Here is a 57,671-nt window from a genome sequence, read left to right as displayed (position 1 = left end):
CCTTCGCGCCGATCGCCTCGCCGATGCGCTGCCCGTGGGGCGAGAAGGCGCTGGGCGGCTATCTGGGGCCGGACCGCGCGGCGTGGCGCCGACATGACGCCACCGCCCTGATCGAGGACGGCGCGCGGGTGGCCGAACTACTGATCGACCAGGGCGAGGCGGATAGTTTCCTGGCCGGACAGCTGAAGCCGGAGCTGCTGGAGGCCGCCTGCCGGGACGCCGGCATCCCCCTGACGCTGCGCCGCCAGCCGGGCTACGACCACAGCTACTATTTCATCGCCAGCTTCCTGGAGGACCACCTCCGCTGGCACGCCGAGCGGCTCGGGGCTTAGGACAGTCCGCCCGAGTCCGGACGCATCGGCGACAACGGTCGCTTCCTTCCCCCGCCTGCGGGGAAAGGTCGCCAAAGCCGCAGGCGGGCGACAATGGGGGAGGTGTCCGGGAAGAGTCTGACTCACGCTTCCCCCATCGACCCTCGGCTTCGCCAGCGGGCCGCTTCCCCCAGTGGGGGAAGGATTTGGCACTGGATTCTTCGAACTCGGCGCGCACGCTTCCCCTCGCGGACGCCGCTGGCGCCTGACATAGTCGCCGCGTTGCAGCCGGAGGAGGACCCATGAATCGCCTGTTCCTGTCGGTCGACATGGTGGGTTCGACCGACTTCAAGGCACGGGCGGCCGGCCAGGGATCCGAGAGCTGGCTGGATGTCTTCCGCAGCTTCTTCTCGAACTTTCCGCTGATGGTCGCCGGCCAGATCGGGTTCCAGTTCCTCGACGAACAGGCGACACCGGCGATCTCGGTCTGGAAGGTGATGGGCGACGAGGTGGTGTTCGTGACCACCCCCGAGACGCCGGAGGAGCTGACCTCGGTCCTAATCGCCCTGCTGCGGACCATGAGGCTCTATGACGAGCGGCATTTCGGCGGCCTGCCGCTCAGGCTCAAGGGCACCGCCTGGCTGGCCGATTTCGACGGGCCGAACATCGAGATCGAGATCCCGGAACTGTCCAGCGGCCAGGGCGCCTATGTCGACTACATCGGCCCGGACATCGACCTGGGCTTCCGGATCGGCAAGTTCGCGCGGCCCAACAGCCTGGTGATCTCGCTGGACGTGCTGGAGGTGGTGCTGGGGGCGCGAAACGCCGGCGACGCGGCGCTCTACATGATGGGCCGCGAGCCGCTGAAGGGGGTGATGTTCGGCCGCGCCTATCCGATCGTCCTGATGCACGACGCCAGCGAGCGGTTCTCGTTCCTGCCGTGGGAGATCGAGCAGGATGCGCTGATGGCGGCCGCCGTCGCCGCGTCGCCGACCCCGCCGGCCGAGTTGCGCCGGATGATCGACGAGATGCGCCATTACCTGCGCAAGATGCACGGCCGCGAGCGCAAGCCGCCCAGACTGGGGGCCTGACGCGGATGGGAAACGCCATGATCGACGTACGCACAGCCGAGGCGTCCGAAGGGGACGCGGTGCTCAATACCCTGATGCTGGCCTTCAGCACAGACCCCTGCCTGCGCTATCTGCTCGCCTCGCCCGACGCCTTCTTCAAGGGCTTCCGGGCCTTCGCGACGGGTATGGGCGGGGCGGCGGTGGCCCAGGGCACCGCCTGGCTCGCGGACGACGGGGCGGCCGCGGCGCTGTGGCTGCCGCCCGGGGTCTCGTCCGACCGGGATGCGATGCTGGCGGTGATCGGCGAGCTGGCGCGGGAGGAGAAACTGCCGGTGCTGGGCGAGGTGGGCGAGACCATGGCGGCCTACCACCCGGACGCGCCGCACTGGTACCTGGCGATGATCGGGGTGGACCCGGCGCGGCAGGGCCGCGGCTATGGCTCGGCGATCCTGAAGCAGTCGCTGCGCCGCTGCGACGAGGACGGCGTCATGGCCTACCTCGAGAGCTCCAATCCCAAGAACGTGCCGCTCTACGAACGCTACGGCTTCGAGGTGATGGGGTTCGTGCAGCCGGGGGACTTCCCCGGCATCTACCCGATGGTGCGCCAGCCGCGAGGCTAGGCCGTCCGGCGCAGACCCGGAGGCGGCCGCGTCCGCCAGAGCGGTTCGACGGCCTCGTAGGCCGCGCCCAGTTGCAGGCACGCCATCTCCTGGTGGACTGGGGCGATGATCTGCAGGCCCATCGGCAGCCCCTGGGGGCTGAACCCCGCAGGCATCGCCAGAGCGGGGCAGCCCGCCATCGTGACCAGGCAGACCCCCTTCATCCACTCATGATAGGTCCGCATCGCGACGCCCGCGATCTCCGTCGGCCAGCGCGTGGCGATGGCGAAGGGAAAAAGCTGGGCGGTCGGTGCGATCAGGTAGTCGTAGGTCGAGAACAGCCCCTGGACGGCCTGGCTCCACTGGGTGCGCACGGTCGATGCGGCGATGATGTCGACGGCCGACAGGCGTAGCGCGGTCTCCAGCTCATAGATCGACTGGGCGTTGAGCAGGGCCCGCTGGGCCGGGTCGTGGTCGAAGGGCAGGAACTGACCGGCCTGCTGCCAGGCGCGCAGGCGAATGAACGCCTGCCACGCCCGTTCGACGTCAAAGTCCGGCATGGCCGCCTCGACGACGCAGCCCAGGGCCTCGAACCGTTTGAGGGCGGCGCGGCAGACGTCGAGCACGCCGGCCTCACAGGGCGTGGCCCCGCCGAAATCGCCCAGCCAGCCGATCCGCTTGCCCTTCAGCTCAGCGTCCAGTGGGCCGGCGAAACCGGCCCCGTCGCCCTCCAGCGACAGCGGCGCGCGAGGGTCGTACCCGGCCTGGACCGAGAGCAGCAGGGCGAGGTCGGCGACGTTGCGCGCCATCGGCCCCTGCACGCCCATCGACGGTTGCCAGGCGTTTGGCGCATCGACCGGCACGCGGCCGAAGCTGGTCCGGAAGCCGCAGACGTTGTTCCATCCGGCGGGATTGCGCAGGCTGCCGCCATAGTCGCTGCCGTCGGCGAGCGGGACCATCCGCAGGGCCAGCGCCACCGCCGCCCCGCCGCTGCTGCCGCCCGCCGACCGGCTCGGGTCATGGCTGTTGTGCGTCGGCCCGTAGACGGGATTGACGGTGTGCGAGCCCAGGCCGAATTCCGGCGTGTTGGTCTTGCCGATGAAGATCACGCCGGCCGCGCGCAGCCGCTCGGCCGTCAGGCCGTCGGCCGGGGCGACCAGGTCCTTGAAGATCGGCGAGCCCCGGGTGAAGCGGATGCCCTTAACCGGCTGCAGATCCTTCATCGCATGGGGAAAGCCATGGAGCGGTCCGATGGGGCCGCCGCGCGCCAGTTGGGCGTCGCGGTCCCGCGCCTGGCTGAGCAGGCCGTCGCGATCCTGCAGGGCCACCACGGCGTTGGCGGCCGGGTTGAGCCTGTCGATCTGGTCAAGGTGGGCGGTCATCACCTCGAGCGAAGAGACCTTGCGCGCCCGGATCGCCTTGGCGAGGCCGCGCGCGGTCATCGAGACGATGTCGCTCGCCTCGGCTGAGTCGCCGTCCGGTTCGTCGCTCATGCTCGCTCCTGGAGGCCTGGAGCCCTGGAGGCCAGGCTACAACACGGTCCCGCCCGGCCTATGGCCCCTCGTAGCGCACCACCAGGATGGCGATGTCGTCGGACTGGGCCGCCTGGCCCACGAAGACGCGGACGTCGTCGGCCAGGCCTTGGGCGATCCGGCGTGCGGAGGTGTCGGCCCGCGCGGTTCCCAGGGCGGTCTCGATGCGGGCGATGGTGAAGAGGTCGTCGGCGAGGTTGGCGGCCTCCGAGACGCCGTCTGTGAACAGCACCAGGGCGTCGCCGGGCGCGAGTTGGAAGGCGCCGGTCTCGAAGGTCGCGTCGTCGAACACCCCCAGCGCGATGCCCGGCAGCTTGGGCAGGCGTTCCAGGGCGCCGTCGGCGCGGCGTACGAAGGGCGCGTCGTGGCCGCCGTCGCTGTACTGCACGGCGCCGGTGCGCAGGTCGAGGATCCCGCAGACCGCGGTGACGAACATCTGGGCGGCGTTCTCCCGCGCCAGCCCGGCGTTGACCCGACCCATGATCTCGCCGGTGGTCTGGGCGGCGAGCGCACTGGCTTTGAACAGGGTGGTGGTCATGGCCATGAACAGGGCCGCCGGGACGCCCTTGCCGGAGACGTCGCCGACCACGAAGAACAGCCGGTTGGCGTCGATCAGCAGGTAGTCGTAGAGGTCGCCGCCGACCTGCTTGGCCGATTCCAGCAGGGCGTGGATGTCGACGTCGGTGCGCTCCGGGAACGGCGGGAACTGGCGGGGCAGCATTCCGGCCTGGATGTCGCGCGCGGCGGAGAGCTCGCCCTCGACCCGCTCGCGCGCCGCGGTCGCCGCCTCCATGTCGATCAGGTAGCGCTGCAGCCGCGCGATCATCGCGGTCATGGCCTCGGCCAGGCTCCCGACCTCGTCGCTGCGGCTGTGGCTGATCTTTTCGAGGGCCGCGGTTTCCGCGCGGTCGGGCTGGAAATTCCGCTGGCCGATGTTGCGGGTGAAGGAGGTGAGCCGGATCAACGGGCCGATGATCCGGTCGACCAGCAGCCAGCCAAGCGCCATGGACAACGCGAACATCGCGGCGCCTACCGCGATCGAGGTCTTCAGCGCCTGGTTCAGGCGGTCACGGACCGTGCCCAGGGGGATGTCGGCGCCCACCACATAGGGCCGTGCGTCGACCCCGCGCATGGGCAGGTAGATCGAGCGGAAGGTGCCGAACTTGTCGGTGTACTCGTCGAACCGCGGCTTCCCGTCCGCGAAGCTCTGGTAGAGCTTGGGCGGGGCGTCCTTGTAGAGGCTGAAGAAGCCGGTCCGGGTGCGGGTCTCCCACTCTCGCGGGGTGGCGCTGGTGGAGACGGTGCGGATCTCCCGGCCAAACTGCATGTAGGTGTAGACGTACTGCAGCTGCGAGGCGTCGGCGAAGCGCGAGAGGCGGTACTGCAGGCGGTAGTACTCCTCGGCCGGGATGGAGTCCGGGCCGGTGATGCGGGCGTGATAGACGTCTGGCACGATCTCGGCGACCGCCAGGGCGGCGGCGCGAAGCCGCGCATCGATGCCGGCCATGATCTCGGTGCGGTCGATGCTGTAGAGCACCGCCGAATAGGCGGTGGCGGCCACCAGGTTCAGGGTGAACAGCAGCAGCAGCAGTTGCGACCGCAACCCGAAACGGCGGCGGCGTTCGGCGCTGTCTCCTGCGAGATCGTTCATCGCCCCTGAGCACCCACCGACAGCCGTTCGCGAATTCGAAGCTATTCTATAGGGGAATCCGCCATCCACGCTAACGCTGGCCAAGGTGGGGGTCTCAAGCCAGGGAGGGCGCGCCAATTCTGTTGAACCGCCTCTTCAAGGTCGAGCCCGGCGATTGGCCGAAACTGCTGCAGTTCGGCCTGTTCGGCCTGTTGCTGCAGACCGGCGTCGGCATCGGTTTCAGCGCCGGCGACGCGGCGTTCCTGAGCCATGTGGGGCCGGGCAAGCTGCCGGTGATCTTCCTGCTGACCCCGGCGGTGATGGTCGTCTACACGGCGCTGTTCTCATACCTGCAGGTGCGCTTCTCGCCCGGGCGGGTGATGGACGTCACCCTGCTGATGCTGGTGGCGGGCGGGATGATCGGCTGGGCGCTGCTGTCGGCCCACCTGCCCAAGGGCTGGAGCGTCTACGTCTACTATGCGCTCAAGCTGTACCTGGCGATGTGGTACATCGGCCTCTACTCGCTGTTCTGGACCTTCACCGACGCCTATTTCGATATCCAGGACGCCAAGCGGCTGTTCCCGCTGTTCGCCGCCTTCTGCGCGCTGGGCACGGCCATCGGGGCGCTGATCGTCAGCAGCTTCGCCGGCGTCGTGCCGCTGGCCGGGTTCCTGCTGGTGTGGTCGGCGGTGGCGGCCGGGACCCTGCCAGCGGCGCGCGCGATCCGCCGTCGCTGGACGCGCATCGCCGACAGCGACACCGACCTGGACAGCGAGGTCGCCAGCGTCCGGATCCAGCTGAAGCTGGTGGCCCGCACCTTCCGCACCTCACGCTATGCGTCGCTGCTGGCGCTGGCCCTGTTCGTCACCCTGCTGATGACCAACCTGGCGGAGTTCCAGTACTCCTCGGTGCTGCAGAAGGGCCGCAGCGAGGCCGGGCTGGCGGCGCTGTTCGGCGAGCTCTATGCGGCCTCCAGCGTCTTCAACCTGATTGTCTGCCTGTTCGTGTTCAACCGGCTGGTGACGCGGATGGGGGTGCGCAACGTGGCCCTGATCCTGCCGCTGACCTACTTCGCGGCGTTCGGATACTTCTTCCTGGCGGGCGGGACCGGCGCGGCCCTGGCGGCCTTCTTCGCCTACCACGGGGTCCTGACCTCCATCGATTACAACAACCAGAACCTGATGTTCAACGCGACGCCGTCGGCGGTGAAGCGGCCGTTCCGGACCATCGTCGAGGGGATGTGCGAGCCGCTGGCCAGCCTGCTGGCCGGCGCCTTCCTGCTGCTGGCGGCCCGGCATGTAGACGTGCGCGAGCTGGCCGGGGTGGGCGTGCTGCTGGGCGCGGGGCTGGTGGCGATCGTGATGGGCCTGCGCCACGTCTATCCGGCGGCCATGGAGGCCAATATGCGCCGGGGCTGGCTGAACTTCGGCGACCGGGCGCTGCGCGCGCCGCAGTTCGACGCCGCAGGATTGGCCCTGCTGAAGGCCAAGGCCGCTGAGACCGACTCCGGGATCGCCGCCGCGGCCCGGACCCTGCTGCACCGCCCGTCGGCCCGGCCCGACGTGAGCGACGTGCTCGAGACCGACTCCTCCGGCGCCACCGACGCCTTCGCCGCCAAGCTGGCCGACCCCTCGCCGTCGGTGCGAAAGTACGCGCTCCAGGCCCTGGTCAGCGTGGTCGGCCCCGGCGACATCGGCCTGGTCGCCCCGCTTATCGACAACCTGACCCGGATGGACCGCGCCACCCGCCAGACCATCCTGGACCTGCTGGCCGCCATCGGCGACGTGGAGGCGATCCCCCCGGTGCTGATCGCGGCCGCGCGGCTCAGTCCGCGCGAGCTGCGCGCCACCGAGGCCATGCTGGTCAGCCTGGGCGAAGCAGCGATCCCGCGGCTGATGCAGATGCTCGCGAACTACCAGGCGCCCTATCGCGCCCGGGCGGTGGCGGCCCGCGCGCTGAGTGCGCTGTCGCACGCCCAGTTCGTCTCCCAGCTCGACCGGCTGGTGGGCGAAGAGCTGGGCGAGACCGGGCCGCGCCTGGCCGTGGCCGAGCGGTTCGAGGCGGAGCGGGACCGCTCGCCGGCCATAGACCTGCTGGCGCTGGCGTATCGCGAGCGGATCGCCGGCTCGGTGGACTTCGCCCTGGAGCTGCTGGCCCTGGGCGGTCTGGTGCCCGACTTCGACCTGCTGATCGTCTCGCTGCATTCGGCCAATCCCAAGGTGCGCGGCAACGCCATCGAGGCCATCGCCAGCGGGGTCGGCGCGGCCACCTACCGCCGGCTGGAGCCGCTGATCAGCCGGCGTCCGACGCGGGCTGCGGCGGGCGTGGGCGAAGGCGACATGCTGCCGCTGCTGCAGGCCGCCATCGACGACGGCCGCGGCTTCGAAGCCGCCGCGGCGGCCCAGGCGCTGCGCGATCTCGTGCCGCCGCAAGACCTGGCCCGGCATCTGCGCGGCGCCCTTCGCCCCGGCCTGGCGCCGATCTTCCGCGACAGCCTGGCGACCCTGCTGGCCCTGCCAGGCGAGGGCCGCGCGACGGTGGTGGATATGGTCGGCGCCCTGCGCGCGCTGCCCGACTTCGCGGCCGCCTCGATCGACGCCCTGGTCGCCCTGGCTGAGCGCGCGACGCCCGAACCCTTCGGGCGCCGGCCGACCGAAGTGGCCGTGGACGGCCGCGCGTTCTGGCTCTCTCGCGCCGACATCGACGACGTCGCTACCCGCTATCCGGACCTGGCGCTGGTGCTGCTGAAGGCCCGCGACGGACGCAGCTATGCGGCCTGAGGGGACCCCGATCCAGGCGCTGCTGTGGCGGACCTTCACGCCGGCCATCGTGGTCGTGGCCATCGCCCTGGGCGCGCTGGTCTACAGCCGGCTCTACGACACCATCCTCGACGGCTTCTCGCGCAAGCTGGTGACCACCAGCTCGCTGACCGCGGCCCTGGTGGACCCGGGAGACCATGACTGGCTGATCGCCGCCGCCCGCGCCGGCGCCGCGTCGGACCTCGTGGAGGCGATGCCGCGCTACCGGCGCAACGTCGAGCCGATGCGGCGCATCCGCCGCGAGCTGGGCCTGACCTACCTCTATTCCCAGGTGCTCGGCGGGACCAAGGACGTGGTCTATGTGCTGGATTCGACCGAGGGGTCCGAGCATTCGACCATCGGCTCGGAGGACGAGCTGCCGGGCGAGACGCGGGCCGGCCTGCGCGCCGTCACCGACCATGGTGTGGTCTATGTCTCGCCGATCCAGTTCCAGGAGCAATGGGGCCTGCTGAAGACCGCTGCGGCGCCCATGCGCGGCCGCGACGGCCGGATCGTGGCCACCGCCGGGGCCGACGTGAACATCTCGGTGATCCAGGTGGCGACCCAGAACGCCCTGTTCGCCAGCGCTCTGATCGGGGTGGCCTCGCTGTTGGCCTGCGCCCTGGCGACCCTGATGATCCTGCGCCGGGTAGCGCAGCCGATCGAGGGGCTGAAGGGCGACGCCCTGCGCTTCGCCGCCGGCGACCGCAATCCGCCCACGGTGCGCCCCGCGCCGCGCGAGGTGGAGCGGCTGCGCCAGGACCTGGCCGAACTGGCCCTCGACCTGATCGCCACCATGCGGACAGCCTGGACCCAGACCGCCGACCAGGACCGGGCCAGCAACCGGCGGCTGATCGAGGACCTGCTGGCCGACGAGCCGGCCGTGGTGAGCCTGGTCGACGACGACGGCCTGCTGGGGCTCTGGATCGCCGCCGACGACGATAGCGAGGGGGCCGAGGCGCGGCTGGGCCGCCGGGCGATGCGCGCCCTGGCCGAACGGATCGCCGCGGCGCCGGAGCTGGCGGCGGACTGGACGGCGTTGGCGCAGGCCGCGCCGGGCGCGCTGCTCGCCATCGACCGCAGGGCTGGAGTCGTGCGCGCGGCCGGCGAGCGGCCGGTGAGGCTGCGGATCGGCGCGGTGGACGAGGTCACGCTTGCGCCGGGAGAGGGCCGCGCCCTCGCGCCCGGGGCCATGCTCAGCGTGCTCACACCCGCCGGACCGATCACCATAGGCTGGGCGGCGCGGGCATGATCGGCGCCGAGGTGGTCCGCACCCTGTTCGCGCTGCGCGCCGTCGAGCCGTTCGCCCGGCTGGACGACCTGGAGCTGTTGCTGATCGCCAGCCACGCGCGGCTGCGCACCTATCCGCCGGGGCGCGTGGTGCTGGCGGCCGGAACGGTGGCCGACGCCCTGTTCGTGCAGGTCGAGGGTGAGGCTCTGGCCGGCGCGGCGCCGGCGCCGGCGGTGTTCGACGCGCCCGGCCTGCTGTTCGGCCTGGCCGCCCGGGCGGATCATGTGGCGGGCCCGGCGGGCCTCAGCGCCCTGCTGATCGCCAAGCCGCACGTCTTCACCATCGCGCGCGAGTGCCCCGAGTTCGTGGTGGGCCTGCGCGACCTCGGCGGCGCCCGGTCATGACCATCCGGCGCACCTTCCTGTTGCTGGTCATGCCGCTGTTCCTGCTGCTGGCGGGGGTCAACGGAGCGCTGCTGTTCCTGCTGGAGCGGGGCGAGGCGGCGCGGGGGATCGAGACCCAGGCGATCTCCGCGGCGGTGACCACGGCCGCCTTCGCCTCCGGCGCCGACGACCTGGCCGCGACCCTGGCCGACCCGCGCCGGGCGGCGGCGCTGAAGGCCGCGGCGGCGAACATCCCCGGGCTGGCCGGCCTCTATGTCGTCGGAACCGACGGCGTGCCGGTGCGGATCGCCGGGCGCGGGGCCGGCGCGGGGCCGGGACGGTTCGCGGCGCCTGCCCGGCCGCTGGCTCTGCCGATTCGCGCCGACGCGCCCCGCCCGCGCCTGGCCACCGCCCTGGCGGCCGCTGGGGGCGGCCGCTTTGTGATCGCCCAGATCGACGCCGAGCCCCTGTTCGCCGAGGTGGCGGCGCTGGGGCGGCTGATCGCCGGGCTGGTGGCGGCCGCCGCCCTGCTGGGCTTCGGCCTCGCCTGGACGGTGGCCAGCCGCATCGCCCGCGAACTGGCCCGCAACAGCGCCATGGTCGAGGCGATCCGCGCCGGCGCCGCGCCGGCCGACCTGGATGCCCTGTCGATCCGCGAGACCCGCGACCTGGCCAACGCCGTACGGCTGATGAAGACCGGGGTCACGGGCCGGCTGGCGCGCAGCCGCCGCGAGCTGGCGCTGCGCGACCGCCAGCGCGACGAGGCGGCCGGCGTGGCGGCGGTCCACGAGACCGCCTTCCCGCCGCTGGTGACGCAGGCCGCCGGGGTGGCGCTTGCGGCGCGCCGGCTGGGCGAGGCGGGCGCCGGGTGCTTCTACGCCCTGGCGACCGACGGCGACCGGGCGGGGCTGGTGCTGGGCGAATGCAGGGGCGCGACGCCGGTTGAGGCCCTGGCCAAGGCGCTGGCCGCGCGGCGGTTTTTCGAGCGCCGCCTGCTGGACGGCGCGGCGGCGGATCGGGTCGAGCAGGGCCGCAAGGCCTTCGATCTCGGGCGCGTGGAATGGACGCAGTGGATCGCCGGAGCGGGCGCGGCGACGAGCCTGGCCCTGCTCGACGGCGACAACGCGGCGCGCGCGGCGGCCTATGCCGCGCGGGGCGGGGATCTGCCGGCCCAGGCCGTCGCCGACGACCTCGAGGCGTTGCTGGTCGCCGACGGCATGGTGGCGGTCCTCAAGCCGGGCTCAGCCGAGCGCGGCCAGGGCTGAGGCCACGTCCGGCTCGATGGCGAAGATGCTGGTGAAGCCCGAGATGTCGAACACCTCCCGCACCGACGGCGCCAGACCCGCCAGCACCAGCTTGTGGCCGTTGGCGCGGGCCGCCTTGGCGCCGATCAGCAGGACCCTGAGGCCCGCGGAACTGACATAGGCCATGCCCGCCAGGTCCAGCACCACCTTGTCGTGCGCCTGGATGCGGGCCGGCAGCACGGCCTCCAGCGCGCCGGCCGAACCGCTGTCCAGCCGGCCGGACGCGGTCACCACCTGCACCCCGCCGACGCTCTCTTCCCGGATGTCCATCTGCGCGCCTCGTCCCTGACCGGGTCAGTATCGCCGATCCCCGCGGGGACATTGAGATATATTTCCACGTGACTAAGCTGGCGCGGTGAGTTCCCGCAAGGTCCCGTGGCAGGCGGGCGGTATGGATCGCGACTTCTCCCATACGCTCTCGGACGGCAGGACAGGGTTCCCCGCCCTGCTCGACGCCATCGAGGCTGAGCTCGCCGCGTCCGAGGCGCCCGATTCGGTCATCGCGCCGGTGCTGATCGCGCTGGACGAGGTGATCAGCAACGCGCTCGACCATGGCGGAGAGGCCGGCGCGACGCCGATGGTGCGCGTAACCCTGCGGGTCGGCGAGGGGCGGGTGGCGGTGCAGGTGGTCGACGACGGCGTGGCCTTCAATCCGATCGACCAGCCCGCGCCGGACACCGCCCTGCCCATGGAGGCGCGCGCCATCGGCGGCCTCGGCATCCATCTGGTCCGCAAGCTGATGGACGCCGTCGACTATGACCGGCGGGCCGGGCACAACCATTTACGGTTTTCCAAGGCCTATTCGTCAGCGTCGCCTTCCTGACGGACGGTCGATGGGCCATCCTGGGTTGCAGAGTGGGGAAGGGCCGGACATGTCGTCCATCACGCCAAAAGGATTCATCGAGGTCGTGGACGAAGATGGCGCGCTGGAGATCTGCCAGACCGACGGGCCCTATGGCCTGGGCGTCCGCACCCTGACCGCTCGCGCGGCGGGCGAGGTGGCGCACCGCTTCACCGGGGTGATCGGACCGGAGCTGAAGCAGCACACCCTGCAGATGCCCGACGGCCAGCATATCGCTGAGACCCGGTTCATCGGCTTCCTGTCGCACAGCTGCGATCCGGACTGCCGGCTGGACATGGGGCGGTTCGAGCTGGTGGCGCTGCGCGACACTGCGGCCGGCGACCTGCTGACCATCGACTATGCCGCCAGCGAGGACGTGCTGTTCCGCCAGTTCGCCTGCCACTGCGGCGCGGCGGCGTGCCGCCACTGGATCACCGGGCGGCTCGAGGGACCGAACGCCGAGGGGCAGGCCTATCTGGCGGGCCTGCCGCCGACATGAGCGTGGCCGGTGTCGCGACGCCGGCGCCCGCCTTCTGGTGGGCGCGCGAGGATCTGGGCTACGTGGACGGCCGACTGCGCTTCGCCGGGCGGGACGTCGCCGCCGCCGCCGAGGCCGCGCCGGGACCGCTCTACCTCTACAGCGCCGCGCGCGTGGCCGCGAACCTGGCGCGGCTGCGCGAGGGCCTGGCGCGGACCGGTTCGCGCACGCGGGTCTACTACGCCATCAAGGCCAACCGGTTCGCGCCGCTGCTGACCGCGATGGCCGGCTGGGGGCAGTGCGGCGCCGACATCTGTTCGCCGAACGAGCTGGACCTGGCCCTGGCCTGCGGCTTTGCGGCCAAGGACATCAGCTTCACTGGCGCCGGGGTGGCCAACCGCGACCTCGACCGGCTGCTGGCCCACGCGGACCTGACGATCAACTGCGACACCGTCGGCATGATCCGACGGATCGGCGAGCGCGCGCCGGGCCGGGCCATCGGGGTGCGGGTCAATCCAGGACGTGGCGTGGGCTATGGCGACAGCCCGCGGCTGACCTACGCCGGCGACGAGGCCACCAAGTTCGGGATCTACCGCGAGCAGTGGCCCGAGGCGCTGGCCACGGCGCGGGCTTACGGCCTGACGATCCGCACCCTGCATTTCCACGTCGGCTGCGGCTACCTCTCCGCCCAGCTCGACCGCTGGGCCGAGGCGGTCGGCGCCGGCCTGGCCTTCCTCGACGACGCGCCGGAGGTGACCACCGTCAACATCGGCGGCGGCCTGGGCGTGCCCTGCCAGGATGGGGATGCGCCCCTGGACCTTGCCCGCTGGGCGGCGGTTCTGCAGCGGCTGTTCGCCGGTCGGGACGTCACGCTGGCGGTCGAGCCGGGCGACTACATCGTCAAGGACGCCGGCCTGCTGGCGCTGTCGGTGACCGACGTGGAGGTGAAGCGCGACGTGGCCTTCGCCAGCGTCGACGGCGGTTTCAACCTGGCCCCCGAGCCGGCCTACTACGACCGCCCGTCCGAGGCCGTCGCCTGCGTCCCGCGCGGCCTGGACCCGACGGCGTGGCGGCCGGTGACCCTGGCCGGCAACATCAACGAGGCGCTCGACATCTGGGCCGCGGCCAAGCCCATGCCGCCCCTGGCCGAGGGCGACCGCATCGCCTTCCTGAACACTGGCGGCTACGGGGCCTCGATGAGTTCCAACCACTGCATGCGCGGCGACTTCACGGAAATCCTGCTGTAGTCAGGACCGCCATGAGCCCGATCCCGAACCTCGCCGCCGTCGTCGCCACCGTCGGCAAGGAGATGCAGCCGCATCTGGGCGGCGGCCATGTCGCCGATTACATCCCGGCGTTGGCCCGGGTGGACGGCCGCCGCTTCGGCCTGGCGGTGATCACCTGCGAGGGCGAGACCGCCGAGTTCGGCGACGCCTGGATGCCGTTCTCGATCCAGAGCATCTCCAAGGTGTTCACCCTGACCATGGCGCTGGAGCGGCTGGGCGCGGAGCTGTGGAAGCGGGTCGGGCGCGAGCCGTCCGGATCGCGCTTCAACTCCATCGTCCAGCTGGAGAACGAGAAGGGCGTGCCGCGCAATCCCTTCATCAACGCCGGCGCCATCGTGGTCACAGACGCCCTGATGGCCGGCCGCGAGCCCGGTGCGGTGATCGCCGACATCCGCGACACGATGCGCGGCCTGGCCGACACCGACGCCATCGACATCGACAAGGAGGTGGCCACGTCGGAGGCCGCCACCGGCTTCCGCAACTACAGCCTGGCCAATTTCATGCGCGGCTTCGACAACCTGAAGAGCCCGGTCGAAGACACGCTGCAGACTTATTTCCATCAGTGCTCCATGCGGATCAGCTGCCGCCAGCTGGCCCGCGCCGGTCTGTTCCTGGCCAACCGCGGCGTCGACCCGCTGACCAAGGTCCAGGTCACCACCGCCAATCGGACCCGGCGGATCAATGCGGTGATGATGACCTGCGGCCACTATGACGCCTCGGGCGAGTTCGCCTTCCAGGTCGGTCTGCCCGGCAAGAGCGGCGTGGGCGGTGGCATCCTGACCATCGTCCCCGGCAAGGCCGCCATCGCCGTCTGGTCCCCCGGCCTCAACGAGGCCGGCACTTCCCACGTGGGCGCCATGGCCCTGGAGAGCCTGGCGACGAAGATGGGGTGGTCGGTGTTTTAAGGGCCGCTCATCCCAACCCCTTGATCGTCATCCCCGGCCTTGTGCCGGGGATGACGATCAAGGGGAAGAGTGGAAGAGATGAGTGGCTCCTAGCCCGCGATCACCTGCGCGGCGAAGCGCTCCATCTCCTCGTACTGCGGGCTCATCTGCAGCAGCAGCAGGTCCAGGCCGGCGGCTTCGTAGGCGGCGATGCGCTCGCGGACCTGGGCGGGCGTGCCGACCAGGTTGGGGCGCAGGCCGCGGTTGGAGACGGAATATTCCTGCAGCTTCAACTCGCGTTCCAGCTGGGTGCCGGAGAGCCATTGGTCAAAGTTGGCGAAGCCTGGCGCGGCGGGGTCCAGGGTGGTGATGCGGGCCACCTCGGCGCGGGCCTCTTCCTCGGTGTCGCGGACGATGGCGTAGGCGGCCATGCCGAAGGTCATGGGCGGCCTGCCGGTCGCCGCGCGGCGGGCCTTCATGTCGGCGATCTTCTCAGCGATCACCGGGGCCTCGTCACCGTGCATGACATAGGCGTCGCACTGGGCCGCGATCATGGTCTTGGCCGCCTCTGACTCGCCGCCGGCGTAGATCACCGGCTTGCGCACCGGCTTGGGTTCGCAGATGGCGTCGTGCAGCTGGTAGCGCGTCCCCGCATAGGTCAGTTTCGGCTCGCGCCAGAGGCCGTCGACGACGTCCAGCCACTCGGCGGTGCGGCCATAGCGGTCGTCGTGCTGGTCGAACTGCAGGCCGTAGCTCTCAGCCTCCTCCGCCCACCACGACGAGACCACGTTGAGCGCCAGGCGGCCGCCGCTGATCCGGTCGATGTTGGCGGCCTGCTTGGCCAGCAAGGCGGGATGGTGGAAGTTGGGGCGGACCGCGACCATCAGTTCCAGCGTCTCGGTGACCGCCGCCAGGGCCGCGGCGGTGGACCAGGCGTCCAGGGCCGGCTGGTCGGTCCCCTTGATGTCGTTGAGGTTCAGCTCGGCGACCAAGGTCAGGTCATAGCCGATCTGCTCGGCCCGCTGGCAGAGGCGCTTGGTGTAGGCCCAGGTGGCGGCCATGCCCTCGTCGGGGATGTTGCGCAGCCAGCCGCCGAACACCGGGGTCCAGAAGCCGTACCTCACGCCGCCACCTCGGAGTTCGAGGTTTGGGGGCGCGCGCCGATCTCGCGCTTGAGATAGTCGACCAGCTTGTCGTGCGGGTCCCAGCCCAGCACCTCCAGCGGCCTGGCGACGAAGTTGGAGAGCGCGTTGAGGTCGTAGAACTTCGCCCGTCCGTCGCGGTCGTCGATCATGTACTCGATGCCGCCCACGTCGAGGCCGCTCAGGGCCGCGATCCGCTCCACCGCGGAGGTCATCGCTGGCGGCGGGGTGAAGGCGCTGATCGTGATGGTGGGCTTGTCGACCATGCAGACGTCGGCCGGGCAGAGGTCGAAGGTCGAGCCGGCGCCGTCCAGGGCCAGCGCATAGAGCAGCTTGCCGTCCAGCACCTCGCAGCGGATCACCCGGGCGTCGCGGGCCGGGACGTATTCCTGCACCAGGGCTACGCCGTCGACGCCCACCGGCGTCAGGCCGTCGGCGACCGCGGCCGCCAGGTCCTCGGCGCTGTCGTAACGGATCATGCCGGCGCCGGAGCCGCCGACGTTGACCTTCACCATCACCGGATAGCCCACCTCGGCGGCGAGGCGCGGCACGTCGGCGCGGCGGTGGGCGACGCGGGTGTTCGGGATGTCCAGGCCGGCGGCCGCGAACAGGCCGAGCTGGCGGGCCTTGTTGGTGTCGTAGGCGAGCGCGCCGGCGCCGTTGATCACCCGCGCGCCCACCGTCTCCCAATGGCCGAGGACGGCCGTCGAATAGAACAGGGCGTGCTCCTCCTGGCGCAGGAAGGAGGACATCGCCAGGCGGTTGAGGATCACCGGCGCGGGCGGCCGCGGGTCGGCCGGGTCGAAGGTGTGGTCCTGGATCCGGATCGGGGTCCAGGCGACGCCATGCCGGTCCAGGGCGGCGAACAGTGGCTCGAACCACTGCGGATGTTCGTAGAAGACGGCGAGATCGGCCAAGGGCGGCTCCGGCGCGGAAGGGCGGCCAAGAGGGAGCATATAGGTCGGCGCAGGTCGAGGGGGTGAGGATCCGCCGTGGCTTTTCCCATTGCGCCGCGCGCCTGTTGGGCGAGAGTGGGGGGATAAGAAGACGCGATCTGGAGGACAGCATGGACGCGACCCGTAGAGAGGCCTTGGGGCTGGCCGGCGTTGCGGCGGTGGCGCTGGCGGCTGGTGTGGCGCCGGCCGGCGCGGCGCCCATGCTGGGCAGTCCGGTGAAGACGCTGTTCTGGGCGGCGACGGTGACGCCGTGCGACAGGGCCGGCCGGTTCGATCCGGGCGCGATGAAGGACATCCTGGCCTGGTTCAAGCACTGCGGCGCTGACGGCGTGGTGGTGCTGGGGACCTCTGGCGAGTTCCCGCACTTCTCGGTGGCGGAGCGCAAGCTGGTCGCCGAGACGGCGCTGAAGAACAAGGTCGGCCTGAACGTCATCGTCGGGCCCGGCACGCCCAACCTGCCGGAGACCATCGACCTGGCGCGGCACGCGCAGGACCACGGCGCCGACGGCCTGCTGGTGATCCCGCCGTTCTACTTCAACGACCCGCCGGTCGAGGGGCTGACGCGCTACTATTCGGGCCTGTTCGACGCCGTTCGGATCCCGATCAACCTCTACCATATCCCCGGCACCAGCGAGGCGCCGATCAGCCTCGAGCTGCTGAAGAATCTGGCGCACTATCCCAACCTGGCGGGGATCAAGGATTCCAGCGGCAGCCCGGAGGGCTACAAGGCCTTCGTCGAGGCGTTTCCCGCGCTCAACATGCGCACCGGCACCAACAACAACCTGGAGCAGGCCTTCGACCACGGGATGGGGGCCATCCTGGCGGACGGCAACGTGTTCACCAAGCTGTGCGCCGACGTCTTCGCGGCCTATCGGGCCAAGCGGGACTACCAGCCCGCGCTGGCGAAACTGCGCATGGCGCAGCGCGACGTCCGGGGGCTCGGCGGGTCGCCGCCGGCCATGAAGTACGGCCTCAGCCTGCAGATGGGCGGGCCGCCAATCTATACGCGCCCGCCGCTGGTGGACGTGAGCGGCGACCAGAAGGCGGCGATCAAGCTCGCCCTCGACAAGCTGAAGGACATGGCCTGAACCGAGGCCTTGGGGGAACGCCAATGAAGATCTCTGCGCCCCGGCTCGCCGCCGGAACCCTGGCTGCCGCGCTGCTGATGAGCGGCAGCGCGCTCGCCCAGTCCGCCAAGGATGTGGAGTGGCCCACCTACACCGCCGACCTGGCGGGCAGCCGCTACCGGCCGCTGGACCAGATCAACGCCGGCAATTTCTCCAAGCTGGAGGTGGCCTGGCGGTTCAAGACCGACGCCATCGGCAACCGGCCGGAGTTCAAGCTGGAGGGCACACCGCTGGAAGTGGGCGGGGTGATCTATGCGACCGCCGGCTCCCGGCGGGGTGTGGTCGCCCTGGACGCGGTCACCGGCGAGCTGATGTGGATGCACTCCGAGCGGGAGGGCGCCCGCGCGGCGGCCTCGCCGCGACAGCTTTCCGGGCGGGGCGTGAGCTATTGGGCCGACGGGAAGGACCAGCGGATCTTCTACGTCACCACCGGCTACCGCCTGCTGGCGCTGGACGCCAAGACCGGCGCGCGGGTTCCGGCCTTCGGGACCGCCGGCGAGGTGGACCTGAAGACCGACTGGGACCAGGAGGTCGATTTGACCTCTGGCGAGGCGGGCCTGCATTCGGCGCCGACGATCGTGGGCAATACGATCATCGTCGGCGCGGCGTTCCGCGAGGGTTTCACCCCGGCCAAGCGCAACAACACCAAGGGCTATATCCGCGCCTATGACGCGCGCACCGGCAAGCGGCTTTGGACCTTCCACACGATCCCGAAGAAGGGCGAGTTCGGCTACGATACTTGGCTGAACGGATCGGCGGAGGACACCGGCAATACCGGCGTCTGGACCCAGATCACGGTCGATGAGGGGCTGAACCTGGCCTACCTGGCGGTCGAGTCGGCCACCGGCGACTTCTACGGCGGTCACCGGCCGGGCAACGGCCTGTTCGGCGACACCCTGGTGGCGGTCGACCTGACCACCGGCCAGCGCAAGTGGCACTTCCAGCTGATCCACCACGAGCTCTGGGACTACGACAACTCCTCGGCCCCGCTGCTGATGGACATCACCGTGGCGGGCAAGCCGGTGAAGGCGGTGGCGCTGCCGTCCAAGCAGGGCTTCCTCTACGTGTTCGATCGCGTCACCGGCAAGCCGGTCTGGCCGATGCCGGAGACCAAGGTCCCCAAGGGCGAGGTCCCCGGCGAATGGTATTCGCCTACCCAGCCGATCCCGTCGAAGCCCAAGGCCTATGCCCGCAACGGCGTGGCGCCCGACGACCTGGTCGACTTCACACCCGAACTTCACGCCAAGGCGCTGGAGCTGGTGAAGAGCTTCAAGCTGGGGCCGGTCTATACCCCGCCGGTGGTCAGCACCCTGCCGGGGCCGCTGGGGGTGCTGTCCTATTCGCCGCAGGGCGGCACCAACTGGCCGGGCGGGTCGTTCGACCCCGAGACCCACATGGCCTACCTCTACGCCTGCAACTCCTGCGTCGGCGCCTATGGCCTGCAGAAGCCGCCGCCGGGCCTGTCCGACATGAACTACGTCATCGGCGTGGCCGGCCAGCCGGTGAACATGATCCGTGGGCCCGGCGACGGGGTCGGCGCCGACGCCCCGCCGCCGCCGAAGGTCGCGCCGGCGGGCGGCGGCGGGGGCGGGCCGCGGCTCACGGTCGACGGCCTGCCGCTGCTGAAGCCGCCCTATTCGACGATCAGCGCCATCAACCTCGACACTGGCGATATCGCCTGGCAGATCCCGGCCGGCGAGACGCCGGACTTCATCCGCAACCACCCGGCGCTGAAGGGACTGACCATTCCGCGCACCGGCCAGTCGGGCTACCAGATCGGCACCCTGGTGACCAAGTCGCTGGTCGTCGCCGGCGACGGCATCGTCACCACCACCGCCGAGCATCCGCGCGGGGCGATGCTGCGGGCCTACGACAAGGCCAGCGGCAAGGAGGTGGGCGCGGTCTGGATGCCGGCGCCGCAATCGGGGTCGCCCATGACCTACACCGTGAATGGCAAGCAGTACCTGGTCGTCGCGATCAGTGGCGGCAATTACTCTGGCGAATACGTCGCCTATACGTTGCCGAACTGATGCGCAGGGCAGGCCTCATCATCGGGCTGGCGGCCGGCGCCGGCCTCCTGCTCGCCGGCCAACTCCGGGCGCAGGACGGGCCCAAGTCCGTCTGGGACGGGGTCTACACCGACGCCCAGGCCGAGCGGGGCAAGGCGGCCTATACGCAGTCCTGCGTCTTCTGCCACGGGCCGGATCTGGCGGGCACCGGCGAGGCCAAGCCGCTGGCCGGGCCGGAGTTCCTGTCGAGCTGGAATGGCCTTTCAGTGGGCGAACTGCTCGATCGCACCCGCACCACCATGCCGCAGGAGCATCCCGGCAGCCTGGAGCGCAGCGCCTACGCCGACATCCTGGCCTATCTGCTGAAGTTCAACGGCTATCCGGCGGGCCCGACCGAGCTGGCGCAACGCAGCGAGTTCCTGACCGGGGTCCGCATCGATGCGTTCAAGCCGGATGCGCTGAAGCCGGCCGCCAGCGCCGCCGACGCGTTCGCCACCGACGCGTTCGCGACCGTCGCCGATGCCGCGCCGAACAGCCAGCCGAACCCCTACGCCAGCGATACCGGCTTCTTCAAACTGCCGCCCGGCCGCACCATGGGCTCGTCCAGCGCCGTCGGCGTCGACAGCCGCGGCCACATCTGGGTCGCCGACCGCTGCGGGGCCAACAACTGCGCCGGCAGTCCGCTGGACCCGGTCATGGAGTTCGACGGCAAGGGCAATTTCATCAAGGCGTTCGGCGCCGGGATGCTGCTGTTCCCCCACGGCCTGTTCATCGACGCCCACGACCACATCTGGCTGACCGACGGCCACAGCCAGGCCGGCAAGGGCGCCCAGGTGTTCGAGTTCGACGCCTCGGGCAAGGTCCTGCGCACCCTGGGCAAGGCCGGCGTCTCGGCGGAGGGCCCCGACACCTTCGCCGAGCCCAATGCGGTCCTGGTGACGCAGGGCGGGACCATCTTCGTCGCCGACGGCCATACGCCGGGCAGGAGCCCGCAGCGGATCGTCAAGTTCGACGCCTCGGGCAAGTTCCTCAAGCAGTGGGGCGGGCTGGGCGCCTCGCCCGGCCAACTGGAGATGCCGCACACCCTGGCGATGGACAGCCGCGGCCGGCTGTTCGTCGGCGACCGCGGCAACAACCGCATCCAGATCTACGACCAGGACGGCAAGCTGCTGGACAGCTGGCGCCAGTTCGGCCGGCCGAGCGGCATCTTCATCGACAAGGCCGATGTCCTCTACGTCGGCGACAGCGAATCCCGCGCGCCGGTGGGTTATGGCCACAACCCCGGCTGGACGCGGGGCCTGCGGATCGGCAGCGCCCGGACCGGCCAGGTCACCGCCTTCATCCCCGACACCGAGCCCAACCCGGACAAGCAGTCCACCAGCGGCGCCGAGGGGATCACCGCCGATCGCCACGGCGTCGTCTACGGCGCCCAGGTGCTGCAGAAGGCGGTGGTGCGGTACGTGCGGAAGTGAGCACGCCTCCTTTCGAGCGTGCAGCGGCGCTGAGCGGGCGATCACTTTGGCGTCGGTTGGAAGGTTCTGCCCCACGGCCCGCCCTCGGCCCATCGACAAGGCATGATCTTGCCGGGTAAATGCCGCTGAAATGCGCGCACGGCCCTGCTCACGTCGAGCCTGAAGGGCCGCGTTTCGGCGTGCCTGGGTGAGAGACGAAGATGGGGCTGCCCGAGCGGCAAGGACTGTACGACCCGAGGAACGAGCACGATTCGTGCGGCGTGGGCTTCGTGGCCAATATCAAGGGCCGCAAGAGCCACGAAGTGATCACGTCTGGCCTGCAGATTCTGGTCAACATCGACCATCGCGGCGCCGTGGGCGCCGACCCGCTGGTGGGCGACGGCGCGGGCATCCTGATCCAGATCCCGGACGGGCTCTATCGCGCCTGGGCGGCCGATGAAGGCGTCGAGCTGCCGCCGGCCGGCGAATACGCCGTGGCCATGTGCTTCCTGCCGCAGGACGTGCTGGCCCGGAACGCGGCCCTCGAGCAGTTCGAGCACTTCCTGAAGGTCGAGAAGCAGCCGTTGATCGGCTGGCGCGACGTGCCGGTGGACACCACGGGACTGGGCGAGGCCGTGCTGGCCTCGATGCCGGTGATCCGCCAGGCCTTCATCGGCCGCGGGCCGAACGTGAAGGACCAGGACGCCCACGAGCGCAAGCTGCTGACGGTGCGCAAACAGCTGCAGAACCCGCTGGCCGAGCTGGCTGTGAAGCGCAACCTGCCGGGCCTGACCCAGCTCTACCTGCCGTCGTTCTCCACCCGGACGGTGGTCTACAAGGGCCTGCTGCTGGCCGGCCAGGTGGGCACCTTCTACACGGACCTGCTGGACGAACGCGCGGAGTCGGCCCTGGCCCTGGTCCACCAGCGGTTCTCGACCAACACCGTCCCGTCCTGGAAGCTGGCCCACCCTTACCGGTTCATCGCCCACAACGGCGAGATCAACACCGTCCGCGGCAATGTGAACTGGATGAACGCCCGCCGACGCTCGTTGCAGAGCGACCTGCTGGGCCCCGACCTCAACAAGATGTGGCCGCTGATCCCGCATGGGCAGTCCGACACAGCATGTCTCGACAATGCGCTGGAACTCCTGCTGGCCGGCGGCATCCCGCTGGCCCAGGCGGTGATGATGCTGATCCCCGAGGCCTGGTCCGGCAACCCGCTGATGGACGCCAAGCGCCGGGCTTTCTACGAGTACCACGCTGCCCTGATGGAGCCCTGGGACGGGCCGGCCGCCGTGGCCTTCACTGACGGCCGCCAGATCGGCGCCACGCTCGACCGCAACGGCCTGCGTCCGGCCCGCTTCATCGTCACCGACCAGGACCACGTGATCATGGCGTCCGAAGCCGGCGTCCTCGATGTTCCCGAGGAACGCATCCTGCGCAAATGGCGGCTTCAGCCCGGCAAGATGCTGCTCATCGACATGGAAGAAGGCCGCATCATCGAGGACGAGGAGATCAAGCGGACCCTCGCCGACGCCGAGCCCTATGAGGAGTGGCTGGCCGAGACCCAGTTCAAGCTGGAGGAGCTGTCGCTGGACGGGATCGGCGGCGCGCCGGTCGCCAACGATCCCAGCACCTTGCTCGATCGCCAGCAGGCGTTTGGCTACACCCAGGAGGACCTGGCTTTCTTCCTGGAACCGATGGGCCGGGACGGGGACGATCCGCTGGGCTCGATGGGCTTCGACACCCCCATCGCCGTGCTCTCGCGGCGCTCCAAGCTGCTCTACGAGTATTTCAAGCAGAACTTCGCCCAGGTCACCAACCCGCCCATCGATCCGATCCGCGAGGAGCTGGTGATGAGCCTGGTCTCGATGATCGGGCCACGGCCGAACCTGCTCGGCCGCCAGGCGGGGACCCACAAGCGCCTGGAGGTGGCCCAGCCGATCCTCACCGACGAGGACCTGGCCAAGATCCGCGCGGTCAGCGAGCTCCTGGACGGCGCCTTCCGCACGGCGACCCTGGACGCGACCTGGGCGGCGGAGGAGGGCGCCGACGGCCTGGAGGACGCCCTGGACCGGATCTGCCGCGAGGCCACCGACGCGGTGCTGGCCGACAACAACATCCTGATCCTGTCGGACCGCGAGACCTCGTCGGATCGCATCCCGATCCCGGCGGCGCTGGCCACCGCGGCGGTCCACCACCACCTGATCCGCCAGGGCCTGCGCATGCAGACCGGCCTCGTCATCGAGACCGGCGAGGCCCGCGAGGTGCACCATTTCTGCGTGCTGGCCGGCTATGGGGCCGAGGCGGTGAACCCCTACCTGGCCTTCCAGACCCTCGAGCAGCTACGGGTCAGGAACGGCCTGCCGCTCAGCGCCTACGACGTGCGCAAGAACTACATCAAGGCGGTGGGCAAGGGCGTGATGAAGGTGATGTCCAAGATGGGCATCTCGACCTACCAGTCCTATTGCGGCGCCCAGATCTTCGACGCGGTCGGCCTCTCGTCGGAGCTGATCGAGACCTATTTCACCGGCACCGCCAGCACCATCGAAGGCGCAGGCCTGGCCGAGATCGCCCAGGAGAGCGTGCGCCGCCACGCCGACGCCTATGGCGACAACCCGATCTATCGCTCTATGCTGGACGTCGGCGGCCAATATGCGTGGCGCCTGCGCGGCGAGGCCCACGCCTGGACGCCGGAGTCGGTGTCGGCCCTGCAGCACGCGGTGCGCGGCAACCTGCCGGACAGCTACCGGGCCTTCGCCCAGTCGATCAACGAACAGAGCGAGCGGCTGCTGACCATCCGCGGCCTGCTGCGGATGAAGCCGGGAACGGCGATCCCGCTCGAAGCCGTCGAGCCGGCCTCGGTGATCGTCAAGCGCTTCTCCACCGGCGCCATGTCGTTCGGCTCGATCAGCCGCGAGGCGCACACGACGCTGGCCATCGCCATGAACCGCATCGGCGGGCGCTCGAACACCGGGGAGGGCGGCGAGGAGCCTGACCGGTTCGTGCCCCTGCCCAACGGCGATTCCATGCGCTCGGCGATCAAGCAGGTGGCGTCAGGCCGGTTCGGGGTGACCAGCGAGTACCTGGTCAACGCCGACGACATCCAGATCAAGATGGCTCAGGGCGCCAAGCCGGGCGAGGGCGGCCAGCTGCCCGGCCACAAGGTTGACAAGAACATCGCCCGGGTCCGCCACTCGACCCCCGGCGTCGGCCTGATCAGCCCGCCGCCGCACCATGACATCTACTCGATCGAGGACCTGGCCCAGCTGATCCATGACCTGAAGAACGTCAATCCGGGCGCCCGGATTTCCGTGAAGCTGGTCTCGGAAGTGGGCGTCGGCACGGTGGCCGCTGGCGTCGCCAAGGCGCGCGCCGACCATGTCACGATCTCGGGCTTCGAGGGCGGTACGGGCGCCAGCCCGCTGACCTCCCTGACCCACGCGGGCTCGCCCTGGGAGATCGGCCTGGCCGAGACCCAGCAGACGTTGCTCTTGAACGGGCTACGGACGCGCATCGCCGTGCAGGTCGACGGCGGCCTGCGCACCGGGCGCGACGTGGCGATCGGGGCGCTGCTGGGGGCCGACGAGTTCGGCTTCGCCACAGCGCCGCTGATCGCGGCGGGCTGCATCATGATGCGCAAGTGCCACCTCAACACCTGCCCGGTGGGGGTGGCGACCCAGGACCCGGTGCTGCGCGCCCGCTTCACCGGCCAGCCCGAGCACGTGATCAACTACTTCTTCTTCGTGGCCGAGGAGCTGCGCGAGATCATGGCCGAGCTGGGCTTCGCGACGATCGACGAGATGATCGGCCGCGTCGACCGCCTCGACATGCGCCCCGCCCTGGACCACTGGAAGGCCCACGGCGTCGACCTGTCGCGGATCCTCTACGGGGTCCCGTCGCAGGGGCAGAAGGCGCTCCGCAACACCGACCGCCAAGACCACGGGCTGGACAAGGCCTTGGACCACACGCTGATCGCCGATGCGCGGGCCGCCCTCGATCACGGCGCGCCGGTCCGCGGCGAGTACGCCGTGCGCAACATCAACCGCACCGTGGGCGCCATGCTGTCGGGCGAGGTGGCCAGGCGCTATGGCCACGCGGGTCTGCCCGACGAGACCATCGCGCTGACCTTCCGGGGCACGGCGGGCCAGAGCTTCGGCGCCTTCGTGGCCCGCGGCGTCGGCCTGACCCTGATCGGCGACGGCAACGACTACGTCGGCAAGGGCCTGTCGGGAGGCCGGGTGGTGGTGCGCCAACCGGAGGACTCCAGCCGCGATCCCACCCGCAACATCATCGTCGGCAACACCGTGCTCTATGGCGCCATCGCCGGGGAGGCCTATTTCGAAGGCGTGGCCGGCGAGCGGTTTGCGGTGCGCAACTCCGGCGCGGTGGCGGTGGTCGAGGGCCTGGGCGACCACGGCTGCGAATACATGACCGGCGGCGTGGTGGTGGTGCTGGGCGACACCGGCCGCAACTTCGCCGCCGGGATGAGCGGCGGCGTGGCCTATGTCTACGACCCGCGCGGCCGGTTCACCGAGTTGTGCAACAAGGCGATGGTCGACCTGGAGCCCGTCGAGCCGGCCCCGGCCGCCGGCGCCGACGACGCCGGCCGGCCTAGCCAGCGCTCGATCTCGGTGGAGAACGCCGGCATGGGCGACCTGCTGGCCCACGACGCCGAGCGGCTGCGCATCCTGATCGAGCGCCACCACCTGCACACCGGCAGCCGGCGCGCCGCCGAGATCCTGGAATACTGGGACGACGTCCTGCCGTCGTTCGTAAAGGTGATGCCGAAGGACTACCGGCGCGCCCTGCAGGACATGGCCGCCGAACGCACCGCCGCGGCGGCAGTGGCGGCGGAATAGAACGACTTTTGGGGGACTGACGCAGATGGGCAAGCCGACCGGCTTCCTGGAGATCGAACGGCGCGAACGCGGCTACAAACCCGTGGTCGAGCGCCTGAAGACCTGGAACGAGTTCGTCCACCCGCTGCCGCAGGGCGAGGTGCGCGAACAGGCCTCGCGCTGCATGAGCTGCGGCATCCCGTTCTGTCACCAGGGCTGCCCGGTGAACAACCAGATCCCGGACTTCAACGAGCTGGTCTATCGCGACCAGTGGCGCGATGCCCTGGACAACCTGCTGTCCACCAACAACTTTCCGGAGTTCACCGGCCGCATCTGCCCCGCCCCCTGCGAGGCCTCCTGCACGCTGAACATCCCGGACACCCCGGTCACCATCAAGACCATCGAGTGCCAGATCATCGACCGCGGGTGGGAGGAGGGCTGGATCGTCCCCGAACCCTCGGCGCGCGGCACCGGCAAGCGGGTGGCGGTCGTGGGCTCCGGGCCCGCCGGCCTGGCCTGCGCGCAGCAGCTGGCCCGCGCCGGCCACGCGACGACCGTGTTCGAGAAGTCCGATCGGATCGGCGGCCTGCTGCGCTATGGCATCCCCGACTTCAAGATGGAGAAGCCGCTCATCGACCGCCGCATCCGGCAGATGGAGGCCGAGGGCGTGATCTTCCGCACCAACTTCGAGGTCGGCGTCACGGTCTCGGTGCAGCGGCTGCTGGACGACTACGACGTACTGGTGATGGCCGGTGGGGCCGAGGATCCGCGCGCCCTAGGCGCCCCCGGCGACGACCTGGCCGGCGTCCACTTCGCCATGGAATTCCTGACCCAGCAGAACAAGCGCAACGCCGGCGACGACGAAGCCGTGGCCGCGCCCACCGGCACGCTCTCGGCCCGAGGCAAGCATGTGGTGGTGATCGGCGGCGGCGACACCGGCAGCGACTGCATCGGCACGTCCAACCGCCAGGGCGCCGCCTCGGTGACCCAGCTGGAGATCATGCCGCAGCCGCCAGAGCATGAGGACAAGGCCCTGACCTGGCCCGACTGGCCGCTGAAGATGCGCACCTCCTCGTCCCAGGCCGAAGGCTGCGAGCGCGACTTCGCCGTCGCCACCAAGCGGGTGATCGGCCAGGACGGGCGCGTCACGGCCCTGGAGTGCGCGCGGCTGGAGTGGGTCGCCGGCGCCGACGGGCGGATGAAGATGGTCGAGGTCGCGGGCTCGGCGTTCGAGCTGAAGGCCGACCTGATCCTGCTGGCCATGGGCTTCGTGGGCCCGCGCAAGGCCGGGGTGGTCGAGCAGAGCGGCGTCGCCCTGGACCCGCGCGGCAACGTCGCAGCCAATGTCGTCGACTACCGGACCAGCCAGCCGAACATCTTCTCCTGCGGCGACATGCGGCGCGGCCAGTCCCTGGTGGTCTGGGCGATCCGCGAGGGCCGCCAGTGCGCCGACGCGGTCCACGCGCAACTGATGGCGGGCTGACCCGCGGTTCCGCTAGGCTGGGGGCTGAGGCGAGATGGATTCCCTGCTGGCCGGACTGACCGTCGTGGAGGCCTCGCGCGGCGTGGCCGTGCGCTATTGCGGCCGGCTCTTCGCCCAATTGGGCGCGACGGTGGTGCGGGCCGAGGGCGGCGACGACCAGGCGATCGGGTATGGGGGCGAGGCCGGCGAGGCCTATGGCCGCTGGCTGGACCAGGACAAGGTCGCGACCGCCGCTGGCCCCGTCGACCTGGTGATCGCCGGCCAGGACGCCTCGGGCGTCGCGGTGGGCGAGGCCCTGGCCGCCGGCTCGCCCGGCGCGCCCGCGCTGTTGGCCCTGACCTGGTTCCACCCCGACGGCCCCTATGGCGACTGGCGCGGAACCGACGAGGTGATCCTGGCGCTGGGCGGCCTGGCCTATGCGTTCGGCGAGCGGGCCGGCCCCCCGATCCTGGCCCAAGGGCACGGCCCGCAGGTGGTGGCCGGCATCGTCGGCTTCAACGCCGCCCAGGCCGCCCTGCTGGCGCGGCCCCAGGCGCGGCGGATCGAGGTCAATGTCTTCGAGGCCTTCATGTGCCTGACCGAAACCGGCGCGGTCTCGGCGCTGATGGAAGGCGGCGGCTCGGTGCGGCTGGGCGTCAATCGCTTCGTGCCCAGCTATCCGTGCTCCAGTTATCGCACGGCCGACGGCTGGGTGGGGGTGACGGCCCTGATCCCGGCCCAGTGGCGGGGCCTCTGCGGCATGATCGGCCGGCCTGACCTGGCCCTGGAGCGCCGGTTCACCACCACCCTCGAGCGCCTGCTGCTGGCCGACGAGGTCGACGCCCTGGTCGCCCCGCCGTTCCTGGAGCGCACCACGGCCGAGTGGGTGGCGATTGCTGGCAAGGCCCGGGTGCCGGTGACCCCGATGGCCGATCTGACCGAGTTGCCGGACGTCCCACACTGGCGCGACCGCGGGGCGTTCGGGCCCTTCGACGGCAGTAAGGCGCCGGCGCCGACGATGCCCTACCGCATGACCTTCACCGGCCCGCCGGCGGCGGCGTTCGCGGCCTCCGGACCGGCCGCGCCGCTGAGCGGCCTCCGCGTCGCTGACTTCACCATGGGCTGGGCCGGGCCGCTCTGCACCCGCACCCTGGCCGACCTGGGCGCCGACGTGGTCAAGGTGGAGTCCGAGGCCCACCCCGACTGGTGGCGCGGCTGGGAGACCGACCAGTCCGGCGACCCCCCGCCGCGCGAGACCAAGTTCAACTTCATCGCCATGAACCGCAACAAGCGCGGTGTGTACCTCGACCTCTCGACGCCTGACGGCCTGGCCAGGGCCCGCACCCTGGTGGCCGGCGCCGACGTGATGGTCGAGAACTTCGCGGCCGGGGTGCTGGAGAAGCTTGGCCTGGGGCCGTCCGAACGCCGCGCGCTCAATCCCGACCTGATCGCCGTTTCGATGCCGGCGTTCGGCAACGGCGGGCCGCTGTCGGGCATCAGGGCCTATGGTTCGACGGTGGAGCAGGCCAGCGGCATGCCCTTCGCCAACGGCCACGACGACTGGCCGCCCTGCCTGCAGCACGTGGCGTTCGGCGACCCGATCGCCGGGCTCTATGCGGCCGGCGCCGTGCTGGCGGCGATCCGCGGCCGGGCGCGCAAGGGCGGGGTCGAGGTGGACCTGGCTCAGGTGGCCTGCCTATTCCAGTTCGCCGCCGACGCCCTGATCGCCCAGCAACTGCACGACGGCCCGCTGCCCCGCACCGGCAGCGCCAGGCCTCGCGCCGCGCCGGTGTGCGTGGTGGCAGGCGCGGAGCCGGACAGCTGGCTGGCCGTGGCAGTGGACGGGCCGGAGGCCTGGCGCGGACTCTGCGACGTGCTGGAGATGGAGGGCTGGACCGAGAGCCACGCGCTGGCCACGCCGGCCGGCCGCAACCAGAGCGCCCGCATCCTCGAGGCCGAGATCGCCGCCTGGTCGCGGCGGCTCGATCCCGGCGAGGCGGCGGCCCGGCTGCAGGCGGCGGGCGTCCCGGCCGCCCCGGTCCAGCGGGTCGACGCCCTGGGCTACGATCCGCAGCTGATCGCCGGCGGCTTCTGGGCCGAGATGGACCGCCGCTACGTCGGCCGCCACCTGATGCCCGCCGCGCCCTTCGCCCTGGACGGCGCCCGCCCGGCGCTGATTCGGCCCTCGCCGACGCTAGGCGAACACACCGCCGAGGTGCTGGCGGAGCTGTAGCGCTGATGCGCCACCGCGATGGCGCAGGTTCGAGGCCGGTAGGGAAGCGCCGCAGAATCTGCGATGAGGGTCTCGGATCCGGGGCGCTCGGCGGATCGGCGGAGCGCGGACCGATGAAACCCCCCACCAAGCGGCTCTCGGACCTGAAGGGCGGCAAGCCGAAGGCCGGGACGTTTGCGCCGCCGACGCCGATGGTCTCGCGACAGAAGCGGGCCAAGGTGCTGACAGCGGCGGAGCGGGCGGCGTTCCTGGCGTCACGACCGGACCTCAAGCCGAAGCGTTAGCCGGCCTTCGGGCTCGGGGCGTCAGGGCCGGCAGATCTGCCCGTCGGCCACAGGCATCGCCGGCTCATGGCCGGCCACCGCGCGGTGCTGGTCCACCTGGCGCAGGCCCACCCGCGCCCCGGGCGCAGAAGATTGGTGTGGCGTCCACATCTTTGAGCCGGCCGGCAACGTAATTGAATCGGTCGAACAACCGCCGGGGGCCACCTGAACGGCGACTTTCGCCCCAACACTACGCAGACGACGCCTCCAATCATGGCAAAACGATCCATACGTCCTCCAGGCAACTTACAGGGGAACTGGGTCGCTTAATGCGATAAATCTGTTAAGGTGTAGAGAAGGTTAATGCGTCGGCGCGTAGCGGGGCCGGAACTCGAGAGACTAGAAGGGGTGAGCTACATGAACCGGTTTGGGTTAATCATCGCCTGCGGTGTCGCGCTTGCAGCGAGCACCGCCAACGCCCAGGTGGGCGCCGTTAACTATACTGCGGGGAGCAAAGTCAGCTTCCCGCCGGCGGCCCATCCGGTGACTTACGACATGGGTGCGGGCCAGGGACGGAAGACCTCCGCGGTGAGCGGATCGGACTTCAATTCGTTCGTCACGATCGCCAAGGACAACGTCAGCTTTGAAAGTTCGAACGCCGTTTCGGGCCCATTCGTGCGCACGACCTCGACGTCGACCGTGCTGATCGACTTCGACAATCCGACCGGCAAGGCGGCGACGTTCGAGTCAACCATCACCCCGGCCGGGCTGGGCTTCTACCTGGCCGACACGCGGGGCGGGTGCCTCTATTCGGACTGCCCGCAGATCTCCAGCCTCTCGACCTTCGGACTGAAGGACCTGATGCTGCCGGGCACCAGCAAGGGCGTCCTGGGCACGGTCGGCTTCGATTTCGAAGTCCTGAGCGGCGAGGAGAGCCTCTACCATGTCGCCGGCCAGTTGAGCCTGACCTATAACCTCGGGCACAAGGGCCTGTACGTCGACGACGGGCTCGGGACGGCGCGGGCCGTGCTCGACGACTTCAGCCAGGTGACGCCCTTCGGGTCCAATACCGCGATCGGCTATGCCTGGGACAACACGCGCATCGCCTTCGGGATCGGCAACGCCGCGCACCAGACCCTGACCTATCGGACCTCGGTCTACAGCATGTCGAACACCACCTGCCGCGCCCAGTACACCTGCCTGGTCGCCTATTCCGGCTTCGGGGACCCGATCGGCCGCGGCGGCGGCGCCGACTTCGCGCTCAAGTCGCTTCGCGCGGGGCCGCACGTCGCCGCGCTGGGCAGCCACGCGATCGACGGCGTGACCTTCTCGCCGGCGTCCTTCCGTCTGCCGGCGTTCAATCCCGCCACTGGCGTGCTGAGCTTCGTGTCGACGGGCAGCGGCGTGCCGGAGCCGGCGACGTGGATGAGCCTAATCCTCGGCTTCGGCCTGCTGGGCGCCGCCATGCGGCGGCGGCTTGCGGCGGTGGCCTGACGGATCGGGGATTGGCGCATCTGCCTGGCGGCCTCGTTCAGGACATGTTCGGAACGTGATTCAACTCACAGAAGAACGGAATCGCGTCTCCGGACCGGCGTGCTAGGGTGAATGATAGGTAAAGCTGATCGCGCGAGATGCGACCGGCGTTCAGGGGTAAGGGAGTTTCGATCATGGGCCGGTTGGGATTGGCTATAACTTGCGGTGTCGTGCTGGCGGCGTCCGGGGCGCATGCCCAGGTCGGCACGGTGACTTCCACCGCCACCAGCCAGGTGACGTTCACGTCGTCTGTCGACGTGACCCCCACGGATCTGGGCTACGGCAGGGGCACCTACGCACCGGGCGGCCCGACCGGCGGGGACTTCAACTCGTTCGTCGATGTCGGGTCTCATCTGGTCAGCTTCGAGAGCAACAACGTGGTCTCCGGCCCGACCTCGTTCGTGGCGATGACCTCGAGCTCGACGGTCAACATCGACTTCACCAACCCGACCGGCGAGGCGGTGCAGTTCAATTCGACCATCACGCCGGCCGGCCTCGGCTTCTATCTGTCCAACACGGGCGCAGGCGGCTGCCTCTATTCCTCCTGCGGGCAGACCGCCGGGCCCGGCCTACTGAGCGATCTGCGGAGCCTTGGCGAAGGCGGCAACGGCCTGATCGGCGCCGTCGGGTTCACCTTTGAAGTCACGAGTGGCGACGCCACGCTCTATCATCTCGATGGCGGCCTCTTCCTGAGCAACAACGACTTCTGTGACGGGTTCTGCATAACGGATGCCCTGGGGAACGCGGACGTCGGGCCTCGCAGCGTGCTGAACGGCTTCCGGACCTCGGCCTCGGATGGGTCGTCGCTGGCCTACGCCTGGGACGCGACGGACATCTCGTTCGGTATCGGCAGCGCCGCGCACCAGACCCTGACCTATCGGACGACGGTGACCAGCCTGACCAACGCTCAATGTCTGGCCTCCGGCGCCTGCCTGATCGGTTTCGCGGGCTTCGGCGACCCCATCGGTCGTGGCGGCGGCGCCGACCGGGCCCAGGTAGCGGACCTGTCGCTGCTCTCGCCGCTGGGCACGGGTGGCATCACCGGCCTGAACTTCGGGCCCAGCACGTTCGTGCGTCCGACGTTCAAGGACGGCGTGCTGACGTTCAGCGCGGGTGTCCCGGAACCGGCGACCTGGATGAGCCTGATCCTGGGCTTCGGCCTGCTTGGGGCGGCGTTGCGGCGTCGGCGCGAACTGGCTCACGCCTGATCGTCCATGGCTGAAAACGGGAAGCTGGTCGACGGGCAGGGGCACGTCTACTCCTACAGGGCTTTTATCAGCTACAGCCATCGCGATAAGGCGTTCGCCACGCGCCTGCATCGCGATATCGAGTCCTATCGCATTCCCCCCAAGCTGGTCGGCAAGGTCACGCCGATCGGTGAGATTCCGCGGCGACTGACCCCGGTCTTCCGGGATCGAGACGAGCTGCCGGCCTCGGCGGATCTGGGCGGCGAACTCAGCGCCGCCATCCGCGGCTCGATGTTCCTGATCGTCATCTGCTCGACCGGCGCGGCCAAGTCGCACTGGGTCGAGCAGGAGATCCTGCAGTACAAGCGCATCCACGGCGACAGCCGCCTGCTGGCGCTGATCATCGACGGCACGCCCTACGCGTCGGACACGCCGGGGCGCGAGGACCAGGAGTGCTTCCCCCGGACCCTGCGCTACAAGCTGGGTCCGGACGGGGAGCTGTCGGACGTTCCCGCCGAGCCGATCGCCGCCGACCTGCGCCCCGACGCCGATGGCCGCCGGCTGGCCAAGCTGAAGCTGATCGCCGGGCTGACCGGCGTGAAGCTGGATGAGCTGGTCCAGCGCGAGACCCAGCGCCGGATGCGGCGGCTGGCGGCGCTGACGGCCGGCGCGATGAGCGGCATGGTGGTCACCGGCGGCCTGGCATTCTACGCCAACGCCCGCCGCATCGAGGCCAACGAGCAGCGGGTCATCGCCCAGAAGGAGGCCGCCGCCGCCAAGGCCGCCGCCGACTACCTGGTAGGCACCTTCGAGCTTTCGAACCCCGCCACCGAAAACCCGCGCACCATCACCGCCCTGACCATCCTGGGCCGCAGCGCCGAGCGCGCCCACCGCGAACTGGCCGACCAGCCGGCGATCCAAGCCCGGCTGATCGGGACCCTGGGGCGGGCCTACAACAACCTGGGCCTGCTGAACGAGGCCCGGACGGCGGTGGAGACCTCGCAGCCGGCGATCGCCAAGGCCGGCGTGGACGGGGCCGAGGCGCTGCTCGTCCTGGCCACGACCTATTTGAAGCAGGGGGCCCTGGACAAGGCGCTGGCGACCGTGAAGCGGGCCGAGGTCATGCTGGGTCCCGACCTGAAGAAGAACACCCTAACCCGGGCGCAGGCCGCGCTGACCGAGGGCAAGATCCTGACCTCCTCGTCGAACGTGCGCGCCGGCGTCGCCGCCTTCAACCGGGCGCTGGCGTTCTACCGGGTGTCGGAAGGCGCGCCGCCGGCCTCGGTGGCCACCGCCCTGAGCAACCGCGGCCTGCTGCTGTCCGACGACGGGCAGTATGCGGCGGCGGAGGCCTCGCTCAGCCAGGCCCTGGCGATCGACCAGCGGACGCTGGGCGCCGAGCACCTGTTGACCGGCAAGGCCTGGTTCGCCCTGGCGCAGAATTCCTTCCTGGCCGGCAAGCAGCCCCTGGCCGAGCGCCAGATCGCCATGGCGCTCCGGATCGAGCGGGCGGTGCTCGACAAGGACAACCCCAGCATCGCCGACGCCCTGTCCATCCAGGGCCAGATCCTGCAGGCCACCGGCAAGCTGGCTGACGCCCAGCGGGCGCTGCAGGAAGCCGTGGCCATCTACCGCAAGGCGTTCGGCGGGCCGCACTACCTGATCGGCATCGACGACGTCTATCTGGGGCTGATCCAGTCGCAGCGCGGCGACACCGAGGGCGCCCTGGCCACGCTGGACGACGCCAAGCGCAACTACGACGCCAGCTACGGCAAGGTCCATCCGAACCACGGCGACCTGCTCGTGAACCGCGCGACCGTGCTGGCCAAGGCGGGCCGCATGGGCGAAGCCCGCGCCGACTGCGCGGCCGGGCTGGCGATCCTGAACCAGACCCTGGGCGCGACCGCCAGCCTCACCAAGTCCAACGCCGCGATCTGCGCCGCGCTGGCGCCATCGAAACAGGCCCGGCTGTAGGGAACCGGCGCTCACGTTCGCCATCCCCATCGATCCTCACCCGCGGTTCGCCATCCCGCCACAAGGCCGGGGATGACGGGCGCTGGGGGAAGCACAGATATCTCTAGAGGTCGTCGGAGGTCATCATCGGGTCGCGCCGCAGCCGATACAGCGGATAGACCCCATAGCCCTTGGCCAGTTCCGTCTTGCCCACATAGTTGCAGGTGAACGGGTGGTCGGCCTCCATCTCCAGGACGGCGGCGAAAGGCTCGGTGACATAGACGCTGCCGGACGGGGTCACCGGTTCGATCCGCGCGGCGCGCGACACCTCGCTGCCGTAGTAGGTGGTGCGGCGGCTGACCGGATCGTGGCCGAAGTAGGTGGTGCCGTAGTGCAGCGCGATGCGCATGGCGGTGCCCTCCGGCACGCCCAGCGCCTTGCAGTCCACCTTGCCGAACTCCTCGGAGAGGTCGAGGGCGGCGGCGGCGGTGGAGCGCGCGTCCTCGAACACCACATAGAGCGCGTCGCCCCAGGTGTTGCGTTCGCGGATGACGTCCTCGTAGCGCTCCAGCGCGGTGGCCGCGCGGCCCATAACCTCCTCCCAGAAGATCGGCAGGGCGCGTTCGTCCAGGCCGGTGAACCCCGGGAAGTCGGAGAACATGAGCCCGTAGGTGCCGCGCTTGACGACGGATTCCGGCGGCGGCGGCGGCTTCACCGGCCGCTGCAGCCGGTCGGCGCGGAGCACGGCCGAGCGGCCGCCCGCCGCACCCCAGGCGGCGATGTCGGAGCCGCTGAGCGTGCCCGTGCCCTCGGCCTCGACGACGGCGAGCTGGATGGAGTCGCCGTTCAGGTGGCGAGCGCGCAGCATGGCCATGCCCATGGTCACCTTGGAACCGTAGGCGAACTGGGCCTGCTCGCCCACGAAGCTCATGTTGCTGGCCAGGGTCAGGGAGGCCGCGCGGGCCTTGCACCCGGCGTAGCGGCGGACCCACTCCTCGCCGCTGGGGGCGACGGACTGGGTCAGGAAGTCCGCCTCGGCGAAGGGCAGCACGATGTGCAGCTCGACCCCGGCGTCGATCAGCTGTTCGGCGATCAGGATGTCGCTGCCGGCCGCCAGGGCGCCGTAGGCGAACCCGACCTTCTCATCGACGATCACCTGCCGCATGTCGGCGGCCAGGCGGGCCTCCAGCTCGGGATAGCCGACGAATATGTTGCCGCAGAACATCGCCACCTTCGGGGGCCGGACCGGCTCCAGCAGACCCTTCAACTCCTCCGCGTCGTAGCTGGCCGAGACCAGGCGCTGCAGTTGCAGGAAGGTCGTCGACCGGGAGCCGACGTCGGCGTCGGGCGCACGGACGGCGCGGCTGAGCGCGGCCGCAGCGCCGTCGATGTCGCCCAGCACCACCAGAGCCTCGGCCAGGGTGGCGAGCGAGAAATAGTCCTGGCGGCCTTCACTGCTGTGCTGCTCGACCACCACGCCGGCCAGGGCATTGGCCAGGCGGGAGCGGCCGCCGATCCGGGCCAGGGTCGCGGCGTTGATGGCCGGATAGCTGGATCGCGTGCGCCGGTAGACCGCCGCGTAGAGGGCGCAGGCCTGCAGCAGCTTCTCGCGGTTGGGCGCCAGCCCGGACGCGAAGGCCTCGTCCTTGAGCAGCCGGGCCTTCAGCGACAGGGCGTCGACGTCGCCCATCGACGCCAGGCGATAGGTCTCATAGAGCCGCAGGCCACGTTCGGTGTCGCCCAGCCGCGCCAGGGTGAGCACCTCAAGGTAGTCCAGGCCGCGATGGCCCAGCTCCTTTCCGCGCGCGACTTCGTCATAGGCCGCGAGCAGATCGCCCCGCGCCAGGGCCGCGCGTACGGAATTGGTGGTTTCGTCGCCAAGCATCAAGCGGCCTTGCCGTCAGCGAGCCTCAACGGCCTAGCCCGTTCACATCCGGCGTAGCCACAGCACAAATCCTAGGCAAGCTCTCTTAAGAGCGTGTCACCAACTGACGCTAGTCCGAATCGGGCCGCGCGTCCGCGTGAAACCACGCAACCGCAGGTTCGTCGCCGTCCCGGTGAAGCTGATTGCCGAGTCAGGCGTCTGGCGCCGTCAAAAGCGATTGCGGACAGTCGCGAGTGCGGCCTACTGTCGCGTACTACTCAAGGTTAAGCTGTCGGGCCAGGCCGGCGAAAAGGGGGCGCAATGATAGCTGCGGCCATCACCAGGGTTGCGCGCGAGCTCAACCAGGCGCTGAAGCGCAACGCCCAGTCTACTGAGGACTTGGTGGTTGTTTCGAACCTCTTGGAAGCCGACGGAACGGTCGTTCCGCAGTCCGTCGACAAGCTGGTCGCCTTCCTCGTCAACATCGAACGCGAGCCCTCGCCGCGGCGCACTCCGGACCATATTCCCGGCGCCGGTCGCACAGCGGTCGTCCAGCCGCCGATCTTCCTGAACCTGATGGTGATGTTCGTCGCCAACTTCAGCGGCGCCAAATACCCCGAGGCCCTGAAGGCCATTTCCGGCGCCGCCGCCTTTTTTCAGGGACAGCCGGTGTTCGATCACCAGAACACGCCGGACCTCGATCCCGGGATCGAACGGCTAAGCCTGGAGATCGAGAACCTGAGCATCGCCGACCTTGGCAACATGTGGGGCGTGCTGGGCGGGCGATACCTGCCGTCGCTGCTCTACCGGATGCGCATGGTGGTGATCGACAGCTCGCGGATCGAGGCCCAGGCGCCGCAGGTGGTCCGGCCGGTGGTCAATGTGCTGCCGGAAGGCGTGGGTTGAGCGATGGCCGGTTACGCGCTCCTGTTCTCGGTGGAGGTCGGGCACGGCTATTTCCGCGACCCCGCGCGGCTGCGCCTGGCGTTCCGGCCCGACCCGGACACCGATAGCTGGCTCGCGCGGACGGGCGCCGTGGCCAAGGCCGCGGCGAATGTGCTGCGGGTCTATTATGACACCGAACCCAGGGGCGGGGGCGCGCCGCTGGCCGCGACCGTGGCGCCGGTCGACCTGCGGTTCGGCGTCACCGCGGCCGATCCGATGTTCGCCGGCTATACCGATGGCCTGGGCCCGATCGCGGGTGGGCCGACAGGCTTTGGCCCCGGCATCGCGGTGCTCCGGCCCGGCGAGGCCTGGCCGCTGCTGGAGCCGGACGGTCCCTGGGCGGCCTGGGCCGGCGGCCGCCGGCCGGACTTCGCGGTCGCCATCCCGCTGGAGGGTCTGCCCGGAGATCCCGCGCCGGCCTATCGGCTACAGCTCGAACCCCGCGAGACGACCTGGAAGTACATCCTGACCGGCGACTGGGAGGGCATGACCCCCCGGGTCGTCGATCCCAGCGGTGAGGTGGCGTTCACCGGGCCGGTCGAAGAGCCGCTGGCCGACGGGCGCCTGGGCCTGGCCATCCGCTCCGATACCCGTCTGCCGCTGGCGGAACGCTGCGACCAGACCTTCCAGCTCCGCGATGGCGACGCCGCCGCGCGGGTCTTGATCAATCGCCTGCCTGGCCCCCGGATGAGCGGCTTGACGCTCGAACCGGCGGACCGGGCTCCCGGCCTCATTTCGGAAATCTACGTCCACAGCTGATTCAAACCCCTCGCACCTCCAGGAGCTCGCCATGGCGACCATGAAAACGCCCGGTGTCTATATCGTCGAAAAGAACGCGTTCCCGAACTCCGTGGTCGAGGTGGCCACCGCCGTCCCGGCCTTCGTCGGCTACACCCAGACGGCCAGCAATCGTGGCGCACCCTTGAAGGGCAAGCCCTTCCGCATCAGCACCATGGCCGAGTTCGAGACCTATTACGGCGGCGCGCCGCCGACCAAGTTCAAGATCGGGCGGCCGAAGCCGGTTGAGGGCGGGACGGATCTGCAGGACGCCGAATTCCGGATCGGCGCCCTGGACGCCGCCGCCGCCGAGGCCGCGACCAAGGCCCTGGTCGCCCAGGCCGCCGCCGATGCCGCGCCGGACGCTGCCGCCGCCGCCGCCAAGGCCGCCGCCGACGCCGCCAAGGCGCAAACCGACGCGGAAACGGCCTCCAATGCGGCCGCCACCGCCGCAACTGCGCCCAAGACGGCGGCTGACGCCGCAGCCAAGGCCGCCATGGACGCTGCCGCCGCCGCCACCACGGCCAAGGCGGCGGCTGACGCCGCCGCTACAAAGGCCGCCGCCGACCCGACGGACAAGGCCGCCGCCACGGCCTCGGACAAGGCCGCCGCCGACGCCAAGACCGCCGCCGATGCGTCCGACAAGGCCGCCGCCGACGCCAAGAGCGCCGCCGCGGCCTCGGACAAGGCCGCCGCCGCCGCCGCCGCCGCGGCCCAGGTCGCCAAGGCCGGGGCGGATAGCTCGACCAAGGCCGCCAAGGCCGCGACCGATGCGGCCGCGCTGGCCAAAAGCGCGCCGGGGACCGCCGACGCCGCCGCCAAGGCCGCCGCCGCCGCCAAGCTGGCCGCCGGGGCCGCGAGCGACGCGAAGCAGGGCTACGTCCTGACGATGTCGGGGCGCCGGCTGCTCTATTACGGGATGCGCCACTTCTTCCAGAACGGCGGCGGGGCCTGCTACATCGTCTCGGTCGGCGACTATGACGCGACGCCGGATCTGAACGCCCTGATGGCCGGGGTGGACAGCCTGGAGCGCGAGATCGAGCCGACGATGGTGGTGATCCCGGACGCGGTCATCCTGGACCAGCCCGGCTGCATCAGCCTCTATCAGCACGTGCTGCTGCACTGCGGCCAGAAGATGAAGAATCGCGTCGCCATCCTCGACATCTATAGTGGCGACAAGGCCCAGAACGACCCCGGCGGCGATCCGATCGCCAAGTTCCGCGACACCCTGGGCGTCAACGACCTGATGTTCGGCGCGGCCTACTACCCGTGGGTGCACACCACGATCGTGCAGGATCGCAACATCAGCTACCTCGACTTCGAGACCGGCGATGTGACCCTGCCGCTGCTGCTGGCGGCCGACCTGGCCAAGGCCCCGGCCGACGTCCAGGCCGTGCTGGCCGACGCCGCCCGGAGCGACGACGACTGGGCGATCGAGGCGGGCAAGTACTGGGACACCAACTCCCGGTCGAAGGTTCCGGACGGAACGGACCCCGCCGCCGTCAAGGCCGCCTGGATCGCCGATGGCCAGGCCGCCTGGATCGACCTGCGCAAGGCCCAGACCAACGACGCCCTGTTCCGGATCAGCGACACCTACGCCAACGTCGCCAAACAGGCGGCCCGCCACCTCAACCTGCTGCCGCCCAGCGCGGCCATGGCGGGTGTCTACACCACGGTCGACAACAGCCGCGGGGTCTGGAAGGCTCCGGCCAACGTCAGCCTGAACAGCGTGACCGCGCCCGCGGTCAGCGTCTCGTCGCAGGACCAGGAAGACCTCAACGTCAGCGCAACCGGCAAATCGATCAACGCCATCCGGTCGTTCATCGGCGAGGGCGTGCTGGTCTGGGGCGCGCGCACCCTGGACGGCAACAGCCTGGATTGGCGCTACATCAACGTGCGCCGCACGATGATCATGCTGGAGGAGTCCTGCCGGCTCGCCGCCAAGGCGACGGTGTTCGAGCCCAACGTCGCGGGCACCTGGCTCACCATCAAGGCCATGATCGAGAATTTCCTGACCGGGATCTGGAAGCGCGGCGGGCTGGCAGGTGGCACGCCAGAGGACGCCTTCGGCGTCTACGTCGGCCTTGGCGAGACCATGTCGCCCGAGGATATCCTGGAGGGCATCCTGCGGGTGACCGTCCTGGTGGCGGTCAGCCGGCCCGCCGAGTTCATCGAGATCACCTTCCAGCAGCAGATGCAGAAATCCTGATCGGCCGTCCGGCGCGATCAGACCCCTCAATCCGACCCTTGGAGATAAGCCATGGCCGATGATGGCTCCAAACAATCGACCACCGCCTGGCCGATCCCGAAGTTCCGCTTCGAGGTGAAATGGGACTCGAACGTGATGTCGTTCCAGGAGGTCTCCGGCCTCGACATCGAATCCCAGCCCATCGAATACCGGGCCGGCGACAGCAAAGCGTTCTCGGTGATGAAAATGCCAGGGATCAAGAAGTATTCCGACATCACCATGAAGAAGGGCGTGCTGAAGTCCGACAACAAGTTCTGGGACTGGTTCAACCAGATCAAGATGAACACCATCAAGCGTGTTCCGGTGACCATCAGCCTGCTGGACGAGGAGGGCAGCCCGACCATGGTCTGGACGCTGGCCAATGCCTGGCCGACCAAGATCAGTGGCACCGACCTGAAGTCGACCGGCAATGAGGTGGCCGTCGAGACCATCGTCATCGCCCATGAAGGTCTCACGATCGCGAACAAGTAAGATGGACGCCTATCCGCCCTCAGCCTTCTATTTCAGGGTGAGCTTCGGCCCGAGCACCGCGCCGGAGGACGCCTCGTTTCAGGAAGTCGGCGGCATCGGCCCCGAGATGGAGGTCGAGTCGTTTCGCGAGGGCGGCGAGAACCGTTTCGTCCATTCGCTGCCGAAGGGTGTGAAACACCCCAAGCTCACCTTGAAGCGGGGGGTCGCCAACCGCGACTCCCCGCTGGTGGCCTGGTGTCAGTCGGTGCTCCAGGGCGGCCTGGCCGAACGCATCAAGCCGCAGCTGGTGCTGATCCATCTGCTCGACGCGGAGGCCAAGCCACTGCGGAGCTGGTCGTTCGAGAACGCCTACCCGACCCATTGGACGGTCGATGAGTTCCGCGCCGATAAGAACGCCGTGGCCATCGAGAAGATCGAACTGAACTACGCCGTCTCCACACGAAAGCTCTAGGCCGATGACCATCGAAGTGCGGCAGATGCTGATCAAGTCCACGGTGGGCGGCGCCTCGGCGCCGGCGCAGCCGCAGGACGACCGCGAGGGCCTCGACCGCCTGCGCGAGGACATCCTGGCCGAGTGCAAGGCCTGGATGGAGGACAAGCTCCAGCAGGCCCGCGAGCGCTGACCCGATGCCGAGCAGCGCGCAAAAATCCCAGCTGGCGATCAACCGGGTGACGGTGGAGACCAACGGCTCGATCACCGTCGACCGGTCCAAGCCGTTCAAGGCGATGCTCAATCCGTCGGAGTTCAAGCACGAGCGCAAGATCCGCTACAACAAGCAGATGACCCTGGGCCAGCTGGGGTCGCCGCTGCGGTTCAGCGGCGTCCAGCCCGACACGGTCAGCTTCTCGATCCTGCTGGACGGCACCGGGGCGGTGCCCCGGATCGCCGGAGAGCCCCAGCTCGAGGTGATCGAGCACCTCAAGGTGCTGACCGACGTGGTCTACAAGTACGACGGCCAGGAGCATGAGCCCGACCATGTGCGGCTGCTGTGGGGAACGCTGATCCTCTATGGCCGCATGGAATCGATGTCGACGCAGTACACCCTGTTCAAGCCCAGCGGCGATCCGCTGCGCGCCAAGGTCGACCTGAAGTTCGCCGGCTTCATGAGCACCAAGGAGGCCGAGCTGGCGGCCAACCGCTCGTCGCCCGATCTCAGCCACCTGGTGGAGGTGCGCGAGGGCGACACCCTGCCGCTGCTCTGCAACCGCATCTACGGCGACCCCGGCTACTACGTCGAGGTCGCGCGCTTCAACGGCCTGGACGGCTTTCGGCGCCTGACGCCCGGCAGCCAGCTCCATTTCCCGCCGCTGGGGTAGCCGATGCCCGTCTCGCCGCAACTCGACAGCGAAGGGCCGGTTCGCGTCACGATTCTGAGCAATGGCGCGGCCGTGGCCGACAGCGTCCAGCTGATCTCGGTGCGCGTGCAGCGCAGCGCGAACACCATCCCCAGCGCCCGGCTGCTGGTCGAGGACGGCGACATGGCCGCCAGCGACTGGCCGGTCGCCAACGCAGCCACCTTCGTCCCCGGCGCGGCGATCACCATCAAGGCCGGCTACGGCGACGAGGAGGAGACGATCTTCGAAGGGATCGTCGTGAAGCTGGGCATGAAGATCGCCACCGCCAACGTCAGCCGCCTGGTGGTCGACTGCCAGGACAAGGCGGTCGCCATGACCGTGGGCCGCAAGAACGCCAACTATGTGCAGCAGACCGACGACGCGGTGATCCGCAAGCTGGCCGGGGCGCACGGTCTGTCGATCGAAGTCGACGCCACCAACACGACCTACCAGGAGCTGGTGCAGTACTACTGCACCGACTGGGACTATCTGCTGGCCCGCGCCGAGGCCAACGGCCTGCTGGTGATCGCCACGGACGGCAAGCTGTCGGTGAAGGCGCCGCAGGTCAGCGGCGCCGCCGTGCTGAAGGTGACCTACGGCGCCGACCTGATTGAATTCCAGGCCGAGATGGATTCGCGGACCCAGTTCGCCAGCGTCGAGGCCGTGGCCTGGGATCCCAAGACCCAGGACATCGTCCGCGGGTCGGCGGCGACCCCGCCCACCCTGAACGCCCAAGGCAACATCACCTCGGCCACCCTGGCGCAGGTGCTGGGCCTGGCGACCCTGACAATCCAGACGGCGACGCCCCTGGAAGCGGCCAGCCTGACCGAGTGGGCCAAGGCGCGGCAGGTCAAGGCGGGTCTGGCGCGCATCCGCGGGCGCATGAGGTTCCAGGGCAGCGCCAAGGCCGCGGTCGGCGAACTGATCGAGCTGGAGGGCGTGGGCGAACGGTTCAATGGCAAGGTGTTCGTGGGCGGCCTGGAGCATGAGATCGCCGACGGCAACTGGACCACCGAGGCCGAGTTCGGCCTTTCGCCGGACTGGTTCACCGAGCGCACCGACATCGTCGCCCCGCCGGCGGCGGGCTGGCTGCCGGGGGCCGAGGGGCTGCAGGTCGGCGTGGTGATGAAGCTGGATGGCGACCCGCTGGGCGAACAGCGCATCCAGGTGAAGGTCCCGGTGCTGGATGCCGAGACGCCCGGCGTCTGGGCGCGGCTGGCCCAGTTCTACGCCTCCAGCGCCTTCGGGGCGTTCTTCCTGCCCGAGGTCGGGGACGAGGTGATCCTGGGCTATTTCAACAACGACCCGTCGCACCCGGTGATCCTGGGCAGTCTCTATTCCAGCAAGAACCAGCCGGCCTACGCCATCGAGGCCGAGAACAACGTCAAGGCGCTGGTCACCCGCTGCCTCGCCAAGATCGAGATCCGCGAGGACGACAAGTCGATCACCATCACCACGCCGGCCAACAACAAGATCGTCCTCAGCGACAAGGACAAGACGATCCTGGTGCAGGACGAGACCCTCAACAAGGTCACCCTCAGCCCCTCCGGCATCAGCCTGGAGAGCCCGAAGGACATCACCATCTCGGCCAAGGGCTCCATGCAGCTGGACGCCGTCGGCCCGGTCTCGATCGCCTCCAAGGCCGATGTGACGATGACCGGCATGAACGTGACCTGCGAGGGGCAGGTGGCGTTCACCGGCAAAGGCGCCGCCAGCGCCGAGCTCTCCGCCGCCGGCCAGACCACCGTCAAGGGCGCGATGGTGATGATCAACTGATGACCGACAACCGCAACCGAGCTTCCTGAGGACCCCATGCCGCCCGCGGCCCGCATTACCGACATGCATCTCTGCCCGATGGTCACCCCGGGCCTGCCGCCGATCCCGCATGTGGGCGGGCCGGTGAGCGGGCCGTGCGTGGCCAATGTGCTGATCGGCAAGCTGCCGGCCGCGGTGGTCGGCGACCTGGCGATCTGCGTCGGTCCGCCCGACTCGCTGGTCAAGGGCTCGGCGACGGTGCTGATCTCCGGCCGGCCGGCCGTGCGGGTCGGCGACATCACGGCCCATGGCGGCAATATCGTCATGGGGTGCCTGAACGTGATGATCGGCGGCTGAGACCATGACGCGGGACAACAGCTTCCTCGGGACGGGCTGGAGCTTTCCGCCATCGTTCGACACCCGGACCCGGGCGGCGGCCCTGGTCTCGGCCGAGGAGGACATCGCCCAGAGCCTGCGAATCCTGTTCTCCACCACGCCCGGCGAGCGGGTCATGCAGCCGACCTACGGCTGCGACCTGAAGTTCATGGTGTTCGAGACCATCGACGAAAGCGTGCTCACCGACCTCAAGGACGCCATCGAGCGGGCCGTGCGGTTCTTCGAAGTGCGGATCACCCTGAATGCCATCGACATCGACGAAGGCGAATGGATCGAGGGAATCCTGAAGCTGAACCTCGACTACACGATCCGCGGGACCAACACGCGCAACAACCTGGTCTTCCCGCTGTATCTTGAGCAGGGCTCCGGCGTGGGTCATCGCGCATGAGCGGCGGAACCAACCAGGCGGAGCGGTATCCCGCGGGGCTGTCGGCGGAGCGGTTCCGCGTCGACGAGACGCCGGCGCACGAACTGCTGACCATGAGCCGGCGGTTCGCCCGCGAGCTGGACTTCGTGGGCGAGGACGGGCGGGTCGACGGCGACTGGCGCCGTCTGCTGGACGGCGACGAGACGGTGATGCTGGCCCGCGGCCTCAGCCGGCCGCTGCGCCAGCACGAACGGGCCTTCCTCGACGACTTCACGGGCGCCCGGCCGCACGGGGTGGCCGATCGGCTGAGCGACCTGGCGCGCTGGCTGGCCCACTGGTTCGGGGATCTCACCGCCATCGACCGGCCCCGGACCAAGGCGTTCAGCGAACGGGTCGAGCAGGTGGTGACCCAGTTCCTGGCCCCGGAGCTCGCGCCGGCGACGGCGAGCACCATCGCCGAGGCCACGACGCTGATCGACGACCGGCTGGACCCGATCCTGCGCCCCGGCGCGGCGCGGTCGCGCCGCCGGGCACAGCCGCCGACGCTGCGCGAGATGCGCCGGCTCTATTTCGCGCTGCTGAAGTCCATCGCCCGCGTCCAGGCGATGGCGGAGCAGGAATGGCGCCGGTCGCTGCAGAGCGGGGCCCACGAGCCCGCGGCCGCGCTGCTGCTGGCCTTCCTGCAGATGTTCGAGCGCGTGCAGCAGCAGATGAACCGGTTCACCGACCGGCTCACCGACTTCTACTACCGCGACGTCCTGCGGATGCAGCCGCACGGCGCCGAGGCCGACAGCGTGCTCCTGGTCTTCCAGCGCGATCCGACCTACGCGGCGGAGGTGATCGTGCCAGCCGGGGCGCGGTTCCTGGTGCCCGCGTCGGCGGCCGGCCCGGCGGTGGAGTTCCTCGCCGACGAGGCCCTCTACGTCACCGAGACCCGGGTCGACGCCCTGTGCACGCTGCGCCTGCAGCGGGACCGGCTGATCTCGCCCGAGCGCGAGTTCGCCTACGTCACCCGCGTCAAGATCGACGCCTTTTCCGCCCAGGTCGGCTCGGCCGGGCCACCGGGGGCGCAGTCCGCGCCGCTGTTCGGCGGCGATGTGCGAGGCTCGATCCGAAAGGGCGAGAACGCCCGCATCGGCCTGGCCGTCGCCGCCCCGGTGCTGTGGCTGAAGGAGGGCGAGCGTGAGGTCCGGCTGACCATCGGCTTCGCCTTCGACGACGACCCGCAGGCCCTGCTGGCCCAGCTGCGCGAGGCCAGCGCCGCGCCAGAGCCCGACCCGGCCGCCAAGGCGACGGCGTTCTTCCGGGTCCTGGGCCGCCTGTTCGGCCGCTGGGTGCTGCCGGACGCCAAGGTCCTGACCACGGCCGACCTGAAGGAGATCCGGGCTCTGGCGGCCGGCTTCATCGATCTGACGCCCTTCGAGCGCAAGGCGTCGGAGATCTCCGCGGATATGGACGGCGTCTCGCCCACCGACCCGCTGTTCCTGTTCCTGGGCGCTGTGGAGCCCGATGAGGCGAGCCGCGACCTGATCCGCGACGAGGTGCTTGAGAGCCTCTTCCGGGTCGCGCTGAGCACGGCCGACGGCTGGTTCGAGTGCCCGCGGGTGGTCCTGCAGCCCGGGTCGGGCGCCACGTCGATGACCCTGGCCCTGCACCTCGGCAACGACGATCCGCCGATCGAAGCCTGCACGGCGGCGGTCCACGGGCCGGACCTGCCGACCGGGGCGCCGGTCATGCGCCTGCTGATCAACGACCAGGCGGCGTTCTATCCGCTGTCGCTGCTGGACGGGGCGATGCTGGACAGCCTCGGCCTGCAGGTGGCGGTGTCCGGCGTGCGCGACCTGCGGGCCTACAACCAGCTCGGGCCCCTCGACCCCAGCCGCCCGTTCATGCCCTTCGGGCCAATCCCCAACATCGCGTCCTACCTGGTCATCGCGGCCCCGGAGCTGGCGCGGAAATATGTCACCGCGCTCACCGTCTGCCCGGAGTGGGTGGGGCTGCCGCCCGACGGGTTCGCCGACTACTATGACGGTTACGGCGCGCGCATGGACGACGGCGCCTTCACCGCCACCACGGCGATCCTGCGCGATGGGCTATGGATCGAGTCCGACCTGCCGCCGCAACCGCTGTTCACGACGCAGGGCAGCCTGCAGGGGCGCCCAATCGACTTCGGCGCCGCGGCGCTGGTCACCGGCTGGCGGCCCACCGATGCCGACCTGATCCTGGACCAGAACGCCCGCAGCGGCTTCTTCCGGGTCCAGCTGGCCGCGCCCAAGGAAGGGTTCGGCCACCAGATCTATCCGACCGCCCTGACCAACGCCCTCAGCGCCAAGACCCGGAGCCGCAAGGCCCAGCCGATGCCGAACCCGCCCTATACGCCGCTGCTCGGCAGGGTCACCCTGACCTATGCGGCCAGCACGCGGATCACGATCGGGCGGGCGAACGAGGCGCGGACCGCCGGCGGCGCCGAGCGGGTGCTCTACCTGCGGCCGTTCGGCGTGGAACAGATCTATCCCTACCCCTCGGAGCGCCGCCGTCCCGTGGCGCCCGGGTTCGGCCGCGACGGCAACCTCTACATCGGCCTGTCGGGGCGCGACCTGCGGGGTGTGCTGACCCTGCTGTTCGACCTGCGCAGGGACGCCGCCGACGAGGCCGAGGCACGCCAGACACCGCGCCCGACGATCGAGTGGTCCTGGCTCACCGAGGACGAGTGGCGCCCGCTGGACCGCCGCCGTGTCCTGTCGGACACCACCTCCGGCTTCCTGACCTCGGGGGTGGTCACCCTGGACCTGCCGCCGGACATCCGCCCCGGCAATCGGCTCATGCCGAGCGACCTCTACTGGCTCCGGGCCGCCACGGACGCCTCCTCCGGGTGCTTCGCCGGGCTCAAGGGGGTCACCGCCCAGACGCTGCGCGCCACCCGGGTGCTCAGCGCCGCCGCCGCGCCAGAGGCCCCGCTGGCCCCGCGCAGCATCGACATGAAGAGCGCCGCCCTGCCGGGCATCCTGGCGCTGCAACAGCCGGAGGCCAGCTACGGTCTGCGCTGTGCGGAGCGCCAGGACGAGGAGCGCACCCGGATCGGCGAGCGCCTGCGGCACAAGAACCGCGCCTCCACGCCGTGGGACTACGAGCGGCTGGTGCTGGAGCGGTTCCCGAACGTGTTCAAGGCCCGCTGCCTGTCCAACCGCGCGGACCGCACCGGCGCCGCGGCGCCCGGGCAGGTGCTGGTGGTCGTGGCGCCGGCGGCGCATCGCAACGACAGCCAGTATGCCAGCCGCGCCATGCGCCTGGACCCGCTGGAGCTGGACAGTATCGAGCGATACCTGCAGGCGCGATCCTCGCCGTTCGCCAAGGTCCGGGTGCGCAACGCCAGCTACGACCTCATCCAGGTGCGCTGCCGCGTGGCGCTCAGGCCGGGGGCGCATGGCGACATCCTGCGCCGGATCAACGCCGCCATCGTCGCGCACCTGTCGCCCTGGCATGACGGCGGCTACCTGGCGCACTTCGACTGGGAGGTGCGGGGCGAGGACATCGAGGACTGCGTCCGGCGGCTGCCGGAGGTGGAGTCGGTCACCGGGATCTCGCTGGTGCACGTCTGCGAGGACCAGAGCGGACCGGCGGGATCGAGCTATCTCTTCGAAGACACCGCCCTGCCGCCGCCGGCCTATCCCGACGGCGTCTCGCCGACCCGGGCCCAGCACCGGCATCCCTGGAGCATGGCCCTGCCGATGGATGAGCACTTCATCGACATCGTCACCGATGACGGCGTCGACGAGACCCGCTGGACCGGGGTCGCCGCCGGGGCCGGCGTGGCGGGCGTCCAGATCGGCAGCACCTTCGTCGTCGGCCGCGGCGCCAATGGGCCCGCCGACCGCACCCTGGTCGAGGACGACGCATGAGCCGCCAATCGCGAGAAACCCTGAGGGCCTACTTCCGGGAGGGACACCGCCCCACCGAGGACGAGTTCGGCGACCTGATCGACTCGGCGCTCAACATCAACGACGAGGGCTTCAGCAAGACAGCGCCCGACGGCCTGCGCGTCACCTCGCTCGGTGAAAGCGCGGCCCTGATGAGCTTCTACAGTCCCCGCTCGACCGGCGGGGCGGAATGGCGGCTGGGGTTCGGCGACGCGCTGAACAGGCTGACGTTCGAGCGGCCGGCGGTGTCGGGCTACACCGCCGACCCGCTGGTGACGATCGAGGGCGGCGACGCGGTCCGGCCGCCCCGCATGGGCATCGGCATATCGGAGCCGCGTGACGAGCTGGACGTTGAGGGCGCGATCCGTTCAACGGGCCGGCGGGGGGCGGAAATCCTGCTGCCCGCCGATGGCGAATTCCACCCGCTGGCTGAGAATCTGCAGGGCTGCAACGCCTTCGAGGTCGTGGCCGGGGTCGGCGACCGGCACACCGGCCGTTTCGCTTTGGTCCACGCCATCGCGATGAATACCTACAACCCGATCTGGTGGGAGGACCTGCTGCCGCCGTTCGCCAAGAAGCGGATCCGGCACACCCACGCCTACTACACCCGTCCGTCCGACCGGCTGCAGCTGCGCTGGGCGCCGCAGAAGGCCGGCGCCGACCGCACCAAGGGCTATGGCGACGACGCCGTCTACCAGCTGCAGATCCGCACCCGTCACGACTACCGCGCCAGCCAGCGGGGGGATGGCGGCAAGCTGTCGCCGAGCGCGCGCGATGCCCTGGTCCGCGCCTATGTGACCCGGCTGTGGTTCGACGATATGACCGGCGACACCCTGCCGTTCGAGAAGGCCCCCAAATGAGCGAGCTGGGCCCCGCGGACCTGCCGACCTCGATCCCGCGTCGGAACGCGGCGGCGCGGGCGGCCGACCCAGTCGCCTTCCAGTCGCTCCGCGCCCTGGGGATCGAGTGGACCCAACTGGCCAGCGGCCAGCGGTGGACCGACTACAACCTGCACGATCCGGGGGTCACCATCCTGGAGCAGCTCGCCTACGCCCTGACCGAGCTGGCCTACCGCGCGGACTTTCCCGTCGCCGACCACCTCTGCGGCGAGGACGGCGCGATCCACTATGGGCGCCAGGCCCTGTTCCCGCCGCAGGACATCCTGCCCTGTCGCCCGACAACCGTCAGCGACTATCGCCGGCTGTTGCTGGACCGGGTCCCGGGTCTGGCGGACGCGCGGTTCGCCGCGGCCGAGGCGGTCCGGGCGCCCGGGCTGCACAGTCTGCGCCTGCGTCCTGCGGATCATGCCGACCGGGGACACGCCTGCATCGCCGAGGCGCGCGCGGCCTACCGGATGAACCGGGGCCTGGGCGAGGACCTCGACGAGACCGTCACCTTGATCGCCTCGCGGTATTGCAGCCTGAGGCTGGACGCCAGCATCGCCGGCGAACGCGACCCGGCCGACATCCTGGCCGACATCTATCACCACTGCGCCACGGCGATCGCCGGCGTGGCGCCGGTGCTGAGCTACGACGAGATGGTCCGCGCCGGCTGGCCGCTGGACGCAATCTTCGACGGTCCGGCGACCGCGTTCGGACGGATCGTCAAGACCCGTCTCGACGATGGCCCGGCGGCCTGGACCGGGCAGCCGGGCGAGACCGATCTGGACGAGGATCCTACCGGCCGCCTGGTGCTTGGCGACCTGCGCGCGCTGCTGCTGCTGCGGGTCGAAGGCCTGGAGTCGATCGGCAAGCTGGACCTGGAAGTGGACGGCAAGGGCATCGTCAGCCGCGTCCTGGAGTGGCCGCTCGACCAGTGGGCGCCCTGCCTGCGCACGCCGGGGAACGAGACGGCGCCGGCGGACCTGTCGCTGGTGCGTCTGAACCGCCGCGGCGGCGAGGCGCCGATCAACGGCCGGGCCGTGATCCGGCGCTATGCCGACGACATGCGGCCGGGCGTGGCGCAGCGCTCCGAGATCCGCCCGTTCGACAAGGTCGCGCCGCCGCCCCACGGGGTTTACCGGCCGCCGACCGACTACCAGTCGGTCCAGAACCAGTTCCCGGCGATCTATGGCGTAGGGCCCCGCGGCCCGGCCGACCTGAGCCCACGCGGCCGGGCGCGCAGCGACCAGCTCCGGGCCTATCTGGCGCTGTTCGACCAGATCCTGGCCAACGGCGCCGCCCAGCTGGACCACGTCGGTGAGCTGTTCACGCCGGACCGGTCGCTGGACCGGAGCTATTGGCGCGAGGTACTCGGCGATGGCGAGGTGGCCGGTATCGAGGCGCTGTACGCGCGGCCGGCGGACCAGATCCACAAGCTGGTCTATGGGCCGTTCGACGACGCCGAGGATCGCCGCGGGCGGGTGCTCGACTACCTGCTGTCGCTGTACGGCGAGACCTTCACCCAGAACACGTCGCGCCAGTTCATGGACTACCTGCGCGACGTCGAGCTGGGCGCGGCGCTGCTGGCGAACAAGATGACCTATCTCAAGGACCAGGTCAGCCTGGGCCGCGACCGAGCGGGCGGCTTCGACCATGGCCTGGATCTCTGGGCCAGGCCCGAACATACGCCGGCCATCCACCGGCGGATCTCGCTGCTGCTGGGGTTCAAGAGCTGGCATGCGCGCGCCCTGACCGACCCGGTGGGCGCCTGGCGGGCGCGGCGCGGCGCCTCGGCGGAGGCGCAGGAGGCCGGGACGCGAGCCTACCATGCGCGGGTCGACACGCTGCGCTCCCTGGCGTGGCCGACGACGTCCGAGCCGGCCGGGGACGTGGCCCCCGAGCTGCGCCGCTTGCGCCAGGACCCGACCACCCATGCGGCGCTGTTCGTGCATGGCGTCTATCGCCGGCGCTACCGCTGGCAGTGGGACACCGAGAGCACGGGCGGTCGGCTGCTGCTGGGCGCCGACGAGGACGAGCGGTGGTGGTGGGACCTCGGGCGGTTCCGGGACGAGGCGCATGCCGGCCACCTCGCCGACTGCCTGCGCCGGCGGCTGCTCCGGTTGAACGACGCCTGCGAGGGGCTGCACATCGTCGAGCACATCCTGCTGCGTCCGCGCGGGCCGGGATCGAAGGCCGTCGATGCCGCCTTCCACGCCCTGCGCGTGACCCTGGTGTTCCCCGACTGGACCGTCCGCACCGCGCGCCCGGCGTTCCGCGACTTCGCCGAGGAGACGGTGCAGATCAACTGCCCGGCCCACGTCGCGGCCGAGTGCATCTGGCTCGACTTCGCCGCCATGCGAACCTTCGAGGCCCGCTACGCCGCCTGGATGGCCGAGCTGGTCCGCCACACCGCGGGGCAGGGTGACGTGGCGGCGCTGGACGCGGCGGCGGCGGCGTTGGTCGAGGGGCTGCGGCCCCACCTGCGGCGGCCTGGCGGGGCGGCCTGACATGGGCGCCCACGTCATCGAGAGCCTGAGTTTCGAGGTGGACTTCGCCGCCGAGGCCGACGCGCGCGCCCACCACGAGCGGCTGGGCGACTTCGCGGGCGGACGGGGACTGGCGATCATCGACGAGGTGTTCGACGAGTTCGCCGGGGCCGACGAGGTGCTGCGGCTGGACCGGCTGGAGGTCGATGTCGGCGAGATCCGTTTCGTCGGGGCCGGCGCCGATCCCGAACAGCGGCTGCGCGAGGCGGTGCGCCGTGCGCTGCGCGAGGCCCTGGCCCGGACGCCGGAGACGCGGCAGACGCAGACACAGACACAGACGACGGGGCCAGAGACGACGTGGCCACAGACGACGGGGCCACAGACGACGGGGCTGCAGAGCCCGGGGCCGCCGCCGGTGTCGCGGGCCGGCCGGGGCGAGACCGAGTTGGAGCTGGTCTGGCGGCATCTGCTGCAGGGACGGCTGCCGTGGCAGGCGGCGGGCGCGGTCGCGGTCGCCTTTGACGACCTGGTGAGGCGGGTGGCGGAGGTCCGGGGCGCGGCGCTGATCGCGCGCCTGCGGGCCGCACCGGACCTGGCACGACTGTTGGCCCGCCTGGTGCGCCAGTGGCCGCCCGAGGCGGTGGCGCGGCTGGTGCGGGAGCTGGCGCCCGATGACCACACGGCCGGCGAGGACGTCCGCACGGCGACTGCGCTGGCGTCCGGCGCCGGGCCGGTCATCGCGCGCGTCGAGGCGCTGGAGCGCCTGCTCGCGCCTGGCCGGGCCGGCGAGGGTGCGGCAGTGTCGGCGACCGCCGCCGACCCGACGCCGCCGGCGACGCCGCCGCCCTCGGGCGACCGGGCCCCCTCCGAGCCGGCCTGGATCCCGCTGCTGCGCGGCGAGCCCGAGGTCGTTCGGGCCCGGTTGCGGAGCTTCCTGGCGGACGCGACATGGCGCGTCCGGCTGGCCGAGGCGATGACCGAGACCCAGTGGCGCCAGCTCCTGGGCCCGTGGGTCGGTCCCGCCGACGCCGCCGTCGTCTCCGCCCTGGTGACCCAGCCCGATCCCTGGCGGCTGGGCGCCGTCGCCCCGGCCGCCGCAATCGCCGCAGCGCTGCATGAAGCGCTGCTCGCGCGCCTGCTGGCGGAAGGTCGCGACGGCCTGGCGTTGGAGCGCGCCGTGCGGACCCTGGTCGAGGCGCGGGCCGCCGTCGACGGACTGAGCTTGGCCGCGGTGGCCCGGGCGCTATCGGCGGCCTGGCCGGCGGAGGGCCCGGCGGGCGCCGTGCGGACGCGCCTCCAGGCGCTGCTTGCCGCCGTCGCTGCGGGTGGAGAGCCTCCATCGCCCCCGCCGCAGGGCCCGGCGTCCAGGATCCCCGTCGACACCGCCGCCGACGCCGCGCGCGAGGCGAGCCCCGTCGTCGCCGCGCCTGAGCGTGGCCGCTGGCGCCTGGAGATGGATCGTCAGCTCGCCGGCGCGCGGATGGCCGACGAGCCCTGGCGGTCGCTGCTGCGGCTGGAGCCGTCCTGGCTGGCGGCGCGCCTGCGCCATCATGGCCGGTCGGCCGCCTGGCGTCGCGCCTTCGCCCGCCACCTCGGGCCCTCGCGGCTGGCCGATATCCTGGGCCTCTGGGTCGAACCCGCCGATGCGACAGTCCTGGCGGCGCTGGTCGATGAACCCTGGCCTTGGCGCCTTGGCGCGCCGCACACCGACGAGGACCTGGCCGTGCGGCTGCGCGAATGGCTGCTGGCCGACCTGCTGCTCGCGGCGCCAGCGCCCGTCGACGCCGCGGCCGTCGCCCTGAGCGTCGTGCGTCGGCGGGCCGAGCACGACGACCTGGGCATGGCGGAGACGGCGCGGAGCCTGGCCGCGGCCTGGCCGAGCACGGGACCGGTCGCTGTCGTGCGAGATCGCCTGCTGGCGCTGCTGGCGGCGCCGGGCGGTGCCGCCCCATCCGCCTCATTCGCGCCTGCGAGCCCGGCGATCCCCGGGGTCGGGGCCGACCCCGCCGATGTGGATCCGACGCCGGATCGCGAGCGCTCGCGCCGCCGGCTGCAGGCCGCCTTCATCCGGGCGCGGCTGACCGGCGTGGAGCCGCTGCTGCGGGCCGCCCTGCATGACGACCGCGACTGGCTGGTCTCCGAACTGGCCGCCCGAGGCGCGGACCCGGCGCTCCGCCAGGCGCTGGCGCAAACGCTGCCGGCCGGCCTGCTGTTCGACCTGTCGCAGTCCTGGATGTCGGAGGCCGAGGCGCGGGTGATCCTGGCGGTCGCGCCACCGTCCAGCGCGCGAGACGGCGCGGAGCCGGCGTTCTGGGCCAGCGTTCTGGACGCCGTCTGGGCGGCGCCGGGCCGGCCGGCCGGCGCCGGGCGCCTGATCCGTACGCTGGTCCGCCATGCTCCGCCGGCGGAGCGGCGCGAGCAACTGAGCGCGCTGCGCACGGCGCGGGCGTACCTGCGCGACCCGGTCGCCCCCGAACCGGCGCCGGACGGCCCGGCCCCGACGCCGTCGGTCGCCCGGTGGCTGGAGCGCCTGCCCGCGCGACCCAGCCCGGCCGTGGCGCGCGCCGTGGCGGGGCTGCTGACCCCGGCGTCCGCGGGGCTGCGGCAGCTGGAGGGGCTGGGCGAACTGCGGCGGCGGGACCTCCTGCGGCGCCTGCGCCCGGCAGACGCGACCCGCATCCTGGACACCCTGGACCGGCTGTCGCGGATCGCCCTCGCCGGCGGCCTGCCGGAGCCCCGCGAGACGGCGGCGACGTTCAACTGGCGGTTCCTGCTGCGGGAGCTGTTCGAGGAAGGACGGCGGTTCGAGGTCCAGGGCTTTACCCAGCGCTGGGCCGACGCCCGGTTGGCCGAGGCGCCGTCCGGCGCACGGGGCGGCTGGCGGACGCGCCTGATCGCCGGACTGGACGCCTCGACGCGGCCGGGCTCGCCAGCCCCTGCGCCCGCTGCTCGCGACGCCGACGGGGGACTGGATTCAATCGGCGGAGATAAGCTTCCCGCGACTCCCGGGGGTTCGCGATCGACCGCCACCCCGCCACCCCCGGAGGCTGGCGGCCCCGTCGTTCAGGGCCGGCGCGTCGTTCAGGGCCGGCGCGTCGCTCAGGGCGGGCCCGTCGCCCGAAGCCGGCCACCCGACCCGACGGACGATGCCGCCACTGCCGCTCGTCCGGCGCCACCCGACCCGACGGCCGATGCCGCCACCGCGGCTCGCGCGGCGCCGCCCGCCCAGAAGGCCGACCCGAACGCCGGCCCGTGGCCGCCTCGGTCCGAACCGCTGGCGCCCGAAACCATCGACGCGACGCCACCCGCGTCCGACCGGGATCTCATCGCCGCAACCCTCCAGGCCGGCGCCCGCTCCGAACCGGCGGCGCCGCTCCTGCCGTTGCCGCCCACCCGCTGGCCCATGGGCGAGCCCTCGCCGGACGAAGCGCTCTATGTGGCCAACGCCGGGATCGTCATCGCCAGCCCCTACATTCCGACCCTGTTCGCCCGCCTGGACCTGACCCGCGACGGCGCGTTCGTCGACGCGGCGGCGGCCGAGCGGGCGGTTCATCTGTTGCAGTTCATGGTCGATGGCGGCGAGCCGGCGCCCGAGCACCAGCTGGTGCTGAACAAACTGCTCTGCGGCCTGGAGCTCGACATGCCGATCGGCCGCGACTTCGCGATCGGCGACCCCGAGCGGGCGATGGTCGAAGGCCTGCTGGCGACGATCGTCGAGCGCTGGACGATCCTCGGGCGCACCTCCATCGCCGGCCTGCGGGAGTCGTTCCTGCAGCGCCAGGGCGCGCTGACGCTGGCGCCGGAGACCTGGCGGCTGCTGGTCGAGCCGCGCGCCTTCGACATGTTGCTGGATCAGATCCCCTGGGGGTTCTCGACCCTGAAGCTGCCGTGGATGACGCAGGTGCTGCATGTCGACTGGCGCTGAGCCCCTGCCGCTGCGGCGCGACGCCGCCGCCCTGGCCAATGCCCGGGCGCTGGAGCGCCACCTCGCCTGGCTGGGCGCGGTGCTGCAAGCGCGGCTGGCGACCCATTTCCGCCAGCCCGGGGAGCCCCAGGCGCCGGAGGCCATCGCGCCGCCAGCGCTGGCGGGCGACCCCTCGGAGCTGGCCGCGGTGATCGGCGAGGGCGACCTCGACTGGGCCGAGCGCGTGGTGCTGTTGCTGGCCCTGGCGCCGCACGTGCAGCCGCAGCTGCTGGACCCGCTGTTCATGCGCAACGCCAACATCGACCGCGGCTTCACCGAGTTCGGCGGCTGGAAGGGCCGGGCGCACGCGGGCTTCATGCCCACCGGCGAGACCGCCGCCTTCCTCGCGGCCGGCGACGACCTGGAGGCGCGCGCCGCCATCCGGCCGCTGTTCGAGGACGGCCATCCCTTCGCCCGCCTGGACATCCTGCGCCTGGAGCACGACGCGCCGGGCGAGCCCTATTTCAGCGGCGCGCTCGCGTTGTCGCCGACCGCCCTCGCCCGGCTGACCACCGGCGAGCGGCACAAGCCGGACTTCAGCGCCGCCTTCCCGGCCAAGCTGATCACGACCCGGCTGGGCTGGGACGACCTGGTGCTGGGCGCCGAGGTGCTGGCCGAGGTCGAGACGATCCTGGGCTGGATCGCCAACCGTGGCGCCATCCTGGAGGACTGGGACCTGGCCCGGACGCTGCAGCCCGGATACCGCAGCCTGTTCTTCGGCCCGCCGGGCACCGGCAAGACCCTGACCGCGACCCTGATCGGCCAGCAGGTCCAGGCCGATGTCTACCGGATCGACCTGTCGATGGTGGTCTCCAAATATATCGGCGAGACCGAGAAGAACCTGGCCCGGGTATTCGACCAGGCCGCCAACCATGACTGGATCCTGTTCTTCGACGAGGCCGACGCCCTGTTCGGCAAGCGCACCTCGACGTCCAGTTCCAACGACCGCTACGCCAACCAGGAGGTCTCCTACCTGCTGCAGCGGGTCGAGGACTTCGCCGGCAACGTGATCCTGGCGACCAACCTGAAGGGCAACATCGACGACGCCTTCGCCCGGCGCTTCCAGTCGCTGGTCTATTTCCCGATGCCCGACGCCGAACAGCGCGAGCGGCTGTGGCGCGGCATGCTGCGCCAGGACGCGCGCCTCGACGCCGACGTCGACCTGGGCCGGCTGGCCGCCCGCTACGAGCTGTCCGGCGGGGCGATCGCCAACGTGGTCCGCTTCGCCGCCATTCGCGCCGTGCAGCACAAGCGCGACAGGATCCGGGCCGCGGACCTGGTCCAGGGCGCGGTCCGCGAACTGCGCAAGGAGGGCCGCACGGCATGACGGACCACCCGAACCTGTTCGCGCGCCGGGGCCGCGCCCTGGCGATGCTGGCGGCCCTGGGGCTGCTGTTCGCCCAGGTCCCGGCCTCGGCGCCGGCCCAGACTGCCGTGCGCCCCTGTCCCCAGGGCCCGGTGGACTCGCGCCTGGCCTGCAGCGGCCAGCCGCTCGATGCGCGGGAGGACCCGTTGCGCGTCGTGGGCGCCGCCGTCGCCCTGCCGGACGGCCGGCGCGGCGAGTCCTATCCGGACACCCAACTGGTGACCGGCGGGATGCCCGGCTACGCCGGCGAGGTGATCGGCGCGCTGCCGCCGGGTATGAGCGTCCTGGCCTCCGGCGTCCTGGTGGGCACGCCGGCCAGGCCGGGCCGCTTCGCCTTCACCCTGGTGCTGCGGGACGGCTCCAGGCCGCCGCAGGAAATCCGCCAGCCCTTCGTC

The 57,671-nt window shown here is 70.7% G+C and carries 43 protein-coding genes (1 of these 43 running past the window's edge); 37 read left to right on the top strand and 6 right to left on the bottom strand.

Annotated elements, in window-relative coordinates:
- The 3 genes from fghA to Q0R13_RS15345 all read left to right on the top strand — a co-directional run.
- Positions 1-332, top strand: the 3' end of a protein-coding gene (gene fghA, locus Q0R13_RS15355; protein ID WP_293905440.1) for an S-formylglutathione hydrolase. It extends 520 nt beyond the left edge of the window; 332 of the gene's 852 nt are visible here — the last part of the coding sequence; its start codon lies off the left edge, out of view; its stop codon occupies positions 330-332.
- A 281-nt stretch (positions 333-613) separates the two neighbouring features.
- Entirely contained in the window at positions 614-1,402 is a 789-nt protein-coding gene (locus Q0R13_RS15350; protein WP_293905438.1) for a hypothetical protein, read from the top strand.
- Positions 1,403-1,419: 17 nt separating this feature from the next.
- Positions 1,420-2,001, top strand: coding sequence for a GNAT family N-acetyltransferase (locus Q0R13_RS15345; protein WP_293905436.1), 582 nt, complete (start codon positions 1,420-1,422; stop codon positions 1,999-2,001).
- Here the strand turns inward: Q0R13_RS15345 and Q0R13_RS15340 are convergent.
- Together Q0R13_RS15340 and Q0R13_RS15335 are read right to left on the bottom strand one after the other, a co-directional pair.
- The gene (locus tag Q0R13_RS15340) at positions 1,998-3,473 is read right to left on the bottom strand and encodes an amidase (protein WP_293905434.1); all 1,476 of its coding nucleotides are present in this window, start codon (positions 3,471-3,473) and stop codon (positions 1,998-2,000) included. The two genes, Q0R13_RS15345 and Q0R13_RS15340, sit on opposite strands and share 4 nt — an antisense overlap.
- A 58-nt stretch (positions 3,474-3,531) precedes the next feature.
- The gene (locus Q0R13_RS15335; RefSeq protein ID WP_293905432.1) at positions 3,532-5,163 is read right to left on the bottom strand and encodes a SpoIIE family protein phosphatase; all 1,632 of its coding nucleotides are present in this window, start codon (positions 5,161-5,163) and stop codon (positions 3,532-3,534) included.
- A 122-nt stretch (positions 5,164-5,285) separates the two neighbouring features.
- Between Q0R13_RS15335 and Q0R13_RS15330 the strand changes: the two genes are divergently transcribed.
- From Q0R13_RS15330 to Q0R13_RS15315, 4 genes are read left to right on the top strand one after another with little or no spacing between them, the layout of a single operon-like run.
- A complete protein-coding gene (locus tag Q0R13_RS15330; protein ID WP_293905430.1) occupies positions 5,286-7,922 on the top strand; it encodes a hypothetical protein in 2,637 nt (878 codons plus the stop codon).
- Positions 7,912-9,192, top strand: coding sequence for a hypothetical protein (locus Q0R13_RS15325; protein ID WP_293905428.1), 1,281 nt, complete (start codon positions 7,912-7,914; stop codon positions 9,190-9,192). Before Q0R13_RS15330 ends, Q0R13_RS15325 begins: the two co-directional genes overlap by 11 nt.
- The gene (locus Q0R13_RS15320; protein WP_293905426.1) at positions 9,189-9,575 is read left to right on the top strand and encodes a hypothetical protein; all 387 of its coding nucleotides are present in this window, start codon (positions 9,189-9,191) and stop codon (positions 9,573-9,575) included. Before Q0R13_RS15325 ends, Q0R13_RS15320 begins: the two co-directional genes overlap by 4 nt.
- On the top strand, positions 9,572-10,819 hold the full coding sequence (locus Q0R13_RS15315) for a hypothetical protein (protein WP_293905424.1): 1,248 nt from the start codon (positions 9,572-9,574) through the stop codon (positions 10,817-10,819). The genes Q0R13_RS15320 and Q0R13_RS15315 overlap by 4 nt, the downstream gene beginning before the upstream one ends.
- On the opposite strand, the gene Q0R13_RS15310 is transcribed toward Q0R13_RS15315, so the two are convergent.
- Complete coding sequence (locus Q0R13_RS15310; protein WP_293905422.1) at positions 10,796-11,128, bottom strand: STAS domain-containing protein; 333 nt, start codon at positions 11,126-11,128, stop codon at positions 10,796-10,798. The two genes, Q0R13_RS15315 and Q0R13_RS15310, sit on opposite strands and share 24 nt — an antisense overlap.
- A 121-nt stretch (positions 11,129-11,249) precedes the next feature.
- Here Q0R13_RS15310 and Q0R13_RS15305 point away from each other — a divergent pair, with 121 nt between their 5' ends.
- The 4 genes from Q0R13_RS15305 to Q0R13_RS15290 are packed head-to-tail and all read left to right on the top strand — an operon-like array spanning position 11,250 to position 14,368.
- Positions 11,250-11,681, top strand: a complete 432-nt coding sequence (locus Q0R13_RS15305) for an ATP-binding protein (RefSeq protein WP_293905420.1) — start codon at positions 11,250-11,252, stop codon at positions 11,679-11,681.
- 49 nt (positions 11,682-11,730) lie between these two features.
- Positions 11,731-12,198: an SET domain-containing protein-lysine N-methyltransferase gene (locus Q0R13_RS15300; protein ID WP_293905418.1), complete on the top strand. Its 468-nt coding sequence runs from the start codon at positions 11,731-11,733 to the stop codon at positions 12,196-12,198.
- Positions 12,195-13,424: a diaminopimelate decarboxylase gene (locus Q0R13_RS15295; protein ID WP_293905416.1), complete on the top strand. Its 1,230-nt coding sequence runs from the start codon at positions 12,195-12,197 to the stop codon at positions 13,422-13,424. Before Q0R13_RS15300 ends, Q0R13_RS15295 begins: the two co-directional genes overlap by 4 nt.
- Positions 13,425-13,435: 11 nt before the next feature.
- Positions 13,436-14,368 carry a glutaminase gene (locus Q0R13_RS15290; RefSeq protein ID WP_293905414.1) on the top strand — a complete coding sequence of 311 codons (933 nt, stop codon included), beginning with the start codon at positions 13,436-13,438 and terminating at the stop codon, positions 14,366-14,368.
- 89 nt (positions 14,369-14,457) lie between these two features.
- Here the strand turns inward: Q0R13_RS15290 and Q0R13_RS15285 are convergent, their stop codons facing one another.
- Both Q0R13_RS15285 and Q0R13_RS15280 read right to left on the bottom strand, forming a co-directional pair.
- A complete protein-coding gene (locus Q0R13_RS15285; RefSeq protein WP_293905412.1) occupies positions 14,458-15,471 on the bottom strand; it encodes an LLM class flavin-dependent oxidoreductase in 1,014 nt (337 codons plus the stop codon).
- Positions 15,468-16,406: an alpha-L-glutamate ligase gene (locus Q0R13_RS15280; protein WP_293905410.1), complete on the bottom strand. Its 939-nt coding sequence runs from the start codon at positions 16,404-16,406 to the stop codon at positions 15,468-15,470. The genes Q0R13_RS15285 and Q0R13_RS15280 overlap by 4 nt, the downstream gene beginning before the upstream one ends.
- A gap of 149 nt (positions 16,407-16,555) precedes the next feature.
- On the opposite strand from Q0R13_RS15280, the gene Q0R13_RS15275 reads away from it, so the two are divergent.
- The 10 genes from Q0R13_RS15275 (at position 16,556) to Q0R13_RS15230 (ending at position 34,525) form a co-directional block, all read left to right on the top strand.
- Entirely contained in the window at positions 16,556-17,533 is a 978-nt protein-coding gene (locus Q0R13_RS15275; RefSeq protein ID WP_293905409.1) for a dihydrodipicolinate synthase family protein, read from the top strand.
- Between the two features lie 23 nt (positions 17,534-17,556).
- A complete protein-coding gene (locus Q0R13_RS15270; protein WP_293905408.1) occupies positions 17,557-19,602 on the top strand; it encodes a PQQ-binding-like beta-propeller repeat protein in 2,046 nt (681 codons plus the stop codon).
- On the top strand, positions 19,602-21,053 hold the full coding sequence (locus Q0R13_RS15265) for a c-type cytochrome (RefSeq protein ID WP_293905407.1): 1,452 nt from the start codon (positions 19,602-19,604) through the stop codon (positions 21,051-21,053). Before Q0R13_RS15270 ends, Q0R13_RS15265 begins: the two co-directional genes overlap by 1 nt.
- A 200-nt stretch (positions 21,054-21,253) precedes the next feature.
- A complete protein-coding gene (gene gltB, locus Q0R13_RS15260; RefSeq protein WP_293905406.1) occupies positions 21,254-25,894 on the top strand; it encodes a glutamate synthase large subunit in 4,641 nt (1,546 codons plus the stop codon).
- Positions 25,895-25,919: 25 nt separating this feature from the next.
- Positions 25,920-27,356: a glutamate synthase subunit beta gene (locus tag Q0R13_RS15255; RefSeq protein WP_293905404.1), complete on the top strand. Its 1,437-nt coding sequence runs from the start codon at positions 25,920-25,922 to the stop codon at positions 27,354-27,356.
- Positions 27,357-27,390: 34 nt separating this feature from the next.
- On the top strand, positions 27,391-29,568 hold the full coding sequence (locus tag Q0R13_RS15250; protein WP_293905402.1) for a CoA transferase: 2,178 nt from the start codon (positions 27,391-27,393) through the stop codon (positions 29,566-29,568).
- 113 nt (positions 29,569-29,681) lie between these two features.
- The gene (locus Q0R13_RS15245; protein ID WP_293905400.1) at positions 29,682-29,852 is read left to right on the top strand and encodes a hypothetical protein; all 171 of its coding nucleotides are present in this window, start codon (positions 29,682-29,684) and stop codon (positions 29,850-29,852) included.
- Between the two features lie 567 nt (positions 29,853-30,419).
- A complete protein-coding gene (locus Q0R13_RS15240; protein WP_293905398.1) occupies positions 30,420-31,325 on the top strand; it encodes a PEPxxWA-CTERM sorting domain-containing protein in 906 nt (301 codons plus the stop codon).
- A 173-nt stretch (positions 31,326-31,498) separates the two neighbouring features.
- Positions 31,499-32,572, top strand: coding sequence for a PEPxxWA-CTERM sorting domain-containing protein (locus tag Q0R13_RS15235; RefSeq protein WP_293905397.1), 1,074 nt, complete (start codon positions 31,499-31,501; stop codon positions 32,570-32,572).
- A 6-nt stretch (positions 32,573-32,578) separates the two neighbouring features.
- A complete protein-coding gene (locus Q0R13_RS15230) occupies positions 32,579-34,525 on the top strand; it encodes a tetratricopeptide repeat protein (protein WP_293905396.1) in 1,947 nt (648 codons plus the stop codon).
- A gap of 103 nt (positions 34,526-34,628) precedes the next feature.
- On the opposite strand, the gene Q0R13_RS15225 is transcribed toward Q0R13_RS15230, so the two are convergent.
- Positions 34,629-36,389, bottom strand: a complete 1,761-nt coding sequence (locus Q0R13_RS15225; RefSeq protein WP_293905394.1) for an adenylate/guanylate cyclase domain-containing protein — start codon at positions 36,387-36,389, stop codon at positions 34,629-34,631.
- 300 nt (positions 36,390-36,689) lie between these two features.
- Here Q0R13_RS15225 and Q0R13_RS15220 point away from each other — a divergent pair, with 300 nt between their 5' ends.
- The 16 genes from Q0R13_RS15220 to Q0R13_RS15145 all read left to right on the top strand — a co-directional run.
- The gene (locus tag Q0R13_RS15220; RefSeq protein ID WP_293905392.1) at positions 36,690-37,274 is read left to right on the top strand and encodes a DUF4255 domain-containing protein; all 585 of its coding nucleotides are present in this window, start codon (positions 36,690-36,692) and stop codon (positions 37,272-37,274) included.
- Between the two features lie 3 nt (positions 37,275-37,277).
- Positions 37,278-38,072 carry a hypothetical protein gene (locus Q0R13_RS15215; RefSeq protein ID WP_293905390.1) on the top strand — a complete coding sequence of 265 codons (795 nt, stop codon included), beginning with the start codon at positions 37,278-37,280 and terminating at the stop codon, positions 38,070-38,072.
- Positions 38,073-38,103: 31 nt separating this feature from the next.
- Entirely contained in the window at positions 38,104-40,299 is a 2,196-nt protein-coding gene (locus Q0R13_RS15210; RefSeq protein WP_293905388.1) for a phage tail sheath C-terminal domain-containing protein, read from the top strand.
- Between the two features lie 51 nt (positions 40,300-40,350).
- Positions 40,351-40,809, top strand: coding sequence for a phage tail protein (locus Q0R13_RS15205; protein WP_293905386.1), 459 nt, complete (start codon positions 40,351-40,353; stop codon positions 40,807-40,809).
- Between the two features lies 1 nt (position 40,810).
- Positions 40,811-41,260, top strand: coding sequence for a phage tail protein (locus tag Q0R13_RS15200; RefSeq protein ID WP_293905385.1), 450 nt, complete (start codon positions 40,811-40,813; stop codon positions 41,258-41,260).
- Positions 41,261-41,264: 4 nt separating this feature from the next.
- Entirely contained in the window at positions 41,265-41,432 is a 168-nt protein-coding gene (locus Q0R13_RS15195; RefSeq protein WP_293905383.1) for a DUF5908 family protein, read from the top strand.
- A gap of 4 nt (positions 41,433-41,436) precedes the next feature.
- The gene (locus Q0R13_RS15190; RefSeq protein ID WP_293905381.1) at positions 41,437-42,126 is read left to right on the top strand and encodes a hypothetical protein; all 690 of its coding nucleotides are present in this window, start codon (positions 41,437-41,439) and stop codon (positions 42,124-42,126) included.
- 3 nt (positions 42,127-42,129) lie between these two features.
- Positions 42,130-43,920 (top strand): type VI secretion system tip protein VgrG, encoded by a 1,791-nt coding sequence (gene vgrG, locus Q0R13_RS15185; protein WP_293905379.1) that lies wholly within the window; start codon positions 42,130-42,132, stop codon positions 43,918-43,920.
- A gap of 36 nt (positions 43,921-43,956) precedes the next feature.
- Entirely contained in the window at positions 43,957-44,256 is a 300-nt protein-coding gene (locus Q0R13_RS15180; RefSeq protein ID WP_293905377.1) for a PAAR domain-containing protein, read from the top strand.
- A 4-nt stretch (positions 44,257-44,260) separates the two neighbouring features.
- Complete coding sequence (locus tag Q0R13_RS15175) at positions 44,261-44,683, top strand: GPW/gp25 family protein (protein WP_293905375.1); 423 nt, start codon at positions 44,261-44,263, stop codon at positions 44,681-44,683.
- Positions 44,680-48,561 carry a hypothetical protein gene (locus Q0R13_RS15170; RefSeq protein WP_293905374.1) on the top strand — a complete coding sequence of 1,294 codons (3,882 nt, stop codon included), beginning with the start codon at positions 44,680-44,682 and terminating at the stop codon, positions 48,559-48,561. Before Q0R13_RS15175 ends, Q0R13_RS15170 begins: the two co-directional genes overlap by 4 nt.
- Positions 48,558-49,439 carry a hypothetical protein gene (locus Q0R13_RS15165; protein ID WP_293905373.1) on the top strand — a complete coding sequence of 294 codons (882 nt, stop codon included), beginning with the start codon at positions 48,558-48,560 and terminating at the stop codon, positions 49,437-49,439. Before Q0R13_RS15170 ends, Q0R13_RS15165 begins: the two co-directional genes overlap by 4 nt.
- A complete protein-coding gene (locus Q0R13_RS15160) occupies positions 49,436-51,967 on the top strand; it encodes a hypothetical protein (RefSeq protein WP_293905372.1) in 2,532 nt (843 codons plus the stop codon). Before Q0R13_RS15165 ends, Q0R13_RS15160 begins: the two co-directional genes overlap by 4 nt.
- A gap of 1 nt (position 51,968) precedes the next feature.
- Positions 51,969-55,871 carry a contractile injection system tape measure protein gene (locus Q0R13_RS15155; protein ID WP_293905370.1) on the top strand — a complete coding sequence of 1,301 codons (3,903 nt, stop codon included), beginning with the start codon at positions 51,969-51,971 and terminating at the stop codon, positions 55,869-55,871.
- Positions 55,855-57,237, top strand: coding sequence for an ATP-binding protein (locus tag Q0R13_RS15150; protein ID WP_293905368.1), 1,383 nt, complete (start codon positions 55,855-55,857; stop codon positions 57,235-57,237). The genes Q0R13_RS15155 and Q0R13_RS15150 overlap by 17 nt, the downstream gene beginning before the upstream one ends.
- Positions 57,234-57,671 (top strand): hypothetical protein (locus Q0R13_RS15145; RefSeq protein WP_293905366.1); only part of this gene is annotated, 438 nt, incomplete at its 3' end. The genes Q0R13_RS15150 and Q0R13_RS15145, both read left to right, overlap by 4 nt.

The organism is Phenylobacterium sp., from assembly GCF_025351295.1.
GTDB lineage: Bacteria > Pseudomonadota > Alphaproteobacteria > Caulobacterales > Caulobacteraceae > Phenylobacterium.
This window is presented reverse-complemented; position numbering and strand designations above follow the sequence as displayed.

Excerpts from the sequence above, each read along its gene's own strand:
- Q0R13_RS15350 (WP_293905438.1), top strand. The coding sequence starts at position 614 with ATGAATCGCCTGTTCCTGTCGGTCGACATGGTGGGTTCGACCGACTTC.
- Q0R13_RS15345 (WP_293905436.1), top strand. The coding sequence starts at position 1,420 with ATGATCGACGTACGCACAGCCGAGGCGTCCGAAGGGGACGCGGTGCTC.
- Q0R13_RS15340 (WP_293905434.1), bottom strand. The coding sequence starts at position 3,473 with ATGAGCGACGAACCGGACGGCGACTCAGCCGAGGCGAGCGACATCGTC.
- Q0R13_RS15335 (WP_293905432.1), bottom strand. The coding sequence starts at position 5,163 with ATGAACGATCTCGCAGGAGACAGCGCCGAACGCCGCCGCCGTTTCGGG.
- Q0R13_RS15325 (WP_293905428.1), top strand. The coding sequence starts at position 7,912 with ATGCGGCCTGAGGGGACCCCGATCCAGGCGCTGCTGTGGCGGACCTTC.
- Q0R13_RS15320 (WP_293905426.1), top strand. The coding sequence starts at position 9,189 with ATGATCGGCGCCGAGGTGGTCCGCACCCTGTTCGCGCTGCGCGCCGTC.
- Q0R13_RS15315 (WP_293905424.1), top strand. The coding sequence starts at position 9,572 with ATGACCATCCGGCGCACCTTCCTGTTGCTGGTCATGCCGCTGTTCCTG.
- Q0R13_RS15310 (WP_293905422.1), bottom strand. The coding sequence starts at position 11,128 with ATGGACATCCGGGAAGAGAGCGTCGGCGGGGTGCAGGTGGTGACCGCG.
- Q0R13_RS15305 (WP_293905420.1), top strand. The coding sequence starts at position 11,250 with ATGGATCGCGACTTCTCCCATACGCTCTCGGACGGCAGGACAGGGTTC.
- Q0R13_RS15300 (WP_293905418.1), top strand. The coding sequence starts at position 11,731 with ATGTCGTCCATCACGCCAAAAGGATTCATCGAGGTCGTGGACGAAGAT.
- Q0R13_RS15295 (WP_293905416.1), top strand. The coding sequence starts at position 12,195 with ATGAGCGTGGCCGGTGTCGCGACGCCGGCGCCCGCCTTCTGGTGGGCG.
- Q0R13_RS15290 (WP_293905414.1), top strand. The coding sequence starts at position 13,436 with ATGAGCCCGATCCCGAACCTCGCCGCCGTCGTCGCCACCGTCGGCAAG.
- Q0R13_RS15275 (WP_293905409.1), top strand. The coding sequence starts at position 16,556 with ATGGACGCGACCCGTAGAGAGGCCTTGGGGCTGGCCGGCGTTGCGGCG.
- Q0R13_RS15270 (WP_293905408.1), top strand. The coding sequence starts at position 17,557 with ATGAAGATCTCTGCGCCCCGGCTCGCCGCCGGAACCCTGGCTGCCGCG.
- Q0R13_RS15265 (WP_293905407.1), top strand. The coding sequence starts at position 19,602 with ATGCGCAGGGCAGGCCTCATCATCGGGCTGGCGGCCGGCGCCGGCCTC.
- gltB (WP_293905406.1), top strand. The coding sequence starts at position 21,254 with ATGGGGCTGCCCGAGCGGCAAGGACTGTACGACCCGAGGAACGAGCAC.
- Q0R13_RS15255 (WP_293905404.1), top strand. The coding sequence starts at position 25,920 with ATGGGCAAGCCGACCGGCTTCCTGGAGATCGAACGGCGCGAACGCGGC.
- Q0R13_RS15250 (WP_293905402.1), top strand. The coding sequence starts at position 27,391 with ATGGATTCCCTGCTGGCCGGACTGACCGTCGTGGAGGCCTCGCGCGGC.
- Q0R13_RS15245 (WP_293905400.1), top strand. The coding sequence starts at position 29,682 with ATGAAACCCCCCACCAAGCGGCTCTCGGACCTGAAGGGCGGCAAGCCG.
- Q0R13_RS15235 (WP_293905397.1), top strand. The coding sequence starts at position 31,499 with ATGGGCCGGTTGGGATTGGCTATAACTTGCGGTGTCGTGCTGGCGGCG.
- Q0R13_RS15230 (WP_293905396.1), top strand. The coding sequence starts at position 32,579 with ATGGCTGAAAACGGGAAGCTGGTCGACGGGCAGGGGCACGTCTACTCC.
- Q0R13_RS15225 (WP_293905394.1), bottom strand. The coding sequence starts at position 36,389 with ATGCTTGGCGACGAAACCACCAATTCCGTACGCGCGGCCCTGGCGCGG.
- Q0R13_RS15220 (WP_293905392.1), top strand. The coding sequence starts at position 36,690 with ATGATAGCTGCGGCCATCACCAGGGTTGCGCGCGAGCTCAACCAGGCG.
- Q0R13_RS15215 (WP_293905390.1), top strand. The coding sequence starts at position 37,278 with ATGGCCGGTTACGCGCTCCTGTTCTCGGTGGAGGTCGGGCACGGCTAT.
- Q0R13_RS15210 (WP_293905388.1), top strand. The coding sequence starts at position 38,104 with ATGGCGACCATGAAAACGCCCGGTGTCTATATCGTCGAAAAGAACGCG.
- Q0R13_RS15205 (WP_293905386.1), top strand. The coding sequence starts at position 40,351 with ATGGCCGATGATGGCTCCAAACAATCGACCACCGCCTGGCCGATCCCG.
- Q0R13_RS15200 (WP_293905385.1), top strand. The coding sequence starts at position 40,811 with ATGGACGCCTATCCGCCCTCAGCCTTCTATTTCAGGGTGAGCTTCGGC.
- Q0R13_RS15195 (WP_293905383.1), top strand. The coding sequence starts at position 41,265 with ATGACCATCGAAGTGCGGCAGATGCTGATCAAGTCCACGGTGGGCGGC.
- Q0R13_RS15190 (WP_293905381.1), top strand. The coding sequence starts at position 41,437 with ATGCCGAGCAGCGCGCAAAAATCCCAGCTGGCGATCAACCGGGTGACG.
- vgrG (WP_293905379.1), top strand. The coding sequence starts at position 42,130 with ATGCCCGTCTCGCCGCAACTCGACAGCGAAGGGCCGGTTCGCGTCACG.
- Q0R13_RS15180 (WP_293905377.1), top strand. The coding sequence starts at position 43,957 with ATGCCGCCCGCGGCCCGCATTACCGACATGCATCTCTGCCCGATGGTC.
- Q0R13_RS15175 (WP_293905375.1), top strand. The coding sequence starts at position 44,261 with ATGACGCGGGACAACAGCTTCCTCGGGACGGGCTGGAGCTTTCCGCCA.
- Q0R13_RS15170 (WP_293905374.1), top strand. The coding sequence starts at position 44,680 with ATGAGCGGCGGAACCAACCAGGCGGAGCGGTATCCCGCGGGGCTGTCG.
- Q0R13_RS15165 (WP_293905373.1), top strand. The coding sequence starts at position 48,558 with ATGAGCCGCCAATCGCGAGAAACCCTGAGGGCCTACTTCCGGGAGGGA.
- Q0R13_RS15160 (WP_293905372.1), top strand. The coding sequence starts at position 49,436 with ATGAGCGAGCTGGGCCCCGCGGACCTGCCGACCTCGATCCCGCGTCGG.
- Q0R13_RS15155 (WP_293905370.1), top strand. The coding sequence starts at position 51,969 with ATGGGCGCCCACGTCATCGAGAGCCTGAGTTTCGAGGTGGACTTCGCC.
- Q0R13_RS15150 (WP_293905368.1), top strand. The coding sequence starts at position 55,855 with ATGTCGACTGGCGCTGAGCCCCTGCCGCTGCGGCGCGACGCCGCCGCC.